We start from the raw sequence: 54,817 nt of genomic DNA on the forward strand, positions 1-54,817 counted from the left end.
GCGACCCCGACAGGCCGCCGGATTTCAATGACATGCAACGTGATTCATTGCCAGTATATTGTGCATAAAACCCTTCCTATCTTGTCGGCCGCGCGGCGTTCCCCTGCGTCGTCGGTGCTTGCACGCGGCAGGTCGATGCCCTAGGTCAGGTTAGGAAATGCGGGGGCGGGCGATGTTCACCGGGATCATCACGGATATCGGCAGGATCCTTGCGGTCGAGGCGCGGGGCGACATGCGCGCGCGGATCGGCTGCGGCTATGACATGGAGGGCGTGGCGATCGGCGCCTCGATCGCCTGCGACGGGGTCTGCCTGACGGTGGTGGCCAAGGGCGCGGACTGGTTCGACGTCGATGTCTCGGCGGAAACCCTCTCGAAGACCAATATCGGCGCCAATGGCTGGGCGGTCGGGCAGCGGCTGAACCTGGAACGCGCGCTGCGCGTCGGCGACGAGCTGGGCGGCCATATCGTCAGCGGCCATGTCGACGGCGTCGCCGAGATCGTCGAGATGCATGACGAGGGCGACAGCCTGCGCGTCACCTTCCAGGCGCCGCCGGATCTGGCGCGCTTCATCGCCCCCAAGGGCTCGGTTGCGCTGAACGGCACCTCGCTGACGGTGAACGAGGTCGAGGGCGACCGCTTCGGCATCAACCTGATCCCGCATACGCGCGAGGTCACGACCTGGGGCGATGCCCGGACCGGCGACGCGGTGAACCTGGAAATCGACACGCTGGCCCGCTATGTCGCGCGGCTGGCCGAGGCGGGTGCGGGGCGCTGATGGCGGGGATCGGCCATAATCGCGGGCCGGACCCGGCGGGAACGTCATGGCGCAGCCATTGCTGGCGGCAGGCGCGCCGGTCGCTGCTGCCGGTCCTGCCGGTCGAGGTGGTGCGGCTGCGCGTGCGCCGGGCGCAGGCGCTGGGGCTGGACTACCGGACCTATGCCGGGCTGCGCGCCACGACCGGGCGCGACCTGATCGCCTTCCTGTTCTCCTCGAACGCGCTTGGCGTCTTCCGCGACGGGGCGCCGCTTGCGCCGGGCCGCGAGGCGATGCTGGCGCGGCTGGCGGCCGACCGGCACCTGGGTGCGGGGCCGGGGCTGGACCCGCAGGCGCTGGGGCGGCGGATCGCGGCCGTCTCGGCCCGCCCGCTGCCGGTCTTCGGCACCGGCTGGGCGGCGATGCGCGACGAGATGAAGGCCTGGCTGCGGATGCAGAACCTGCCGGGCGATGCCGTCCTGATGGTCGGCGAGACGGATCACGAGGCCGAGATGATGGCCGCCGGCGGCCTGGCCGGCTTCATCTCGGGCCAGCAGTATTTCGGGGGGATGCGACATGCAGTATGAAGAACCGGGCCGGATCGAGCGCGACCTGTCGGACGCCATTTCCTCGGTCGAGGAGATCATCGAGGATGCGCGCAACGGGCGGATGTTCATCCTTGTCGACCACGAGGACCGCGAGAACGAGGGCGACCTGGTCATCCCCGCCCAGATGGCAACGCCGGATGCGATCAACTTCATGGCGACCCATGGGCGCGGGCTGATCTGCCTTGCCATGCCGGGCGAGCGGATCGACGCGCTGGGGCTGACGCTGCTGAGCCCGAAGAATTCCAGCCGCCACGAGACCGCCTTCACCATGTCGATCGAGGCGCGCGAGGGCGTGACCACCGGCATCAGCGCCCATGACCGCGCCCGCACCGTCAGCGTCGCCATCGACCCGACCAAGGGCGCGCAGGACATCGCCACCCCCGGCCACGTCTTCCCCCTGCGCGCGCGGGCGGGGGGCGTGCTGGTCCGCGCCGGCCATACCGAGGCGGCGGTGGACATCTCGCGCCTGGCCGGGCTGAATCCCTCGGGCGTCATCTGCGAGGTGATGAACGAGGACGGGACGATGGCGCGGCTGCCCGACCTGGTCGCCTTCGCCCAGAAGCACGGGCTGAAGATCGGCACGATCAGCGACCTGATCCGCTATCGCCGCCGCCACGACAACCTGATCGCCGAGCGCGCCCAGCAGGCGGTGACATCGGCCCATGGCGGCGACTGGATGATGCGCATCTTCGCCGACGAGACGCAGGGCGCCGAACATATCGTGCTGACCAAGGGCGACCTGGCGGCACCGGGGCCGGTGCTGGTCAGGATGCACGCGCTGGACCCGCTGCACGACGTGCTGGGCATCGGGCGCGAGGATTCGGGCAGCGTGCCCGCCGCGATGCGCGCCATCGCGGCCGAGGGGCGGGGCGTCGTGGTGCTGATCCGCGACCTGACCAACACGGTGGCCCGTTCCGACGCGATCGGCGCACATACGCTGCGTCAATATGGCGTCGGCGCGCAGATCCTGTCGGCCCTGGGCCTGTCCGAGCTGATCCTGCTGACCAATACCGCGCCCGTGAAGGTGGTGGGGCTTGACGGCTACGGACTTTCGATCCATTCCACCCGGCCTATCCCCAAGGACTGAGCCATGGCCTCGCATACCCAGCATCACGAATTGCCCCTGCCGCGCTTCGACCGTCCCGTGCGGCTGCTGATCGTGGTGGCGCCCTATTACCAGACCATCGCCGGCAACCTGGTCGCCGGTGCCCGCGCCGTGGCCGAGGCCGCCGGCGCCACCGTCGATCTGGTCGAGGTGCCCGGCGCGCTGGAGATCCCGACCGCCATCGCCATGGCCGGGCGGCTGGCCGATTACGACGGCTTCGTGGCGCTTGGCTGCGTGATCCGGGGCGAGACGACGCATTACGACACGGTCTGCAACGACAGCTCGCGCGGGCTGACCTTGCTGGGGCTGCAGGGGCTGGCGATCGGCAACGGCATCCTGACGGTCGAGAACGAGGCCCAGGCCGAGGTTCGCGCCGATCCCGCCGGGCAGAACAAGGGCGGCGGGGCGGCCGCCGCCGCGCTGCACCTGATCGCGCTGTCGCGCGGCTGGGCCGGGCGGCGCCGGGACGAGGGCCGCCCGCAGGAAACCGACGTGATCCGCCTTGCCGGCGAGCTGGACGGGCAGGGCCAGGCATGAGCGCCGCCGACGCATCCCCGCCCGCCGCCCCCCGGCCCGACCGGCGCGCCCTCAGCGCCGCCGCGCGGCTCTATGCGGTGCAGGCGCTGTTCCAGATGGAGGCGGCCGGCCAGGGCGCCGACCGCGTCATGCGGGAGTTCCTGACCTACCGCATCGGCGTCGAGGATGAGGGCGGCTCCCAGCCCGAGGCCGACGAGACGCTGTTTTCCCGAATCGTCGATGATGCGGTGATCTGGCAGTCGAAGATCGACAAGGCGACCGATCGCGGGCTGGTGGCGAAATGGCCGATCGACCGCATCGACCCGGTGCTGCGCGCCCTGTTCCGCGCCGCGGGCGCCGAGCTGGTGACGCCGCGCACGCCGCCGAAGGTCGTCATCACCGAATATGTGCGCCTGTCGCAGGCCTTCTTCCCCGAGGGGCGCGAGTCGAAATTCGTGAACGCGGTCCTGGACCATGTCGCGCGCGAATTGCGGCCCGACGCCTTTCCGCCTGCGGCCAACTGACCTCTTCCGCGACGGCGTGGTTGCGCTATGATGGGGCGTTCCGTCCCGCATCTCAGGTGCCGCGCCATGCCGCAGCTGGTCCGTCTCTATATCCGCAGCGTCGCCCTGGGCTTCGCGCTTGCCGTCCTGTTCACCGCCCTGCTGATCGGTCTGGACGTCGCCCATCTGCGGCATCTGGTGCTGTCCTCGCCCCTGGGCTGGCTGGCGGCGCTGATGCTGGTGATCTTCAACGGCATCCTCTTTTCCGGCGTGCAGTTCGCCTTCGTGGTCATGCGCATGGCCGAATCGCGCCCGCCGGCCGGCGGGCGCCGGCAGCCGGTCGCCTTCCTGCGCCCGGCCGAGGCCGCCGTCAGGGTTCCCGCCGCGCCGCGCGACTGATCGCAGCAACGTGTGGGGCGGACCCGAAGGCCGCAGTTGCGTGTCGATTTTGCAACAGAATTCCGCCTTGGGCAGCAAGCCGCTTCTGCCTGTTTTTTCGGCAATCACAGGATTGTTGCAAATGTGACGATCGGCGTTTCGAACGATCCGGTTTGGCCAGGCGCAATTTATCGACCAAATATCCGGGCTTCCACCCGCCGGCGACGGGTTCCCGGAATTCGCTTCACGATTGTATTTCGGCAGATCCTTGCCGCCTTCACGTTTGCTCCGTTTTCCTCACGAATTTGGCATTTCCTCGTGTTCGGCGCAGGTCTTTGAACCGGAGAAGGGCGGGTTTAATTGATCCACAGCAGCGATGCAGTGGCACTGACAAGGCCACCAATACGAAACTCGAGTTCATGAGGAAACACGAGATGAAACACGTTAAGCTTCTTGGCACTGCCGCCATCCTGGCCGCTCTGTCCGTGCCTGCCTACGCGCAAACCGAAATCGCCGCGGGTGCCGATGCGACGGGCGTGGGCGAGATCGACCGTGCGATCACCGATGTGCAGGACGACGTGCGCGACGACTTTGCCCGCAGCGCCGATCCCTATCGCCACGGCCCGGCCGAGCGCCGCGAGGGCCTGTCGGGCTCGATGTCGCTCAGCTATTCGGGCAGCACCGGCAACAGCGATCGCCAGGACCTGCTGATCGGCGGCCGGGTGTCCTATTCGCAGAACAACTGGCAGCAGACCATCGGCATGCTGATCGAGTTCACCGAAACCGATGCCGGCGAGAAGGATGACGAGAAGGTCTCGGTCATCTATGACGCGCAGTACTACATGAACGACCAGTTCTACATCTTCGGTCTGGGTCGCTTCGTGGTCGACGGCACGGCCGAGGCCGGCGACGGCAACCTGCGCCGCGATGGCCTGATCGCGGTTGGTCCGGGCTACCGGATCATCAACAACGACACGACCGCTTGGCGCGTCCAGGCCGGTGTCGGCTATCGCTATGGTATGTACCAGGGTGAAGATTCGGAATCGGAAGTCGGCTACATCGTGTCGTCGCGGCTGTATCACCGCTTCAACGAGAACATCTTCATCACCAACAACACCGACTATCTCGATTCGGGTGGGGATCTGCCGCACATCATCACCAACGAGCTGGGCGTGAACTTCGCGATGACCGAGGCGCTGGCCACCCGCGTCAGCTACACGACCGAATATGTCGAGGATCGCGAAATCCGCACCGACAACAAGCTGGGCGTTTCGATCGTCTACGGCTTCTGATCTTCCCTCGGATCGAAGTCTCTCTCGAAGGGCGGCCCGCAAGGCCGCCCTTTTTCATGCGGAAGGGGCGCATGAAAAGAGCCGCCGCTGCAGGGGGCAGGGCGGCTGGCGCTTGTTCTGGATGGGCGGCGGGAACCGCAGCGACCGCGGCAGCACGAGATTTCCCGAAAGCCTGGAGTACCAGGTGGGCGCCAGGTAACGTGACCAGGATCACGCCAGAGCCGGCCCCCTCGGAAAAGTTATAGGCCAGTGGAAAAATGGCCGCTCGCGAGAAGAGCAGAAACCCGCCAGGAACGACAGATAGGGGGGATGCCCGCCGCTTTCAAGCACCTGGCGCGGCTGGCCGGGCGCTTGCATGATGTTTCGCTTTTGTTCTATGATGCGCCTCATGCCAAGCACCGCCACTGACCCGATCCTGCCCCCCATGCCCGGCCAGCGGCTGGCGCGCGGCGTCGCGCGGCTGCTGGTCAGCCTGGACCATGCGGTGCTGACCGAATTCGTCCCGGCGCGCGGGCTTCGGGTCGATCTGATCAGCCTCGGCCCGAAGGGCGAGCTGTGGATCGTCGAATGCAAGAGCAGCCGCGCCGATTTCGCCTGCGACCGCAAGTGGCAGGGCTATCTGGACTGGTGCGACCGCTATTTCTGGGCCGTGGACGGGGATTTTCCGGCCGGGCTTCTGCCCGATGATACCGGCCTGATCCTGGCCGATCCCTACGGCGCCGAGATCCGGCGCATGGCGCCCGAGGCGCGGCTGGCCGGGGCGCGGCGCAACCGGCTGATGCGCGACTTCGCCCGCGCCGCCGCCTTGCGCCTGCAGCGGCTGCAGGATCCCGAAATGCTCAGCGCCGGGGTTTTCTAGGCTTTCCGCCCTTCGGCCCCATGGCCCGCGCGGCCTCGGCCGCGGCCAGCAGTTCCTCGGCGATCTCGGTCGCTTCGTCGGGGTCGAAATCCAGCGGCAGGTCGATGCCCTCGCCCTCGACATAGATCCGCACCATGCCGCGATCGGTCGGACCGACCTGCAGATTGGCGGCGACCTGGCTTTCGCTGTTGATGCTCACGGCCCTTCCCCTCTTGTTGAAGGGTTTTCTGTAACCCTTCGGGAAAATCCCGGCAAGACAGGCTTGCAACCTGACCGAAGCGGGTTTACACACCGCATCCGTGCCGCCTTAGCTCAGTTGGTTAGAGCGCTGGATTGTGGATCCAGAGGTCCCCCGTTCAAGCCGGGGAGGCGGTACCATCCCAATCAACGGGTTGGACGGTAAGCCCCGCGGCTTGAAGCTTGCGGCTGCCGTGACGCCGCCGGGCCGTCCCTGGGACAGCGCGCTCCTTCGGCGATGGCCGCGCTGCGCAGCTGGCGGCGTCATTTTCCTTTTCAAATCAGCTTTCTCGGCTATCCTCGGCATGGAATCAACCGGAGAGTGCCGATGTGCCGTGCCTGCTTCGAGACTGACGCCGAACCCGCCCGCCTTCATTTCTGCCATTGCGGCACGCCCGAGACCCAGGCGGCGATGCGGCGGATCGAGGCCGACATCTCGCGTCGCCAGCTTGTCGGCGGCATGTCCGCCGTGGTCGGGATGTTCGCGGCCTTCGGCCTGGCGCCGCGGCAGGTCCGGGCGCAGGCGCAGGCGCCGGCCCGGCCGCTGCTGCTGACCAATCTGCGGCTGTTCGACGGCATGGCGCTGTCGATCCGCGAAGGCGTCGAGATCCTGGTCGAGGGCGGCGCCATCGCCGCCCTGCCGGCCGCCGGGCAGGGACCCGAGGATGCCGAGCGGATCGATTGCGGCGGGCGCACGGTCATTCCCGGCCTCATCGATACCCATTGGCACGCCACCCTGGCCTCGGTCAGCCAGATCGCGGCGATGACCCAGGATATCGGCTTCGTGCATCTGATGGCGGGCCGCGAGGCGCAGGCGACGCTGATGCGCGGCTTCACCACGGTGCGCGACGTCGGCGGCCCGGCCTTCGGGCTGCAGGCGGCCATCGACCGGGGCGTGGTCGAGGGGCCGCGCATCTTCCCCTCGGGGGCGATGATCTCGCAGACCTCGGGCCACGGCGATTTCCGCTTCTCGAACGCGCTGCCGATGATGCCCTCGGACCCGGCCGATTACGCGATGCGGCAGGGCATGACGGCCATCGCCGACGGCGTGCCCGAGGCGCTGCGCCGCACGCGCGAGCAGCTGATGAAGGGCGCGAGCCAGATCAAGATCACCGCGGGCGGCGGCGTGGCCTCGCAATACGACCCGCTCGATTCCACCCAGTTCACCGAGGCCGAGATGCGCGCCGTCGTCGAGGCGGCCGAGGACTGGGGCACCTATGTCTGCGCCCATGTCTATACCTCGAAGGGCATCCAGCGCTGCATCCGCGCCGGGGTGCGGTCGATCGAGCATGGCCAGCTGGCCGACGAGGAAACCGTGCGCATGATGGCCGATCACGGCACATGGTGGTCGATCCAGCCCTTCCTGGCCGACGAGGACGCCAACCAATATGCCGATCCCAAGGCGCAGGCCGGCCAGCGCATGGTGGCCGAGGGCACGGTGCGCGCCTTCGAGCTGGCCCAGGCCCATGGCGTCGACTGGGCCTTCGGCACCGACATCCTCTATGGCGGCGGGGAAAGCCAGGGGCGGCAGCTGGCCAAGCTGGCCCGCTTCATGTCGCCGCTGGAGGCGCTCTATCGCGCGACCGGGGCGGCGGGCGAATTGCTGGCGCTGTCGGGGCCGCGCGCGCCCTATGACGGCCGGCTGGGGGTGATCGCCGAGGGCGCGCTGGCCGACCTGCTGGTCGTCGAGGGCGATCCCGAGGCCGACCTGTCATGGCTGGCCGATACCGGCAATCTGCGGCTGATCGTGAAGAACGGCCGGATCCACAAGGACAGCCTGCGGGGGGGCGAGTGATGGCCATGGCAAGGATCGCCGCGCTTGGCGCATTGGTCATTTCGGCGGTGGCCCTGCCCGCCGCGGCGCAGGAGGGCGGCTGGACCGGCCAGGTCACGCCCTATGTCTGGGGCGCGGGGATCGGCGGCGACGTCACGCCCTTCACCGGCGCGCCGACCCTGACGCTGGACAAGTCCTTTTCCGAGGTGATGGAGGATCTGGACGGCGCCTTCTTCCTGTCGGGCTATGCCCGCCGGGACCGGCTGGTGCTGATGGGCGATCTGAGCGTCTCGTCCAGCTCGCGCGAGGGGCTGGTGCCGCCGGGCGTGCCCGCGCGGGGCAAGATCCGGCAAAGCTCGCTGACCCTGGCGGCGGGCTATCGCGCGCTGGACACGCCCGACATGCATCTTGACGTGCTGGGCGGCGCGCGGCTGTGGCAGATCGACGGGCTGGTCGACGTGATGGGCGGCGCGGTCCATCGCAGCGGGGACAAGGACTTCATCGACCCGATCGTCGCGCTACGGGCGAATTTCACCCTGTCGCCGCGCTGGAGCGCCTTGTTCTATGCCGATTTCGGCGGCTTCGGCGTCGGCTCGGAGCGGACCAGCCAGATCGTCGCGACGGCGAATTACCAGCTGACCGACAGGCTCTATGTCTCGGGCGGCTACCGGCAGCTGAGCGTGGATTATCGCGAGGGCGGAACGCGCATCGACATGACCATGGGCGGCCCGCTGCTGGGCGTCACCCTGCGGTTCTGAGCGCGCCCGGACCCGCCCGCGATCGCGGAACGGCATCATCCGGGGCGGGGACCCTCGAATTCCACGACCTTCGCGGCGATCCTGTCGGCCAGGGCGCGATCATGCGTGACCATCAGCACCGCCATCCCGGTTTCCACGACGATGTCCTTGAGCAGGTCGATCACCTCTTTCTGGCTGACCGGGTCCAGCCGCGAGGTGGCCTCGTCGGCGAACAGGAAGACCGGCTCCAGCAGCAGCGCGCGCAGCAGGGCGAAACGCTGCAACTCCCCGCCGGAAATCTGGGCGGGATGGCGGTCGAGCAGCCTGTCATGCAGGCGCAGGCGGTCCAGAAGCGCCTGCACCGCCGCCCAGGACCTGCCATGCAGCCGGGCAAGATCGGCCAGGCCCTGTCGGATCCGCTGCCTTGGCGCAAAGGCGGCGGGCGGGTCCTGCCAGAGCTTCTGGAACCGCTGGCGCGCGATGCCGGGCTGGCGCTGGACCGCGCCGCTGTCGGGCGGAACCAGCCCCAGCAGGACATTGCCGAGCGTGGTCTTGCCGCAGCCGCTGGGACCGGTGATGCCCAGGACCTGGCCTGCCGGCAGTTCGATGTCGATGCCGTGAAACAGCCGCCGGTCGCCGAAGGACTTCGCCAGCCCGCGCCCGCGCAGCACCACCCCGTCGCGGGCCGGGGGGCGCCATTGCGGCCAGCCCGCCGGATCGGCGGCCAGCAGCGCCCGGCTGTAGGGATCGCCCGGCGCGGACAGGACCCGCTCGGCCGGGCCGTAATCGACCATGCGGCCATCCAGCATGATGCCGATCATGCCGCCAAGCGCGCGTGCGACCGAGACGTCATGGGTGATGGTCAGAAGCAGCCGGCCCGCATCGCGCTCGGCCTTCAGCCCGGCGATCACGCCCGTGCACAGCTGCGCATCCAGGCCCTTCGTCGGCTCGTCGGCGATCAGCAAGCTGCCCTTGGCGGCATGGGTGATGGCGATGGCCGCGCGCTGGCACATGCCGCCCGACATCTGGAAGGGATAGCTGGCGGCGGCGCGGGCTAGGCCGACCTCGGCCAGGTCCGCCCGTGCCCGCTGGCGGCTTTTCCGCCAGTCGCGGCCATGGACATAGTGATGGACCTCGGCCACCTGGGGCGCGATGCGCATGGTCGGGTCCAGCGCCAGCCAGGGTTCCTGCGGCAGCAGCGCGATCTGCCGCCCCCAGCGCCTGCGCCGCCGCTCGGCCGGCTCGGCCAGAAGATCGGCGCCGTCGAACAGGATCGACCCGGTCGCGGCCAGCCCCGAGGGCAGGCTGCCCATGATGGCATGGGCGACCAGCGACTTGCCCGAGCCGCTTTCGCCCAGCAGCGTCAGCGGCCGGCCGGGCGCCAGCGTGAAGGAAATCTCGGGGACGACGGCCGTGGGGCCCGAATGGATGGCCAGCCGCTGGACGGCCAGTTCCCCGACCTGGACGGTTGCGTTCATGCCGTGTCCCTCCGTGCCAGAAGCTGCAGCGCCAGAACCATCAGGAAGATCAGGATGGCGGGCAGCAGCACATGCAGCGGCGCCTCGGAATAATAGGGCAGCAGCTCGATCATCATGTTGCCAAGCTCTGGCGTGGGCGGCTGAAGCCCGACGCTGATCGCGCTGAGGGTGGAGACCGCGATGATCGCCGCCGCCATGGCGAAGGCCGCAAGCGTGGTGACGGTCGGCGCCAGCGACGGCGCGACATGCTTCCGCAGGATATAGAGCGGCGGGAAGCCCAGCAGCCGCGCGGCCTCGATATGCGGCTGGCTCAGCAGCACCGCCGCCGAGGCGCGGGTGACGCGGTAGAACTCGACCCACAGCGTCAGCGCCAGGCCCAGGAACAGCGGCCCGAAATTGCCCGGCGCGAAGGCCAGAAGCAGCAGCACCAGCAGCAGGCCGGGCAGGGCCAGGACGATCATCGACAAAAAGTCCAGCACGCGCCGGGTCCAGCCGCCCCGCCAGGCCGCCAGCAGCCCCAGCGCCACGCCCGGCACCGCCGCCGCCAGCGCGGACAGGAAGGCCATGCCGAAGGACAGCCGCGCGCCATGGGCCAGCCGGGCAAGCAGGCTGCGGCCATAGTGATCGGCGCCAAGCAGATATTCGCCGCCCGCCGGGGCGAGGCTGGCCGAGAAATCCTGCCGCGCGGGATCGGCCTCGATCAGGACCGGCCCCAGCAACGCGAAACCGGCCAGCAGCGCCAGCAGCAGCGCGCCGGCAAGGCGGGTGCGGGACGGGCGGCGGGGGATCGGTGTCGCGGCGATATGGGTCATCACGCGCTCCTCGGCCTGGGGTCGAGCCAGGCGGTGATCGCGTCGACCATGGCGGTGATCGCCACGAACATCAGCCCCATCACCAGGGCGGTTCCCTGCACCATCGGCACGTCGCGCTCCACGATGGCATGGACCAGGGCATGGCCGATGCCGGGGAAGGCGAAGATCGATTCGACCACCACCACCCCCTCGACCAGATAGATCGCCTGCACGCCCAGATAGGCGATGACCGGAGTGGCCGCATTGCGCAGCCCGTGGCGGCGGATCAGCGCGGCTTCGGGCAGGCCCTTGTGGCGGGCGAAGAGGTAATGCGGCGCATGGGTGACGGTCGCGACCGCGTTGCGGGTCACGCGGCTGGAAACGGCGGCCAGCCCGAGGCCGAGCGTCAGCGCCGGCAAGACCATCTGCCTGGCCGTTCCATAGCCCGCCGCCGGCAGAAGCCGCAGCCCGACCGCGAAGACCAGCATCAGCCCCAGCGCCAGCAGGAAGGGCGGCACCGCCCGCAGGCCGATCGACAGCGCCAGCCCGGCGCGGTCGGCCATTCCTCCGGGCCGCATTCCGGCCAGCACGCCGGCCAGGGGCCCGATCAACAGCGACACCGCCACCGCCCAGAACGCCAGCCAGGCCGAGGCGCCAAGCTGGACCTTCAGCTCCTCCAGGACCGGGGCGCCGGTGACCAGCGAATGGCCCAGGTCGAACCGCGCCAGATCGCCCAGCCAGTCGAGGAACTGGACCGCAAGCGGCCGGTCCAGCCCCAGTTCCAGCCGCACCCGTTCCGCCGCCTGGGCGATCTGCGCATCCGGCCCATAGCGGCCCGCCGCGATCCGCATCGCCGGGTCGCCCGGCAGCATCCGCATCAGCGCGAAGCAGGCCGCGCCGACCACCAGCGTGACGATCCCGGCCTGCGCCAGCCGCAGAAGAAGAAAGCGCCGCATCGCCGGATCACTCGGCCCAACGGATGGCGGCGAGGCCGTAATTCACCTCCAGCGGATCGACCTGGACATTGGTGATCCGCTTGCCCGAGACGATGGCCAGCTCGGACCAGGTGACGGGGATGCCGGGCAGTTCCTCCTGCAGGATCTCGACCGCCCGGCGCTGCAGCGGCGCGCGCGCCTCGGGGTCGGCCGTCGCGGCCAGGTCGGCGATGACGGCCTGCATCTGGTCGTTGTCCCAGCCGGTCGCGCCCCAGTCGCCGCCGCCGGGGCCGTAATCGGTCAGCAGCGCGCCGATCGGATCGGGGACGATGGAATAGAGCCGCGAGATCAGCGCCATTTCCAGCGTGCCGTCCTGATGGCGGGCGGGGATCTCGGAGCTGTTGCCGACCGCGACGTTCATCTCGATCCCGACCTCGCGCAGCTGCGCCTGCAGCGCGGTCGCGATGGGCGGCAGCTCGGGCCAGTTCGAATAGGTCAGCAGGGTGACGCTGAAGCGCCGGCCGTCCTGCTGAAGGATCCCGTCGCTGCCCGGCGTCCAGCCCGCCTGCGCCAGCAGTTCCGCCGCGCGCCCGGCATCGTGTTCCAGCGGCGGCAGATCGGCCTGGTGCCAGCCGGGCATGGCGGGCGGGAACAGCTGGGTCGCCGCAAGATCCGGGTTGCGCGGGATGACATTGGATATCCCCAGGCGGTCGATGGCATGGCTGATCGCCTGGCGTTCCGCGATATCGTCGAAGAAGGGCGAGGCGGCGTTCAGCTTGACGATGCGGCTGCGCGGGATGGTGGCGATCTGGATGTCCAGGTCGGGATTGCGCCGCAGCCGGTCGACCGAGACCGGCAGCACCGAGAACACCAGGTCAGCCTCGCCGCTTTCTGCCATGATGGCGCGGGTCTCGTCGCGGCCGGCGGCGGTATAGCTGACCTCGGCGATGCCCGGACTGCCGCCCCACCATTGCCCCGATTCCACCAGCTCCATCTTCAGCGGCGGGGTCAGCCGGTCGATGCGATAGGGCCCCGAGCCCAGGATCTGCGTCACCCGCCCCGCATCGTCATAGGACGACGGCGCAAGGATGATCGTGCTGAAATGCACCAGATAGGCGGGCAGGGCGGCGAAGGAGGAGTTCAGGCGGATGACCACCTCGGGCCCGTCATGGGTGATCTCCGCGATCGGCACCTGCTCCAGCACGCCCACGCCGTCGCGGGCGCGTTCAAGGCTGCGGGCGGCGATTTCCGCCGTGACCGGGGTGCCGTCGTGGAAGACCGCGTTGCCGCGCAGGGCGAAGCGCCAGGTCAGGCCGTCCGCATCCACCGACCAGCTTTCGGCCAGGCCGGGCGCCAGTTGGCCCGAGGGTTCGGTCGTCACCAGCGTTTCCGCCACCTGCATTCGGCTGAAGACATATCCCGTCTGGGCCGGGTCGATCCCGGCGATCTCCCAAGGGCCGACGACGTTCAGCGTCTGGGCAAGCGCGCCGGTGCCGGCGACGCAGCCGGCCAGCAGGGCGGCGGCAAGTCTGGATGCAGCGTTCATGAAGGATCTCCGTCGGCAGGCAGGATGCGGGGGCGAGTCACCATAATTGGTGATGTTATTACATCCCGTTCAAGCGGTGGCAAGCCGTTCCCGCCGCGGCCCGTGGGCCGGCGTCAGCCTTCCTCGAAGCGGAAGATGGCCAGGCTGCGTTCGCGTTCGTTGACCTTCAGGCGGCGGTTGATCGGGGCGTGGGCGCGCGCCGCGCAGTCGCTGCGTTCGCAGAGATAGCAGTTCAGCCCGATATCGACCGGCCGCGTGCGCTCCAGGTCGATGCCGTCGGCATAGACCAGGCGCGGCGCATAGGCGACGTCGCAGCCCAGCCCGATGGCCAGCCGCTGCGCCGGGGCGCCGTGGCTGCCGCCGGTCCGGGCGACGGTGCGGGCGATCGAGAAATAGCTGGTGCCCTCGGGCATCCGGATGACCTGGGTCTGGACCTGTTCATGCGTCTCGAAGGCGGCGTGGATGTTCCACAGCGGGCAGGTCCCCCCGAAGCGCGAGAAGGGGAAGCGCCCGGCGCTGAAGCGTTTCGAGATGTTGCCGGCGCGGTCCACGCGCACGAAGAAGAACGGGATGCCGCGCGCATTGGGGCGCTGCAGGGTGGACATGCGATGGGCGGTCTGCTCGAAGCTGGTGCCGAAGCGATGGCCCAGCAGCTCCACGTCATAGCGCGCCGATTCGCAGGCCGCCAGGAAGCGGCCATAGGGCATCAGCAGCGCGGCGGCGAAGTAGTTGGCCAGGCTGACGCGCATCAGCGACCGCGCCGAGGGGTCGGGCAGGGCGGCCTCCTCGACCAGCGCCGAGATCGCGGCTTCCTGCTCCAGCCGGGCCAGCATCACGCCGATCTGGAAGCGGCGGCTGGACTGGCCCAGCAGTTCCGACAGCAGCAGCTCCTTGTGATGCGGGTCATAGCGGCGCAGCTGGTCGCCCATGACCTGCGCGGGCAGGATCCGGGTGCGGATGCCATGGGCGCCAAGCCGGGCGCTCAGCGCGATATGCGGCTCGTTGCGATGCAGGCCCAGGCTTTCGGCCAGCGCCTCGGCGTCGCGGTCCAGCGGATCGACATGGTTGCCGCGGGCATAGAACCAGCCGCGCACGGCATCGACCGGCCGCGAGGTGCCGGCCAGCGCCTCGACCTTGTCGCGGTCGGTCAGCGGGTTGTCGTCGGCCTGCGGGCGCAGGATGGCCTCGTGGTGGCGCTCGTGCAGCTGCACGAAGGCGGCGGCGATGCGCGGCGAGGCCTGCAGGACGGCCTCGATCTCGGCGCGGGGCAGCGGGCCGGCGCCCAGCCCCGGATCCTTCAGCGCCGCCGCGAAATCCGCCGCAAGCTGGGCATCGGTCGAGGGCGCAAGCTCGGCGATGTTCAGGTCATAGACCTCGGCCAGCCGCATCAGAAGCCGGGCCGAGGCGGGGCGCTGGTCGGATTCGATCAGGGTGATGTAGCTGGCCGAGACGCCCAGCTCGGTCGCCATCTGCGCCTGTGTCAGCCCCAGCGACTGGCGCAGCACGCGCAGCCTCTGGCCGATGATCAGTTTCTCGCCGCGCGCCGCCATGGGTGCCTCTTGCTGGGTGCCGTGATGTGACAAAACTTACAAACCAACCAAAAGCCGCCTGACAGAAATGACAGCAAAACCCGTTATTCCAAAAGTCATAATGCACATGCAGCATGACATTACTAGGGTGACATCACCGCATGATTCACCCGGAGCCCGCCATGCCACTGGATCGCACCGCCACCGTTCCGCCGCCCCTCGTCCTGCGCGACGCGCCGGGGGCCGACCATGTCCTGACAGCCGAGGCGCTGGCCTTCCTGGCCGAGCTTCAGGCCCGTTTCGGCCTGCGCCTTCACGCGCTGATGGTCGCCCGCCAGCGCCGCCAGGAACGCATCGACCGGGGCGAGCTGCCCGACTACCTGCCCGAGACGCGCGACATCCGCCAGGGCATCTGGCAGGCCGCGCCCATCCCCGAGGCCCTGGCCGACCGCCGGGTCGAGATCACCGGCCCGGTGGACCGCAAGATGATGATCAACGCGCTGAATTCGGGCGCCAAGGTCTTCATGGCGGATTTCGAGGACGCGACCGCGCCCAGCTTCGCCAATATCGTCGCGGGCCACGCCAACATGCTGGACTATCGCGACGGGGTGCTGGAATTCGACGATCCGAAGACCGGCCGGTCCTATCGCGTCGGCGCCGATCCCGCGCTGCTGATCGTGCGGCCCCGCGGGCTGCACATGGCGGAATCCAATGTGCTGATCGCCGGCCAGCCGGTCTCGGCGGCGCTGTTTGATTTCGGGCTGACGATCTTTCACTGCGGGCGGGCGCTGGCGGCCTCGGGCCGGGGGCCGTTCTACTACCTGCCCAAGCTGGAAAGCCATCGCGAGGCGCGGTTCTGGAACGAGGTCTTCCTGTTCGCGCAGGAGCGCGTCGGGTTGGCGCCGGGCACGGTCAAGGCCACGGTGCTGATCGAGACCCTGCCCGCCGCCTTCGAGATGGACGAGATCGTCTGGGGGCTGCGTGACCATATCGCCGGGCTGAACTGCGGCCGCTGGGACTATATCTTCAGCTATATCAAGACCCTGCGCGCCCATCCCGCCTATGTGCTGCCCGACCGGGCACAGCTTGCGATGGACCGCGCCTTCCTGGCCAGCTATGCGGCGCGGCTGGTCAAGGTCTGCCACCGGCGCGGCATCCATGCGATGGGCGGCATGGCGGCGGCGATCCCGGTCAAGGGCGATCCGGCCGCGAACGAGGCCGCCTTCGCCCGCATCCGCGCCGACAAGCAACGCGAGGTCGAGCTGGGCCATGACGGCACCTGGGTCGCCCATCCCGACCTGGTCCCCGTCGCCCGTGCGGTCTTCGACACGGCCATGCCGGGGCCGAACCAGATCCGCAAGCCGCGCCAGGAATACCGCATCCAGCCCGCCATGCTGCTGAAGCCGCATCAGGGACAGGTGACCGAGGCGGGGGTGCGCGGCAATATCGCGGTCGCGGTGGAATACCTGGCGCAATGGCTGTCGGGCCGGGGTGCGGTGCCGATCAGCAACCTGATGGAGGACGCCGCCACCGCCGAGATCTGCCGCGCGCAGCTGTGGCAGTGGATCCGCCACGCCACCCCGGTGGCGATGGCGGATGGCGCCGAGGCCCCGCTGACCGAGGAACGCTTCGGCCGGATGATGCAGGACGAGATCGCCCGCATCCTCGACCAGCTGGGCCCCGGCGGCTTCCATCGCGGCCATTACGCCTCGGCCGCGCGGATCGTGCAGGATGCGGTCACCGCCCGGACCCTGCCCGATTTCATCACCGCCCCGGCCAGCCAGCTGCTGGACGCGCTGGACTGAGATGGACCCGATCACCCTGCTTTCGCCCTTCGGCGGCCCGATCCCCGACGGCTGCCCCCCGGACCAGGCCCCCGACCGGGGCCGGCCTGCCAGAACCGGAAACCTTCATGTTGAAAGGAAGAACCATGACGAACCGCGCGACTTTTTCGGAGATCCGTGCCGAGCTGCTGTCCCGCTACCCCTCCGGCCGGACCCCCGGTGGCGTTTCGATCGATGACATCGTGCAGCTGCGGCTGCAGAACACCTATGACACGCATCTGGACATCGCCCGCGGCATGGCGAGCGTGATGCGCGCCGACATGGCGGCCTATGACGCGGATCCGTCGAAATTTACGCAAAGCCTGGGCTGCTGGTCGGGATTTCATGCCCAGCAGATGATCAAGGCGGTCAAGCGCCTGCGCGGCACGGCGAAGGGCACCTATGTCTATCTGTCGGGCTGGATGGTCGCCGGCCTGCGCAACCGCTGGGGCCACCTGCCCGACCAGTCGATGCATGAAAAGACCGCCGTGGCCGACCTGATCCAGGAAATCTACGTCTCGCTGCGCCAGGCCGACGAGGTCGCCATCAACGACCTGTTCAAGGAACTGAAGGCCGCCGGGTCCGAGGACGAGCGCAAGGCCGTCATCGACAGGATCGACAATTTCGAAAGCCATGTCGTGCCGATCATCGCCGATATCGATGCGGGCTTCGGCAACGAACATGCCACCTATCTGCTGGCCAAGGAGCTGATCAAGGCCGGCGCCTGCTGCCTGCAGATCGAGAACCAGGTGTCCGACGCCAAGCAATGCGGCCACCAGGACGGCAAGGTCACCGTCCCGCGCGAGGATTTCATCGAGAAGCTGCGCGCCTGCCGCCTGGCCTTCGAGGAACTGGGCGTGGACGACGGGGTGATCGTGGCGCGCACCGACAGCCTCGGCGCCGGCCTGACCCAGAAGGTCCCGGTCAGCCAGCAGCCCGGCGACCTGGCCAGCCAATATGTCAAATGGCTGAAGACCGAGCCGATCTCGGCGGCCAACCCGATCCGCGAGGGCGAGCTGGCGATCTATCAGGGCGGCGAATTCGTGCGTCCGCTGCGCCTGGCGAACGGGCTGTTCCCCTTCAAGGAAGGCACCGGCCGCGACCGGGTGATCGAGGATTGCATCGCCTCGCTGACCCAGGGCGGCGCGGACCTGCTGTGGATCGAGACCGACACGCCCAATGTCGACGAGATCGCCGGCATGGTGGCCGAGATCCGCAAGGCCGTGCCCGATGCCAAGCTGACCTACAACAACTCGCCCAGCTTCAACTGGACGCTGAACCTCAGGAAGCAGGTGCGGGCCCAGTGGCTGGCCGAGGGCCGGATCGCGGAGGCCGACTATCCCGATGGCGTTGATCTGATGAAGGCCGATTACGACGAGACCGATCTGGGCCGCGAGGCGGATGTCCGCCTGCAGCGCTTCCAGACCGACATCTCGGCCCGCGCGGGGGTGTTCCACAACCTGATCACCCTGCCGACCTTCCACCTGACCGCCAAGTCGGTGGACGAGCTGTCGCACGGCTATTTCGGCGACCAGAAGATGCTGGCCTATGTGAAAACCGTGCAGCGCGAGGAGATCCGCCGCGGCATCGGCGCGGTCCGGCACCAGCACGAGGTCGGCTCGGACCTGGGCGACAGCTTCAAGGAGATGGTCGCCGGCGAACGCGCGCTGAAGGCCGGCGGGCAGGCGAACACCATGAACCAGTTCGCCGCCGAGTGACAGGCGATCCGGCAGGGCGGTCCTGCTGGCGTTGGAGCCGCCTCGCCGGTGCGCCGTCCCGAAAGGGGCGGCGCTTTGGCATCCCGGCCGGCGGGTCAAGCGACGGCGCAACCTTCGCCCCGCAGCGGTCAGGTGGCGCAGCGCGGCTTCGGTCTTGGGCCGCAATCGGGATTGACCCGCAACGACAGGCTGATCGGCAATGGCGGCAAGGACAGCTTCCCGATCGGCTTCGACGAGGATGCCGGCCGGCCCTGTTCGGGCGGCGCCGCCTCGGACGCGCTGACGGGCGGTGCGCGCCATCTTGCAGGGGACCCTTCGCCCGCCCGCGCGGCCTGGCATAGTTTTACTAATGCGAACCCTCTGAACATTCTCCTTTGCGACGCGGCGGCCGGCTGTCCTACCACCACGGCAGACACAAGTCCGCGCAGAGGAGGCCGCCACATGACATCCCGGCTGGTGCTGGAAGGCATCTACACGCCGCTGATCACCCCGTTCCACGCGGATGGCTCGATCGATTTCGACGCGCTTGCCGATCTGGTCGAACACCTGGTCGCGGCGGGTGTGCATGGCCTGATCTCGGGCGGCTCGACCGGCGAGAACTATGCCGAAACGGTCGAGGAGCGGCTGGAGCTGGCCCGCTTCATCACCGGCTGCGCGAACGGCCGGCTGCCGGTGATCGTCGGCACCGGCGCGATGCGCACCCCGGATTCCATCGCCCTGGCGAAGGGCGCGCGCGAGATGGGGGCCGATGCGATCCTTCTGGGCACGCCGCCCTATTCCGTCCCGACCGAGCAGGAGAACGCGCTGAACGCGCTGGCCATCGACCGTGCCGCCGACCTGCCGATCATCCTCTACAACTATCCCGGCCGGATGGGCGTCCAGATGGGCCGCGAATTTTTGGACCGCGTCGGCCGCTCGAAGAACGTGATCGGGATCAAGGAAAGCTCGGGCGACATCAACCGGGTGCACCTGCTGGCGCGGGACTATCCGCATATCCAGCTGTCCTGCGGCATGGACGACCAGGCGCTGGAATTCTTCGCCTGGGGCGCGCGCAGCTGGATCTGCGCCGGCTCGAACTTCCTGCCCGAGGAACATGTCGCGCTTTACGAGGCCTGCGCCGTGCGCGGCGATTTCACGCGCGGCCGCCAGATCATGTCGGCGATGATGCCGCTGATGCGGGTGCTGGAACAGGGCGGCAAGTTCATCCAATGCGTCAAGCACGGGGTCGAGACCACCGGCCTGCGCGCCGGCCCGATGCGCCCGCCGCTGCGGGGCCTGAACAAGGACGACAAGCGCGAGCTTGAACAGGTGATCCGCGTGCTGAAAACCGCCGTCAGGGCGATCACGGAAGGGAACTGAGATGAGCGATCTTCTGACCATTCAGGAATACAAGGCCATCGCCGCCGGTCTGGACCTGCCGCAGAATGCCTTCATCGACGGCAGCTTCCGCCCGGCGATCTCGGGCAGGACCTTCCAGAGCGTGAACCCCGCCACCGGCGCGCCGCTGGCCGAGATCGCCGCCTGCGGGGCCGAGGACGTGGACCTGGCCGTGGCCAAGGCCCGCGAAGCCTTCGAGGACGGCCGCTGGTCGCGGCTGCACCCGGCCGAGCGCAAGGAGGCGCTGATCCGGCTGTGCAAGCTGATGACCCGCAATGCGCGCGAGCTGGCGGTGATGGAGAGCCTGGACAGCGGCAAGACCATCTATGACTGCGAGACCGTGGACGTGCCCGAGGCGATCCATGTCATCAAGTGGCACGCCGAACTGATCGACAAGATCTATGACCAGGTGGCGCCCCCATCCGACAACCACATCGCCATGGTGCTGCGCGAGCCGGTGGGCGTCGTGGGGCTGGTGCTGCCCTGGAACTTTCCGCTGCTGATGCTGGCCTGGAAGATCGGCCCGGCCCTGGCGGCGGGCTGTTCGGTGGTGGTGAAACCCGCCGCCGAGACCACGCTGACCGCGCTGCGGCTGGCCGAACTGGCCGCCGAGGCCGGGTTGCCGCGCGGCGTGCTGAACGTGGTGACCGGATCGGGCGCCGAGGTGGGCGAGCCCCTGGGCCGCCACGCGGATGTGGACATGGTCAGCTTCACCGGCTCGACCGTGACCGGGCGGCGCTTCCTGCATTATTCGGCCGACAGCAACCTCAAGGAAGTCGTGCTGGAACTGGGCGGCAAGAACCCCTGCATCGTGCTGGACGATGCCGAGGATCTGGACGCGGTGGCCGCCCATGTCGTCAACGGCGCCTTCTGGAACATGGGCGAGAACTGCTCGGCCGCCTCGCGGCTGATCGTGCAGGCGGGCGTCAAGGAGCGGCTCATGGACCGCGTCCGCGCCCATGCCCGCGAATGGGTGGTCGGCGATCCGCTGGACCCCTCGGTCCGGGTCGGCGCGCTGGTCAGCAAGGCACATTTCGACAAGGTCTCGGCCTATCTGAAGCTGGCGCAGGGCGGCAAGGTGGTGCTGGGCGGCGCCAGCCATCACGGCACCCATGTCGAGCCGACCATCGTCGAGACCAGCCGCGATTCCCAGCTTGCCCGCGAAGAGATCTTCGGCCCGATCCTGAGCGTGACCCCGGTCGCCAGCTTCGAGGAGGCCATCGCGGTGGCCAATGACACCGAATACGGGCTGGCCGCCTCGATCTTCACCGCCAATGGCAAGCGGGCGCTGCGCGGCGCGCGGATGCTGCGGGCCGGGACGGTGACGGTCAACAGCTTCGGCGAGGGCGACATCACCACCCCCTTCGGCGGCTACAAGCAGTCGGGCTTCGGCGGGCGCGACAACAGCATTCATGCCCATGACCAGTATACCCAGCTGAAGACGATCTGGCTGGACCTGACCGACCAGTCCGACGCCTCTGTGGACTGAGGGACCCATGACCAGGCACAAGGCCAGGCGCATTCCGGTCTTCAACGGCCCGGCGGGGTGGCGCGCGATCCTGCCCCCCGCCGCCCCGCGCGCGCGGCTGGAGGGGGCCACGGGCTGCGACGTGGCGATCATCGGCGGCGGTTTCGCGGGGCTCTCTGCCGCGCGCCGCCTGCGGCAGATCGATCCGGCGCTGGATGTGGTGATCGTTGACGCCGCGCGGATCGCGGAAGGCGGCACCGGGCGCAATTCGGGCTTCATGATCGACCTGCCGCACGAGCTGACCTCGTCGGACTATGCCGGGGCGGGGGACAGCCATGACCGGCAGCTGACCCGGCTGAACCGCCACGCCATCGAATTCGCGGCCGAGGCGGTGCGCGACTATGCGATCCCCGAGGGCTGGTTCCAGCGCGCGGGCAAGATCAACGCCGCCGCCTCGGATGCGGGGATGGCGGCCAATCGCAGCTATGCCGCGCATCTGCGCGACCTGGGCGAGGCGCACCAGATGCTGGACGCCCGCGCCATGCGCGAGGTGACCGGCAGCGACTATTATCGCGGCGGGCTTTTCACGCCCGGCACGGTCATGCTGCAACCGGCGGGCTATGTGCAGGGCTTCGCCGCGGGGCTGGAGCGCGAGGGCATCCGCATCTTCGAGAATTCGCCCGTCCTGCAGATCGAAACGGCGGCGCAGGGCTGGTGCGTGGCGACGGCCGAGGGGTCCGTTCAGGCGCAGAAGGTCATCATGGCCCATAACGGCCATCTGGAAAGCTTCGGCTTCAAGGCCGGGCGGCTGATGCATGTCATGCTGAACGCCTGCATGACCGAGGAACTGGACGCGGACACCCTGAAGGCGCTTGGCGGGCAGGAATGCTGGGGCGTCACCCCCGCCGATCCGATGGGCACCACGGTGCGCAGGATCGGCCCTGCGCAGGGCGGCAACCGCATCGTGATCCGCCAGGGCGGCTATTACCGGCCCGACATGCAGACCAGCGCCGCCGACCTGGCCCGCGTCACCCGGCAGATGCGCCAAAAATTCGACGCCCGCTTCCCGATGCTGGCGGGGGTGCGCTTCCAGTATTGCTGGTCGGGGCATCTGTGCCTTGCCCGCAATGCCGTTTCCGTCATGCGCCAGCTTGAGCCGGGGCTCTACGCCGCCTGCGTGGACAACGGCCTGGGCACGACGCGCAGCACCCTGACCGGGATCGGCGCGGCGGAACTGGCCTGCGGGCGCAGCAGCGACATCACCGGCTTCTTCACCGCCGAGGCCGAGCCGGGCCGCCTGCCCCCGCATCCCTTCGACACGATCGGCGCCAATCTCTATCTTCGCTGGAAGGAATGGCAATCCCGGCTAGAATGACCCCTGGACCACCCGGGAGCGTCACCGACATGCCGCCGATCAAGCGCCGTTACCTGCCCTCGCTGGGGGCATTCGCCACCTTCGAGGTCGCGGCCAAGCATCTGAGCTTCACGCTGGCGGCGAAGGAGCTGAACGTGACGCAGGGCGCGGTCAGCCAGCAGATCCGGCTGCTGGAGCGCGCCCTGGAAACCGCGCTGTTCGTGCGCAAGCACAATGCGCTGGAACTGACGCCCGAAGGCGCAAGCCTGTTTGGCGCGGTGACGGCGGGGCTGGACACGATCAGCGCGGCGGTGTCGGTGCTGGCCGGGGACGAGGGGCCGCAGACCGTCACCGTCTCGGCCACCGACGCGATGGCGCTGTTCTGGCTGCGGCCGATGATCGACAGCTTCCGTGCCCGCCACCCCGATATCGGCTTCGTCGTGCTGGCCTCGGATGCCGACGACACGCTGCGCAACTATGCCGATGTCGATATCGCCTTCATGTGCGGCAATGAGCGCTGCGAGGTCGGCGAGGAACTGCATTTCCTGTTCCAGGAGATCGCGCAGCCGGTCTGCACCCCGGCCTTCCTGGCCCGTCACGGCCCGTTTGAGGATGCCGATGCGCTGAATGGCGTCAACCTGCTGCACCTGCATGACCGGCATTGGAGCGCGGATGCGATCGGCTGGCAGCCCCTGGGCTGGGCAGAGTGGTTTCGCGCGCAGGGCGCGGAATGGGCCAAGGCGCCGTCCAGCCTGTCGACCAACAAGGTCAGCCTGCTGATGGAGGCGGTGCTGGCCGACGAAGGCGTCATGCTGGGCTGGCACCATATGGTGCGCGAACCGATCCGCCAGGGCAGGCTGGTCTTCGCCCATCCCGCGCCGCTTACGGCCGGGCGGGGCAACTTTCTGAACTGCAAGAAGAAATCGCTTGAGCGGCCGGGCGTGGCCAGCTTCGTCGCGCATGTCCTGGACAGGGTCAGGCTGCAGGCGCGGGACTGAGCGCCCGCAACCGGGCCGATGCCGCGCGCGATCTGCCGCAGATCTGCTAATGCCCAACCGCAGAAAATTCTCGTTTGCCTGAAAACCGGCCCTCGGGGATAAGTTCCCCGATCCGAAGCGTAGGGGGCGCTTTGGACGAAGCGGGCCGACATCCCCGGAAAATCGCCGCCCGACCCCGAGGAAGATGGATCGGGGCATGACGCTCGCCGCGGACCCGGCGCAGCGACGGGCGGCCGATATCCGATGTCCGGGCCGGCCAAGACGAGTCCAATCAGTGGAGAATGAAATGCGCAGACTTTTCAAAGCCGTTCTTGCCGGTGTGTTGGCCCTGGGGCTTGCCTCGCCGGTGCTGGCGCAGGACAAGGTGATCAAGATGGGCACGATGGCCTGGGAGGACGTGACACCGATCACCGGCATCACCAAAAAGGTGCTGGAGGAGAAGGGCTTCACCGTCGAGGTGACCGAGTTTTCCGAATGGGGCATCGCCTATGCGGCGCTGACGCGGGGCGATGTGCAGGTCCTGACCTCGCAGATCGATTACGTCGCGCAGGACTACTGGAACAGGAACAAGAACCGGCTGGAGAAGCTGTCGCCGGTCTCGCACGGGCTCTACCAGGGTATCGCGGTGCCCAGCTATGTCACCATCGACTCGGTCGAGGAGCTGAACGACAATGCCCAGCAGTTCGGCGGCAGGATCGTGGGGATCGAGCCCGGCGCGGGCCTGATGCGCGAGGCGGCCGATGCCGTCGATGCCTATGGGCTGAACCTGCAGCTGATCGAGGGCTCGACCGCCGGCATGACCGCGGCGCTGAAATCCGCCGTGGACCGCCAGGAATGGATCGCCGTCACCCTGTGGGAGCCGTCCTGGATGGTGCAGCAGTTCGACACCAAGTTCCTGGCCGATCCGCAGGGCGTGTTCGCCCCGCCGCAGGGCTATTACTGGATTGCCCAGAAGGGCTTTGCCGAAGCCAATCCCGAGGCGCGCGAGGTGATCGCTGGCGTCTATGTGCCGCTGGCCGACATCACCGCGATCAACGCGGCCGTGAACGACGGCAAGACCATGGACCAGGCCATCGCCGACTGGACCGAGGCCAATGCCGACCTGATCGGGCGCTGGGGCAACATCAAGTCCTACTGAGCCTGCGCAGACGGGCGGCCCGGTATCGCGGCCGCCCGCTTGCCTATCGGAAAGACGTCACAGGGAGGCGTGGGAATGACGCATAGTGAGGCGACGGAGGTTCTGATCGACTGCCAGTCGGTCTGGAAGGTGTTTGGCGACCGCTCGCCCGAGGCGATCCGGGCGATCACCGGCCGGGGCCTGGGCAAGCAGGAGGTGCTGAAGGAATTCGGCTGCGTGGTGGGCGTCTCGGATGCCAGCATCCAGGTGCGGCGCGGCGAAATCTTCTGCATCATGGGGCTGTCGGGCTCGGGCAAGTCGACGCTGATCCGGCTGCTCAATCGGCTGATCGAGCCGAGCTTGGGCAAGGTCACGGTCAAGGGCCGCGACATCGCCGCCATGGACGCCGCCACCCTGCGCGAGACCCGCGCCCGCCATATCGGCATGGTCTTCCAGTCGGTCGCCCTGCTGCCGCAGCGCACGGTGCTGGAAAACGCCGCCTTTGGGCTGGAGGTCCAGGGCGTCGGCAAGGACGAGCGCAACCGCGCCGCCGAGGTCGCGCTGGACAAGGTGGGCCTCGCGGACTGGAAGGCGCGCTATCCGTCGGAACTGTCGGGCGGGATGCAGCAGCGGGTGGGGCTGGCCCGCGCGCTGACCTCGGACCCCGAGATCATCCTGATGGACGAGCCGTTCAGCGCGCTGGACCCGCTGATCCGCCGGCAATTGCAGGACGAGTTCCGCCAGCTGACCAAGGACCTGGGCAAGTCGGCGGTCTTCATCACCCATGACCTGGACGAGGCGATCCGCATCGGCGACCGCATCGCCATCATGAAGGACGGCGTCATCATCCAGACCGGCACCGCCGAAGAGATCGTGATGAACCCGGCCGACCAGTATGTCGCGGATTTCGTCGCCGGCATCTCGCGGCTGCACCTGGTCAAGGCGCATTCGGTGATGGTCCCGCTTGCCGAATGGCAGGGCGATGCGGCCAGCTTGCCGCGCTGCTCCTCTGATGCCGATATCGACGCGCTGATCGGCCAGATCACCGAGACCGGCAGCGACGCCGTCGCGGTCGAGGAGGACGGCCGGCTGGTCGGCGTGGTCACCATCCGCAACCTGCTGCTGGGCGTGCGCGGCGACGCCGACGCCCGCGCGGCCTGAGGGGATGGCGATGGAAAACTTCGTGACCGCCTTCGACATGGCCGTCGACGACGCCCTGTTCTGGCTGACCGACCATGCCGCCTTCATCTTCGACGGCATCCGCGCCCTGCTGGAGGGGCTTTACGACGGCATTCTCTGGCTGCTGATGCTGGCGCCCTTCCACGTCGTCTCGGTCCTGGCGGGGCTGATCGCCTGGCGCGTGATGAAAAGCCCCGGCGCGGGGATCGCGACCGTGCTGGCGATGGTCTTCTGCTGGTGGATGGGGCTCTGGGCGGAAACCATGAGCACGCTGGCACTGGTCGTCGCCGCCTCGGTCATCGCGCTGGCGATCAGCCTGCCGCTCGGCGTGCTGGCCGGGCTGATGCCGCGGCTGGACCGGGCCTTGGCGCCGGTGCTGGACCTGATCCAGACCATGCCGCCCTATATCTACCTGCTGCCCGCGATCGCGCTTCTGGGCTATGGCCCGGCGACGGCGCTGATCGCCACGGTGATCGTCGCCATGCCGCCGGCGGTCCGGCTGACCGCTCTGGGCATCCGCCGGACGCCCACCGAATTCATCGAGCTGGGCCATGCCACCGGGGTGACGCCCGCGCAGATGTTCCTGAAGATCCGCCTGCCCTTCGCGGTGCCCTCGATCATGGCCGGGGTGAACCAGAGCCTGATGATGGCTTTCGGCATGGTGGTGATCGCGGGCATCGTCGGCTCGGGCGGGCTGGGCGAGACCATCTTCAGCGCCATCCGCACGCTGGATATCGCCAAATCCATCGACGCCGCCATCGCCATCGTCGTGCTGACCATGGTGCTGGACCGCGTGACCCAAAGCCTTGCGAGGGCAAAGTGATGAACCAGATTTCTCCGGGCGCCTTCCTCGCGCCGGCCGTCGACTGGCTGAACGCGAATTTCCACCCCTTCTTCGCGCTGGTGACCCGCGTGATCGAGGCCGTGCTGGGCGGGATCGAGGCCATGCTGCTGGTGCTGCCGCCCGTCGGGCTGATCGTGCTGGTCGCCGGTGCCGCCTTCTTCGCCGCCGGCCTGCGCATTGCCGTGCTGTCGGCCTGCTGCCTGGGCTTCTGCTGGCTGACGGGGCTGTGGACGGCCTCGATGCAGACCCTGGCCGTGGTGGTCGTCTCGGTCGCGATCGCCGTCGCCATCGCCTTCCCGCTGGGGATCTGGGCCGCGCGCCGCGCCTCGGTCGAGGCGGCGCTGCGTCCGATCCTCGATGTGATGCAGACCGTGCCGCCCTGGGTCTACCTGATCCCGGCGGTGATGATCTTCAGCCTGGGCCGGGTGCCGGCGATCATCGCCACGATCGTCTACGGCATCCCGCCGATGCTGCGGCTGACCACGCTGGCCTTCAAGGGCGTGCCGACCGACCTGAAGGAGCTGGGCCAGGCCATCGGCGCCAAGCCCCGCACCATCCTGTGGAAGATCGAGTTTCCCGCCGCCAAGCCCACCCTGCTGGTCGGGCTGAACCAGTGCATCCTGCTGTCGCTGGCGATGGTAGTTCTGGCGGGGCTGGTCGGCGCGGGGGGCCTCGGCGCCGAGGTCACGCGCGGGCTGACCCGCATGGAGATGGGCCTGGGCCTGCGCGCCGGCCTTGCCATCGTCGCAATCGCGCTGCTGCTGGACCGGCTGTCGCAGGGCGCGCTGGATCGGCAGCGCAGGGCCTGAGCCATGCGCTGCCGGTGTTCCTGCATCGGAGGCCTCAGCCTTTCACGGCCATGGCTGCCGGTGCGTGGCCGCGGTTGCGGGACATGGCGAACAGCACCGCGGCGGCCCAGATCGCGGCGGCGATCCACCACATGTTGAAGCCGCCCGCCAGCAGCGCGAAACCGATCAGCCCGCCCTGCACGACGTAATAGGCCATCGGGATCAGGGTCTGGCGGATGATCGCGCCCTCGCGGTCGGTCAGGCCGACGGTGGCCGATGCGGCGACGACGTTATGCACGCAGATCATGTTGCCCGCCGCGCCGCCGATGGCCTGCAGCGCCACCACGGTGCCCGCGCCCGCCGCGCCCAGGCCGATCTGCTCGGCGGTCGAGAACTGGAACAGCGAGAACATCATGTTGCTGACCGTGTTCGACCCGGCGACGAAGGCCCCCATCGCCCCGATCAGCGGCGCGAACATCGGCCAGGCATTGCCGACCGCCGCGGAAACGCCCTCGGCCAGGACGATGGGCATGCTGGCCAGCCTGTCCGAGGCCGAGTTCAGGAAGACCTGCACCATCGGCACCGCCAGCAGCAGCGCCGGCGCCGCGGCCATCATCGTCGTGCCCGAGGATTTCAGCGCCTTCGCATAATCGCTGCCCTTCATCCCGTGATAGAAGAAGGTGAACATCGAGGCGAGGATCAGCACCGTGCCCGGCAGATACAGCACCTGCGTGCGCGAGTTGATGCCCGAGCCGAACAGGTCGTCGAAGGCGACGGTCATGCCGGGCGAGGTCAGCCATGCCTTCAGCGGCTCGACCGTGCGGGTCAGGATCAGCAGAAGCACGACGAAGACATAGGGCGCCCAGGCCTTCAGCAGCGGCATCAGCGGCTTGCTGGCATGGTGGTCCTCCAGGTCGTCCAGCTTGCCGACCCAGGCCTCGTCCCAGTCCTTGCGGGGCGGGAAGTCGAAGCTGTCCCTGGGGATGAACAGCCCGCGCTTCGCGGCCGGCACCACGATCAGCAGCCCGATGATCCCGCCCAGAAGCGAGGGGAATTCGGGGCCAAGCAGGTTGGCGCTGATCCAGTAGGGGACGGTGAAGGCAAGGCCCGCGAACAGCGCGAATTTCCAGATGCGGAAACCCTCGATGAAGGACCGGTTCGCGCCGAAGAAGCGCGTCAGCATGCCCACCAGGATCAGCGGGATCAGGAAGCCCACCAGCCCGTGGATCGTGGCGACCTTGACCGCGATCTCGAACAGATAGTCGGTGAAGGCCATCGGCGCGATGGTGGTCTCGACGATCTGCTGGCCCGACAGGCCGGTATTCACGCCGACCAGGATCGGCGTGCCGACCGCGCCGAAGGACACCGGCGTCGACTGGATGATCAGCGTGACCATGACGGCGGCCATGGCGGGAAAGCCGATGGCGACCAGCAGCGGCGCGGCGATGGCGGCGGGCGTTCCGAAGCCCGAGGCGCCCTCGATCAGCGAGCCGAACAGCCAGGCGATGATGATCGCCTGCACCCGCCGGTCGGGCGAGATCGAGGTGAAGCCGCTGCGGATCGCGCGGATGCCGCCGCTTTCCTCCAGCGTGTACAGCATCAGGATCGCGCCGAAGACGATATAGAGCAGGCTGATCGCGGTCACGGCGCCGTTGACCGTCGCGCCCATGACGGTGGTCAGTTCGGTGCCCCAGACCAGCAGCGCGGTCGCCACCGTCACCACATAGGCGATGAGCATCGAGAACTTGGCCGAGCGCGCCAGCACCACCAGCAGCAGAAATACCGTGGCGATGGGCAGCAGGGCCAGGATGAATGTCACTAATCCAGCCATCTTTCCTCCTCAGATGGGGCGGCAGGGCCGCCGTTTCGGTTCCGTTCGTTTCCCGCGCGGCCTGGTCCCGTGCCGCGATCAGGCCGCGCGGCAGGGCCGGAAGCCCTGGGCCGTCAATGCCAATGCGCGCATTTCGAGGTCTGGCCGATGCCGGGGTTCAGGCTGTTCGTCGGGTCGATCGCGCGATAGAACCCGGCCAGTTCCGGCTTGGCGCGATAGAGATGGCCGACATTGTGCTCGGCCGGATATTCGGCGCCGCGCTGGTCCAGCAGGCGCCACATCTCGTGCTCCACGGCCAGGCAGTCATGGCCCTTCTTCACGACGTAATCCTGATGGAAGACGTGGCAGAAGAAATGGCCGTAATAGAGCTTCTTCTCGATCTTCGCGTCCAGATCGGCGGGCAGGCGCTCGACCCAGTCGCGGTCGTCGCGGCGCAGCGCGATGTCCAGCGCCACGATGTCCTGAACCTCGCGGGCGTGGATCGCGCGATAGCGCACGGCGGCGCCGGCCACGGCGAAGCGGTGCAGGAAGGCGGCCTTGCCCTCGTCGGGGGTGCATTCGAACATGTCGCCGCTGGCCGAGGGGAACAGGCCGGACAGGTAGTCCCGCGCCTCGGCGATGCCCGCGCCGCCCATGCGCAGCAACAGGTGATGTTCATAGCGGTCGCGGAAATCGTCCATGCGCGCCGGCAAGTGGCGCTGCGCCAGCGCGGACAGGCCCTGGGCGATCCGGTCCGACAGGGTGGTGCCCAGCCCCAGCCTTTCGGTCAGCGCGTCCATGCGCGCCTTGGCGGCGAACAGCGCGGGCATCCGGTCGGTACCGGCGCGCCGGATGAACAGGAAGGTGTCCTTGCCGTATTTCGCCGCCACGTCATAGGCTTCGCGGTGGATATATTCCCCGGCGATCGGCAGGCTCTGGAAATTCGTCAGGATGTGGCGGCGGATCCCGGTCAGCTCGGCCGGGTCGTTGCTGCCGATCTAGAAGACCGCTGTGTCCGTCTCGGCCTCGAAGGTGTCCAGCCGCACGGCGAAGACCGCCAGCTTGCCCGCGCAGCCGGCGCTTTCGTGCAGCCGCCGCGGATCGGCGTTGAACCGCGCCGGGGTCGGGGCATCCACGTCGCGCACATGGGCGGCATATTCGCGGTCCGAGGCCCAGGCGTCGCTTGGCTCGGGCGCGGGCAGATCGCCGCGCTCGACACGGGCAAGGATCTCCTCGGGGTCGTTGCCCAGGGGCAGGCCCAGGTGATTGACCAGCGCGACCGAGCCGTCGGCGCGGACCTGGGCATAGAGGCTCAGCTCCGTATAGGCGGGCCCGCGCCGCACCAGCGCCCCGCCGGAATTGTTGCAGATCCCGCCCAGGACCGAGGCGCCGATGCAGCTTGAGCCGATCACCGAATGCGGTTCGCGGCCCAGGGGGCGCAGGCGCTTTTCCAGCGCGTCCAGCGTGGCGCCGGGCAGGCAGAGGACCTGCTTTCCGCCCTCGATCAGGTGGATGCCGCGCAGGCGCATGACGCTGATCAGCACGATCTCGCGGTCGTAATCCGCGTCCCAGGGGGTCGAGCCGCCGGTCAGCCCGGTATTCGCGGCCTGCAGGATCACCGCGCGGCCGGCAGCGATCGCGGCGTTCAGGACCCGCCACATCTGAACCAGCGATCCGGGCCTGACCACCGCCGCCACCGGACCCGCGCCATAGCGGAAGCCACGGGTATAGCGGCGCGTGGCGCGCGGCGCGGTCAGCACATGGCCCGCGCCCACGATGCCGCCAAGCTGCGCCAGCAGCGCGGCGCGCGGCATCTGGTCGGATCGGTCCCGTCCTGCGGCTGCGATCATTGGCCGTCTCCTCCCTGCCGCCCCATGGGCGTCGGCCGTCATCGGCGGACGGCCAGCATTCGATTGATGGATTACCTCTCCTGCATGCATGGTAAAATTATTTTACCAAGATTGTCAAACCGGAAGTTGATTGCGCCGGCCCCGCTGCTTCGGCTACCATCGATTTCCGGGAGATTCCCGAGGGTTCGGAGGACCGGCGGTGGACAGGAAAGTGAACAAGGGCGCCAGCGCGGCAGAGGCCACGGCCCGGCATATCGAGGAACTGATTCTCGAGGGTTCGCTTCGCTCTGGCGACCCGCTGCTGCCCGAGCGCGAGATGGCGCTGCGGCTGGATGTCTCGCGCCCGACATTGCGCCAGGGGATCAAGATGCTGGAAGACAAGGGGCTGATCGTCACGGATGCCGGCGGCACGCGCCGGATCGCGCCGCTGGCCACCAGCATCACCGACCCGCTGGTCGAGCTGATGTCCTCGGGCGGCAGGGTGGTGGACGACTATCTGGAGCTGCGCAGCACGCTGGAAGGCATGGCCGCCAGCCTGGCGGCGACCCGCGCCAACGACGTGGACCGCGCGACGCTGACCCGCTGCATGGAGCGGATCGACCGCGCGCATGAGAAGGCCGATGCCCGCGACGAGGCCGAGGCCGATGTCGACCTGCATGTCGCCGTCTACGAGGCCAGCCACAATATCGTGCTGCTGCAGATCATGCGGGCGCTGTCGGGGATGCTGCGCAAGGGCGTGTTCCACAATCGCGAGAAGCTCTATGCCCGCTCCGAGGTGCGCGACGTGCTGCTGCTTCAGCACCGCGCCATCTTCGAGGCGGTGATGGCCCGCGATCCCGCCGCCGCCGCCCGCGCCGCCGAGGATCACATGGGCTATACGCGGCGTGTCCTGAACGAGATCGCCGCCGCCGAGGCGCGGCTGGAAATCTCGCTGCGCCGGCTTGAAGGCGGCAGCATCGCGCAACGCGACTGAGGCGCCCACCGCAGGACGGCGGTGGCCCGGACCCTGCCGCGCGGTCGCTTTTTTCCCGATCCCGAAGCCTGTTCCTGCACCCGCCTGACCCGGCGGATTTCTTCCGCTTGATCTGAATCAAGTTGGCGGCGCGCGATTCGTGAAACGCTTGGTGCAGTTTGCAAGGCCGCCCATCCGGCCCTGCGGTTTTCGGACGAGTTCGACCGCGGCGATGTTGCGCCGCCCCGCAGCCAGCAGCGGCATGAGGTCGCGTCGGCTGCCATCCCAGCCGCCGGAGGCAATCATGAACCAGACACCCGAGACGACCGAGAAGCGGGGACTCCGTTTCCCCACCGCCTTCACCATCCTGTTCGGCCTGATCATCCTGGTCGCCGCGCTGACATGGATCGTGCCCGCCGGACAGTATCAGCGCGAGATGAACGAGGCGCTGGACCGCGAGGTCCCCGTCGCCGGCACCTATGCCGAGACCGAGCCCAACCCGCAGGGCATCACCGATGTGCTGATGGCGCCCATCGCCGGGCTCTACGATCCCGACAGCTACGAGGCGAATGCCATCGACGTGGCCGTCTTCGTGCTGGTCATCGGCGGCTTCATCGGCGTGGTCGCCGCCAGCGGCGCCATCAATGCCGGCATCGGCCACGCCATGACCAGGCTGGCGGGGCGCGAGAAATGGATGATCCCGGTGCTGATGGGCCTCTTTGCGCTTGGCGGCACGACCTATGGCATGGCCGAGGAGACGCTGGCCTTCTACATGCTGCTGATCCCGATCATGATCGCCGCGCGCTATGACGCGGTGACGGCGGTGGCGATCATCCTCTTGGGCGCGGGCGTGGGGGTCCTGGGCTCGACCGTCAACGCCTTCGCCACGGTGATCGCCTCGGACGCGGCAGGGATCCCCTTCACGCGCGGGCTGGTGCTGCGGCTGGTGATCCTGGTCCTGTGCTGGCTGGCCTGCGTGATCTACGTCATGCGCTATGCCGAGAAGGTCCGCCGCGATCCCTCGAAATCGCTGGTCTACGACATGAAGGCCCGCAACGAGGCGCATTTCCTCAGCGGCCACCAGGGCGAGAAGACCGAGTTCACCACCATCCACAAGATCGTCCTGTCGATCTTCGGGCTGACCTTCCTGGTCATGGTCTGGGGCGTGCTGGTCGCCGGCTGGTGGATGGGCGAGATGAGCGCGCTGTTCCTCGGCGCGGCGATCCTGGTCGGGCTGGTCGTGCGGCCGGGCGAGAAGGCCTTCGTCGATTCCTTCGTCGACGGCGCGCGCGACCTTCTGGGCGTGGCGCTGATCATCGGGCTGGCGCGCGGCATCGTGGTCGTCATGAATGCCGGGCGCATCACCGACACCATCCTGCACTGGGCCGAGATGTCGGTCGCGGGCCTGGGCGAGGTGGCCTTCATCAACGTGATGTACTGGCTGCAGGTGCTGATGTCCTTCTTCGTGCCGTCCTCGTCGGGGCTCGCCGTGCTGTCCATGCCGATCATGGCGCCGGTCGCGGATTTCGCCGGCGTGGGGCGCGACCTGGTGGTGACGGCCTATCAGTCGGCGAACGGTCTGGTGAACCTGATCAACCCGACCTTCGCCGTGGTCATGGGCGCGCTGGCCATCGGGCGCGTCCCCTACGAGCGCTGGCTGCGCTTCATGTGGCCGCTGCTGCTGATCCTGACCGTCATCATCATGGCCTGCCTCAGCATCGCCGCCCTGATCGCCTGAAACCGGAGAGCGAACATGTCCATCACCTATGGCGTCCATTCGGAAATCGGCAAGCTGCGCCGTGTCCTGGTCCACCGGCCCGGTTCGGCCTTGGCGCGGCTGACGCCCTCGAACTGCCGCGACCTGCTGTTCGACGACGTGATCTGGGTCAAGCAGGCCCGCACCGATCACATGGAATTCGTCGATGCCATGCGCTATCGCGGCGCCGAGGTCGTGTTCCTGCGCGAGCTTCTGGCCGAGACGATGCGCATCCCCGAGGCCCGCGACTGGCTGCTGAGGCGGCGCGTCAACGAAAACACCGTCGGCGTGGGCCTGGCCGACAAGCTGCGCGCCCATCTGATGGAAATCGACGCCGACCCGCTGTCGCTGATCCTGCTGGGCGGGATGAGCCGCGCCGAGCTGCCGCTTGAAGGGGGCGGGCTGTTTCCCGCCACCCTGCGGCCCGAGGATTTCGTGCTGCCGCCGCTGCCCAATCACCTGTTCACCCGCGACACGACCTGCTGGATCCATGGCGGCGTGACGCTGAACCCGATGCGCTGGAACGCGCGCAAGCTGGAGACGGTGAACATCGCCGCGATCTATCGCTTCCATCCCGATTTCCGCGACGCGGGCTTCCCGGTCTGGTGGGGCGACCCGGATCGCGACCACGGCCTTGCCACGCTGGAGGGCGGCGACGTCATGCCGATCGGCAACGGCACCGTGCTGGTCGGCATGGGCGAACGCACCACCCCGCAGGCGGTGGACCAGCTGGCCCGCGCGCTGTTCGCGCAGGGCGGGGCCGAGCGGGTGATCGCCTGCAAGCTGCCGGTCGAGCGCGCCTCGATGCATCTGGACACGGTGTTCAGCTTCTGCGACCGCGACCTGGTCACGGTCTTCGCCGATGTGGCGGCCCGGATCGTGCCCTATTCGATCCGCCCCGGCGACCGGGACTGGACGCTGGACATCCGCGAGGAAAACCGCCCGCTGGTCGAGGTCGCCGCCGAGGCGCTCGGCCTGCCGAAGCTGCGCGTGGTCGAGACCGGCGGTGACGCCTATGTGGCCGAGCGCGAGCAATGGGACGACGGCAACAACGTCATCGCGCTCGAGCCCGGCGTGGTCATCGCCTATGACCGCAACACCTATACCAACACCCAGCTGCGCAAGGCGGGGGTCGAGGTCATCACCATCCCCGGCGCGGAACTGGGCCGGGGGCGCGGCGGCGGCCATTGCATGACCTGCCCGCTGATCCGCGATCCGGCCTAGGGGGAGGCAAGCAGATGCCCGTCAATCTTCTGGGACGCAGCGTCCTCAAGCTCATGGATTTCAGCCCCGACGAGATCCGCTTCCTGCTGCGGCTGTCGGCCGCGCTGAAGCAGGCCAAATATGGCGGCTATGAACAGCAGCGGCTGCGCGGTCGCAACATCGCGCTGATCTTCGAGAAGGACTCGACCCGCACCCGCACCGGCTTCGAGGTGGCGGCCTATGACCAGGGCGCGCATGTCACCTATCTGGGCCCGACCGGCACCCAGATCGGCAAGAAGGAATCGATGAAGGACACCGCCCGCGTGCTGGGCCGCATCTATGACGCCATCGAATATCGCGGCTTCGGCCAGCAGCAGGCCGAGCTTCTGGCCGAATGGTCGGGCGTGCCGGTCTATAACGGGCTGACGGACGAATTCCACCCGACCCAGATCCTGGCCGATTTCCTGACCATGCGCGAATTCACCCGCAAGCACCTGTCGCAGCTCGCCTTCTGCTTCTTGGGCGATGCCGGCAACAACATGGGCAATTCGCTGTTGGAGGGCGCGGCGCTGATCGGCATGGACGTGCGGCTTGGCGCGCCGCGCGACTGCTGGCCCGACGCGGCGCTGGTCGCCCGCTGCCGCGAGATCGCCGAGACCACCGGCGCCAGGATCACCCTGACCGAGGACCCGGCCGAGGCCGCGCGCGGCTGCGATTTCGTCTATACCGATGTCTGGGTCTCGATGGGCGACCCCGAGGAGGTCTGGGCCGGGCGGATCGAGAAGCTGACCCCCTATCGCGTCACCCGCCAGGTCATGGAGGCGACCGGCAACCCGCATGCCAAGTTCATGCATTGCCTGCCCGCCTTCCACAACCGCGAGACCGAGATCGGCGAGAAGATCTTCCGCGACTACGGCATCGACTGCATGGAAGTGACCGAGGAGGTCTTCGAATCCGCCGCCTCGATCGTCTTCGACCAGGCCGAGAACCGGATGCACACGATCAAGGCGATGCTGGTCGCCACCCTCGCGGGCTAGGGCGATGCGTGTCGTGGTGGCCCTTGGCGGCAACGCGCTGCTGCGGCGCGGAGAGCCGATGACGGCCGAGGCGCAGCGCGCCAATGTGCGCAAGGCGGCGCGGGCGCTGGCCGATCTGGCGCGCGACCACCAGATCGTGGTCGCGCATGGCAACGGCCCGCAGGTGGGGCTGCTGGCGCTGCAGGCGGCGGCCCATGGCGGCGGGACGGTCTGGCCCTTGGACATCCTGGGCGCCGAAAGCGTCGGCATGATCGGCTATCTGGTCGAGCAGGAACTGGCCAATGCCCTGCCGCGCGAGGCGGCGCTGGCCACGCTGCTGACCCAGATCGAGGTCGACCCGGACGATCCCGCCTTCGCCCGGCCCGAAAAGCCCATCGGGCCGCTCTATGACGCCGCGGAGGCCGGGAAGATGCGCGCCGCCCATGGCTGGCCGATGGCCGAGGAGGCGGCCGGCAAGTGGCGCCGCGTCGTGCCCTCGCCCCGGCCCCGGCACATCACCCAGATCCGCGCGGTGCGCCTGCTGGTCGATCGCGGCGTCACGGTGATCTGCGCGGGCGGGGGCGGCATCCCGGTGATCCGGCTGGCCGATGGCAGCCTGCAGGGGGTCGAGGCCGTGATCGACAAGGACCACGCCGCCGGCCTGCTGGCCGCGCAGCTGGAGGCCGACGCCTTCCTGATGCTGACCGATGTGGATGCGGTCTATGACGGCTGGGGCACCCCCGCGCAGCGCGCCATCCGCAGCGCGCGGCCCGACCGGCTGGATCCGGGCCGCTTCGCCGCCGGCTCGATGGCGCCCAAGGTCGAGGCCGCCCGCGCCTTCGCGACATCGCCGGGCAGGGTGGCCGGGATCGGCCGGCTGGAGGATGCCCGCGCGATCCTGGAAGGGCGCGCAGGCACGTTGGTTGCGCTCGAGTCCGATTGAACGTCGTTCCGCCATCTGGCCGCGATGCCGGTCCGGGTGCGTCCTGGCTCGACTTCCGGCGGGCCATGCGGTATGATTGCGCTAACAACACGGGATGATCGGGGCAGGCATGGAGATTCACGCGGATCTGGCGCTGGTCGGGCATGACGGCAAGAAGGACGAGCTGATCGCCTGGGTCGGCGAGCGGATCGAGCTGCTGCGCCCCCTGTCGCTGGTCGCGACGGGCACCACCGGGGCGCGGATCCATGCGGCGACCGGGCTCAAGGTGACGCGGCTGCTCAGCGGCCCGCTTGGCGGCGACGCCCAGCTGGGCGCGATGATTTCCGAGGGGCGGCTGCGGAACCTGATCTTCTTCATCGACCCGCTTTCCGCGCTGCCCCATGACGTCGACGTGAAATCGCTGCTGCGGCTGGCGATCCTCTATGACGTGCGCCTTGCCGTGAACCGCAGAAGCGCCGATGCCGTGCTGGCGGCGATCGCCGCGGATGGCTGCTGACGCGCTTTCGTCTTTGGCCGCCAGGCGGAACATTCCGCCCGGCGATCCGCGGCCGGGGCGGTGCCGCCGCGATCAGGGCGCGGTATAGCCGCCGTCCACCAGGTGATAGCTGCCGGTGATGAAGCTGGCCTGGTCCGACAGCAGGAACAGCACCAGCGCCGAGACCTCCTCGGAGCGGCCCAGCCGTCCCGCGGGGTGCTTGCCGACCAGCCAGTCGATCGTTTCGGATGACATATGCGACAGCAGCGGCGTGTCGATGAAGGCCGGGCCCACCGAATTGATGCGGATGCCCTTGTCGCCATATTCCATCGCCGCCGTCTTGGTCAGCCCGATCACGGCATGTTTGGCCGCGACATAGGCGCCCGAGCCGGCAAAGCCGACCGAGGACAGGATCGAGCCCATGTTGACGATGGCGCCGCCGCCCGATTCCTGCATCGCCGGGATGCCGTAGCGCATCCCGTAGAAGACCGCGTGCAGGTTCACGTCGATGACCTTGTGCCAGCCGGCCAGCGAATATTCCCCGGTCGGGTTGCTCTCGCCGCCGATGCCGGCATTGTTGACCAGCAGATGCAGCCCGCCGTTCTGCCGGGCCAGATCGACCAGCCCCTCGACCACCTGCGGGTCCGACACGTCGCCGCCCGCCGCGATGGCCGTGCCCCCGGCGGCGTTGATGCGTTCCGCGATCTCTTCCGCCGCGGCCTGGTTCAGGTCGGCGACCACCACCCGCGCGCCGGCCTGACCAAGGTCCAGCGCGATGGCCGCGCCGATGCCCGATCCCGCGCCCGTCACCAAAGCGGTCTTGCCGTCGAAGCGAATCTCCATGTCCGGATCCTCCTGTCTCTGCTGCGTGATGGATGGGCCAGCCCGTCCGGGATCAGCCTAGCACCGCGCGCGGCGGAGAAAACCCGCCTTGCGCGGCCGGGTCGCGTCAGATGGTCGCATATTTCGGTCCTGCCCGCCGGGCGATGGCGTGCCGGCGCCTTCGGATTCTTCGCTTCCGACGCCTGCTGGCCTAAGAGGAGGGACTTTGGAAAGTCGTGCCGCCAGCCAGTAATTTCCCCGCCCATTGCCGGGGCAAGCCAGGACGGACGCCTCGCGGCGACGGCCAGCGCGACGGCGCTCTGCCTGCGACTGGCGACATGGCCGGCCCTGGCGCCGGCGCGGCAGGCCGCGGCCCAGGAAGCGGTGGTCGCGCTCGACATTCCCGCCCGGGACCCGAACTGGGCGCTGCTTTCCTTCGCGAACCGGGCCGGCATCCAGGTCTTCCATGACACCGCCAGCATCGGCGGGATGCGCAGCTAGGCGGTCAGCGGGAACCTGACGCCGGCGGCGGCGCCCGAGGGCAGTCTCATGCTGGACACGATCACGATTCAGGCGACGCGCGGCGTGACCGAAGGCAGCGGCTCCCATGCGACCGGCGCGGCCAGCATCGTTGCCACGACCGACGGTTCGGGCAATCCTCAGTTCCATTCGCGCGGCTTCATTATCGACAATTGCCAGGTCGACAATCAGCGCCACGCGGCAACGCGTCGATTACGGCTACATGCAGCTTGGCCTGGGCGGGCCGGTCGATCCGGCGATGGGAAGCTTCGGCAAGCCGGACGCCTTTTCCGAGGATGCCGGCAACCATTCCGACGCCGTGGACCCGAACGTCGCCGGGCGGTTCACCGCCGGGGGCCAGGAGGACAAGATGGTCGCCGGAACCGACTGGCGGCGCTGCGACGGCAAGCAGATCCGCAACCTCCCTGAGACGGCCTGCCCCGAGGGAGGTCTGACGATCGACGACTTCCACGGCCTGGAACAAAGGCGAGAAGGTCGAGGACTCGCGCCATGAGGGGGAAGGCACCTTCTATCCGCCCCTGCGCAAGGTCGTCAGTCAGGGCCTGGATCTCGAATACCTGCAACCGCAACAGGGACGAGACCGAAGACGACATCTACCACGCGTTGACCCCCAGGCATGCGCTCAAGCTGTGGACGGAATACGATCCGCCCGGCGCATACGCGAAATGGACCATCGGCGGCGGGATGACGGTGAAAGGCGATCACGGCAATACCGGCACCTGTTGGCAGCGGGGACCGGATGGCGGCCGCAGCCCGGTTTCGAGATCCGGCAGGGCGGCCATGCGATCTGGGACGCGCATGTGAACGATCGCATCGACGACCGCTGGAACCTGTCGCTGAATGTGAACAACCTCTTCGACAGGACCTGTTACGCCACCATCGGCGTGCCGAACGGCGGCAACTGGCATGGCGAGCCGCGCAATGTCGCGCTGACCCTGCGCGGCCAGTTCTGAACCGCGGATCGTCTCCGCCCCTAGGGTTTTCGGCCGGGAGTGCGGGCAGAATGTATCCGGCAGAGCCCGGCGCCGCCCGGTGATGGCATCGGGGCGCTCGGGCTTCTGGAAGCGTGGCTTCCTCGATCTTCATGCTTCCCTTGCAGGTCGGCGGGCGCCCCGGCGGACATGCCGGTGTTTCCAACCGCCGCCGGGCGGTATAAGCGGGACGGCAGACCGCCGGCGGATGAAACCGTGGGGGGCCTTTCGCAGTTGCCTTACCGACACCCAATCGAGACGAGCCCATGAGAAAAGCGCTTATCCTGGCCCTGTGCGGCCTGACCCTGTCCCTGGCGGCCTGCGGCCCGAACACGGCGACCCGCGCGACCACCGGGGCCGCGACGGGCGCCGTCCTTGCCGGGCCGGTCGGCGCGGTCGCCGGGGCGGCGGTGGGCGGCAGCGGCATGGTGCGGGTGAATCCCTGACCTGACCCGGCCGGGCAGCCTCAGCCGTCGGAACGGGCCAGATCGGCAGGTCTCCGGGCGCCGAGGAAGCCCATCGAGGTCTGAATCTCGGCCAGCAGGATCTCCAGCAGCGCCGCGGCGCCGCCCTCGTCGCCGGCGGCGAGGCCCCAGAGTGGCGCGCGGCCCAGCTGCACGGCCAGCGCGCCGAGGGCGATGTATTTCAGCACGTCCGAGCCGCGCCGGACGCCGCTGTCGGCGATCAGTTCCGGCAGGGCGCCGCGCTGGCCGGCGATTCGCGGCAGGGCCTCGGCGGTGGTCGGCAGGCAGTCGAAGTTCCGCCCGCCATGGGTCGAGACGACGATGCCGTCCACGCCCTCGGCCCTGGCGCGCAGCGCATCCTCGGCGGCCAGCACGCCCTTCAGGACGATCCGCCCCCTCCAGCCGTCGCGCAGCGCGCGCAGGTCCTGCCAGGTCAGGGCGGGGTCGAGGCGCAGGTCCTCGGCCGTGGTGGACGACATCAGGCCGCTGCGGAACTCGGGCGGGTAATGGCCATAGCTGGGCATCCCGTGCCGCAGACCCGGCCGCAGGATCACCTGCCACAGCCAGCGCGGATGGCACAGTATGTCCGCGATATTGCGCGGCGTGGGGCGGAAGGGCACGCCGAAGCCGTTGCGCTGGTTGTATTCGCGCTTGGGTGGCATCTGCGTGTCCACGGTCAGCACCAGCGTCTCGCAATCGCACTCCGCGACCCGGCGCAGCAGCTGGGCCGTCCGCGCGCGGTCCTTCCAGACATAGAGCTGGAACCACAGCTCGGCATCGGGGGCACCGCGGCGGATGTCCTCGATCGGCTCGACCGATTGCGTCGAGACGGTGAAGGGGATGCCGAAGCGGCTGGCGGCGCGCGCGAGCTTCGTCTCGCCCCTATCCGCCACCATGCCGGCCAGCGCGGTCGGCGCGATGACCAGCGGCGTCGGGCGCCGCCGGCCCAGGAAGGCGGTTTCCAGAGAGACCGGGCATTCCCCGTTCAGGATGCGCGGCTGAAGCCGGATCCCGTCCAGCGCGGCACGGATGCGGGCCAGCGAGAGCTCTTCCTCGGTGCCGCGGTCGATATAGTCGAACAGGCCCCTCGGCAGGCGCCGCCGCGCGGCCGCCCGGAAATCGTCCGTGTTCAGCAGCGCCATCCGCCCCTGCCCTCAGGCGGCCAGCAGCTTTTCGACCTCGGCCCGCAATCTGGCCGAACGCTCGGGCTGGCAGGGCTCCAGCGGCATCAGCACCTTCTGCGCGCCGATCCCGAACAGGTCCAGCACCGATTTCATCGGGCCGGGATTGGTCTCGCCGAAGGCCGCGTTCATCATCGGCAGCGCCTGCCGGTGCAGGGCCAGCGCGCCGGCCAGGTCGCCCGCCGCCAGCAGCTCGTGCATCCGGACCCAGAAGGCCGGCAGCATCGAGGCGGTGACGATGATCCCGCCCTTCGCCCCGGCGGCCATCTGCAGCGGGAACAGCGAATCCTCGCCGCCGAGGATGGTGAAATCGTCGCCGATCCCCGCCGCCACCTGCAGGAAGTGATACATGTCGGTGTTGCAGGCCTTCATGCCGATGATGTTGGGATGGCGCGACAGCTCGTGCGTGATCTCGGGCGCGATGGCGACGCGGGTGCGGTAGGGGATCTCATAGAGCAGGACCGGCACCGGCGAGGCATCGGCATAGCGCAGGAAATAGTCGCGCAGGCCCGCCTGCGTCGGATTGGTGTAATAGGGTGTCAGTATCAGCAGGCAGTTGGCCCCTGCCGCGGCATAGTCCCGGCCCGCCCTGATCGCGTCGTGAAAGCCCGTGTCCAGCACGCCCGCCATGACGATCTGGCCCGGCTTGCAGCTTTCGGCGCAGACCGTTACCGCCTCCATGCGCGTCGCATGGGGCAGGGATCCGTATTCGCCGGTGCCGCCGATCGGCAGCACGCCCGTGCAGCCGCCCGCCATGACGTGACCGACAAGCCGGGCCATGTCGTCGCGCGCAAGGCTGTCGTCGCCGTTCACCAGCGTCGGCAGGGCGGGGACGATCCCGCGAAGGTCTTTCGAAGTCAGCATTGGATCTTTCCGTTTCTGGTTATTTCTGGCGCCGGTTCAGCAGCCCGGCAAGGACGATCAGCACCGTCACGAACAGGAACAGGCAGGTCGATACCGCCGCCAGCAGCGGCGAGATCGACAGCGACACCTCGTCCCACAGCTGCTTGGGCAGGGTCGCGGACACGCCGCCCGAGGTGAACAGCGCGATGGTCAGCTCGTCGAAGCTGATGGTGAAGGCGAACAGGAAGGCCGAGATCATGCCCGCCCCGATGATCGGCAGCGTCACCAGCCGCAGCGTGACCCAGGGCGTCGCGCCGAGGCTCTGCGCGGCAAGGTCCAGCCGGCTGTCATAGTTGCGCAGGACAGACATGACCGTCAGCACCACATAGGGCACCGCGATCACCGTATGGCCGATGATCAGGCCCAGATTGGTGCCGACCAGCCCGATCCTGGCATAGAGGTAGAACAGCCCCACCGACAGGATCATGTTCGGCATCACCACCGGCATCAGCGTGAAGGCCAGAAGCGCCGTCTTGCCACGCATCCTGCCGCGCACCATCAGGAAGGCGACCGGGGTGCCGATCAGAAGCGCCAGCGTGGCCGTGCAGAGCCCGACGACCAGCGAGCGGGTCAGCGCGCTCATCCAGATCGGAGAGTTGAAGATCTGCTCGTACCAGCGCAGCGTGAAGCCCTGCGGCGGCCAGTTCAGCCCGCTATCGGCGAAGGACAGCGGGATCATCAGCAGCACCGGCAGCGTCATCACCGCCAGCAGCGCGACGACGAAAGCCGTCAGCGGGCGGGGCGCGCCCTCGCGCGCCTGGCGGCGGCGGGGAAACAGCCCGATGATCGCGTCCGAGCCATGCCCCAGCCCGGTCAGGATCGCATCGCCGACCTGCGAGAAGATGCCCTTGCCGCGGCGCCTGGCCGTGGCCCTGGCCTCGCCCGTCACGGTCGACAGCCCGACGGCGCGGTCGTAGATCACGAAGACCAGCAGCACGACCACCAGCAGCAGCACGGCCACCGCGGCGGCAAAGCCCCAGTTCATGGTCTGGATGATCTGCTCGATGATGATCTGGGTGATCATCGTCTCGCGCCGGCCGCCCAGCAGGGCGGGGAAGATGAAGAAGCCGATGGCGGTGACGAAGACCATCAGCGCGCCCGAGGTCACGCCGGGGAAGGACAGCGGGAAATAGACCTTCCAGAAGGCCATGCCGGGCTTGGCGCCAAGGGTCGAGGCCGCGCGGGTCAGGTTGCGGTCGATGTTCTCCATTACCGACAGCATGGTCAGCACGGCCAGCGGCAACAGCGCATGGACCATGCCGATGACCACGGCCGGGAAGTTGTACATCAGCGCGACCGGCGCGTCGGTGATCCCGAGCGTCTGCAGAAGCTGGTTCACCACCCCGTTGCGGCCCAGCAGGATGATCCAGGCGAAGGCCCGCACCAGGAAGGAGGTCCAGAAGGACAGCAGGATCCAGAACAGGATCCGGCCCTTGGTCGCCCTCGGCAGGATCGAGATCAGATAGGCGACCGGATAGCCGGCGATGACGGCGAAGATCGTCGTGACGACCGAGATCTTCAGCGTCAGCATCATCACCGTCAGATAGACCGGCGTGCCCAGCAGGCGCTGGTAGTTCTCCAGCGAGAAGCCGTCGCCCCTCTGGAAGGACAGCAGGAACAGCTGCGCGGAAGGGTAGACCAGGAAGGTCACCAGCAGCAGCACCATCGGCGCCGCCATCAGCAATTGCTTGCTGCGCCGGCTCATCGGCCTGCGGGTTGCGGCCGGGGGACGGGCCGTGGCGGGAATGGCGGCCATCACGCGGCCTCTTCGGCGGGGATGGCGACGGCGTCGCGCGGATCGAAGCTCAGCCGGTAGTCGCGGCCGGGTTCGGGGGCATGCGCGCTCATCGCGGTGGCGCGGGTGGCGATCAGGGGGTCGGACGCCAGTGCGGGCGCCTCGAGGAAGAACTTGGTGCTGGCGCCGGTCACGCTGGATGCGCGCAGCGTCGCGGTCGGCCCCTCGCCGGGGGTCTCCTCCAGCCGCAGGTTCTGGGGCCGCAGCATGACCCGGACCGCCGCCCCGGCGGCCAGCGGCGCGGGCAGGGTGACGCGGATCTCGCTGTCGTCGCCCAGCCGCACCACGCCCTCGCCGCCCGCGCCCGAGACCAGCCGGCCCGCCAGCAGGTTCGCCTCGCCCAGGAAATCGGCGACGAACAGCGATTGCGGGCGGAAATACAGGTCGGCCGGGCTGCCCAGCTGCGCGATCCTGCCGCCGTTCATCAGGCAGATGCGGTCCGACATGGTCATCGCCTCTTCCTGGTCATGGGTGACATAGACGATGGTGCCGCCGATCTCCTTGTGGATGCGCAGGATCTCGAACTGCATCTGGTCGCGCAGCTTCTTGTCCAGCGCGCCGAGCGGTTCGTCCATCAGGATGACCGAGGGGCGGTAGATGGTGCAGCGCGCCAGGGCGACGCGCTGCTGCTGCCCGCCCGACAGCTCCTTGGGATAGCGGTCCGCGATATGGGGCAGGCGCACCATGTCCAGCGCCTCCTGCACCAGCCGCCGGGCATCCGCGGCCGGGGTCCGGCGCATCTTCAGCGGGAAGGCGATGTTCTCGGCGACGGTCATATGCGGAAACAGCGCATAGTTCTGGAACATCATGCCGATGTCGCGCTGATAGGGCGCGGCATGGGTCACGTCGCGGCCGTTCATCAGGATGCGCCCGCTGTCGGCCTCGGCCAGCCCGGCGATCAGGCTCAGCAGCGTGGTCTTGCCCGAGCCGGACGGCCCCAGCAGCGTCAGGAACTCGGCCTTCTCGACCTTCAGGTCGGTCGGGGCAAGGGCCACGAAATCGCCATAGACCTTGCCCAGACCCTGCGTTTCCAAAGTGCTCATGTCGCGTTCCGCCCCCCTCGGCCTAGCCGATGAACCAGGTGTTGAACCGCTCGATCACCGGATCGGCCTGCTCCAGCCAATAGGCCGCGTCGATCTGCAGCCCGGTCGCGATGTTCTCGGGATAGGTCGGGCAGCTCCGCGCCACGTCCTCGGGGATCTGCTCGAAGGCGGCGGGCTGGACGATGCCGGCGGGGAAGAATTCGACCAGCTGCGCCATGCGGGCCGGGTCCGAGGCGAACTTGATCAGCTCGCGGCAGGCATCGGCATTGGGCGTGCCCGCCAGGATCGACCAGCCGTCGCAGCCCCAGATGTTCTGGTTCCAGACGATCTCGACCGGGGCGCCGGCCGCCTGCGCGGATTGCGCGCGCGACACCCAGGTCGAGATCAGGTCGACCTCGCCCGAGATCAGCAGCTGTTCGGCCTGCGCGCCGCTGGTCCACCAGATGTCCGTCGCCGGCTGCACCCGGTCCAGCACCGAGAAGGCGCGGTCGATGTCCAGCGGATAGACATCGCCCGGCGCGACGCCATCGGCCATCAGCGCCTGTTCCAGCGTGTCATAGGGATGGCGGCGCAGCGCGCGGCGGCCGGGGAACTGCTCGGGGTTCATCAGGTCGGCCCAGGAGGCCGGCGCCTCGCGCCCCCCGAAGGCGTCGCGGCGATAGGCCAGCACGGTGGTGTAGACATTGGTGCCGACCTGGTAGTCGTTGCGATATTGCTGCGGGATCGACTGGATCACGTCCTCGGCCTCCAGCCCGACGGGCTCCAGGTATTTGGTGTCGCCCGAGGTCAGCTGCAGCACGGCGGGGACCGAGATCTTGCCCATGTCCCAGGTATAGGTCCGGGTTTCCACCATCGAGCGGATCTGCGCCGTCGGCTCGGCCTGGGCCTGGGCGGGGACGATCTGAATGCCGGTGGCCTCGGTGAAGGGGCGGTAGAAGACCTCGGTATAGGCCTGGGTATAGATGCCGCCATCGTCGCGCACCACGATGCGCGAGGTCTGGGCGCGCGCGCCCGAGGGGCGCCAGATCGCCGGTGCGGCCAGTCCGGCCGCCGCGCCCAGCAGAAGGGTCCGGCGCTTGATGCCGGGCATGATGGGTCTGGTCATTTTCTCTCTCCTGTCGGTTGGTCTTTTTCGGGGGGTCGTCAGGCGGGGCCGATGACCCGGTCCGGGTTCATCAGCCCGCCGGGGTCGAGGCAGCGTTTCAGCGCCCGCATCAGCTCCAGCTCGGGCCCGGCCTTGTAGCGCTCGATCAGCCCGGTCATGGTCCGGCCGACGCCATGCTCGGCGCTGAAGGTGCCGCCAAGCGCGATGGCCAGGTCGTTGACGGCGTTGCGCACCCGCGCCTCGATGCCGGGGCGGTCGGGCAGGGCGGCCCAGAGGTCATGCGGGAACAGGGCGATGAAATGGATGTTGCCGTCGCCGACATGGCCCACCACGGTCACCTGGATGCCGGGATGGATCGCCATGACCGCCTCCGTGGCCCGTGCGATGAAGTCCGGCACGCAGCCGACCGGAACCGCCGTGTCCGAGGTGATGCTGACCCCCACCCGCGCATTCGCTTCCGTCACGCCGTGGCGGATCGCCCACATGGCTTCGGCCTGCGTCAGGTTCTGGGCAATGCTGCCGTCGAGGATCAGACCGGTCTCGAAGGCCCGTTCGAGGCCCTCCACCATCAGCGCGTCCAGATCGACCGAGGCGCTGTCGGCCAGCTCGACCATCAGGTGCCAGCCCTCGCGCCCTTCCACCGGCGCGGCGTGGGGGCCGTGGTCCAGCACATTGGCCAGCTGCTGGGCGTTCATCAGCTCGAAGGCGGTCAGGCTGTGCCCGGCGCGGTCGCGGAAAAGCTTCAGCAGCTCCAGCGCCTGCTCTGGCCCGGCGATCCGCAGCCAGCACATGGCGGTTGCCGGGGCGGCGGGATAGAGCTTCATCACCGCAGCCGTGACGATCCCCAGCGTGCCCTCGGCGCCGATGAAAAGCTGCTTCAGGTCATAGCCGGACGTGTCCTTGTGCAGCGCCCGCATCATGTCCAGCACCCGGCCATCGGGCAGCACGACCTCCAGCCCCAGCGTGTTCGCGCGCGTCGTGCCATAGCGCAGCACCGCCGTGCCGCCGGCATTGGTGGCGATGGTGCCGCCCAGCTGGCAGCTGCCTTCCGAGCCGAGGCTGACGGGATAGTGCAGGTCCTGCCCGGCCGCCGCGGCCTGAAGCTGGGCGATGGTGCAGCCCGCATGGGCGGCGATGGTCAGGCCGAAGGGGTCGATGGCACGGATCCTGTTCAGCCGCTCGGTCGAGACGATCACCGGCAGGCGGTCGTCGGGCGTGGCCCCGCCGCAGAGGCTGGTATTGCCGCCCTGCGGCAGGATCGGCCAGCCCTCGGCATGCAGCATCGACACCAGTGCCGCGACCTGCGCCGTGTCGCGCGGCTTGCAGACGCATAGCGCCGGGGCGTCGAACTTGCGCCTTGCGTCGATGCAATAGCCTTGGGTCTCGGCCGGGTCCGCCAGCACCGCGCCGGGGCCCAGCAGCTCGCGGATCCGGTCCAGCAGGCGCTGCGGGTCAGAGCCTTCGCGCGGTGCGGCAGCGGTCATTTCCTTTCCTCCGGGCGTTTGCGGGCGACATCTTCGCAATGTTCGGGACGCAGAATCATTCCTTCCGTTCTTCCTAGCCGAATTTTTCGAGTCATGATAGAAAAATTATCGTATAGGAAAATATTGGTACTTTAGTGAAGACATGGTATGGGTTGCAGGAAGGGCAGTGGCGGCGAAGGCGCGGGCCGGCTTTGCGGCGATCTTTCCGTGGCCCTCTTCGGGAGGCGGAGTTTGCAGGGCAGGGGAAATTTGCGCGACAGGACCGCCGCGCCATGGATAAGATGAGATGAATGCAGGGCTGGGAGAGACATGCCGATCGTGAACCAGGTTGGTGACATCGCAATGAGACAGCGCCGGACGGCGCGCCCCAGGAAAGAGCGGGTGCTGGATCTGGGCCCGCGGCTGAAGGCGTTCCGCAAGGAACAGCAGCTGACCCTGCAGGAGGTCGCCCGGCTGACCGGCGTGTCGACCTCGGCACTGTCCAAGATCGAACGCAACGATCTGTCGCCGACGCTGACCACGCTTCAGCGCATCGCCAGCGGGTTGCAGGTCGAGCTGTCGGCGCTGCTGGGCGAAGACCGGGGCGTCGCACCGGTCACCGGCCGCCGCAGCATCGCCCGCGCCGGGCAGGGTGACAACCTGAACAACGCCACCTGCAACAACAAGCTGCTGTGCACCGACCTGAAGAACAAGTGCTTCACCCCGATCCGCACCGTGGTCAAGGCCCGCTCGCCCGAGGATTACGAATCCTGGGGCGTCTCGGATGGCGAGATCTTCCTGACCGTCCTCAAGGGTGAGCTGGTCGTCCACAGCCGGCTCTACGAGCCGCTGCTGCTCCATCCCGGCGACAGCATGTATTACGACGCCTCGACCGAGCATTGCTGGACCTCCCAAGGCGATGTCGATGCCGAGCTGATCTGGGTTCTCGGCACGAAATCCTCCTGATCGCGGCGCGGCCGGGGTCTTTCCCGCCGCCGGTGCAAGCGCGTCGGCGGAAAAACTTAGCCGATCTGCAAAGTTTCTCTTGCCAAGGGCCGAAAACCAGGCATGGTTAGCTGCATGGCTAAGCATGAACCCGACCTTTCGCTGCTGTTCCATGCCCTGGCGGATCCGACCCGGCGGGCGATCCTGACGCGGCTGGCCGAGGGCCCGGCGCCGGTGACGCAGCTGGCCGCGCCCACCGGGCTGCGCCTGCCGACGGTGATGCGGCATCTTTCGGTGCTGGAACAGGCGGGGCTGATCGCCACGGCCAAGGATGGGCGGGTGCGGTCCTGCGCCATCGTGCCCCAGGCGCTGGCCCCGGTGCGGAGCTGGCTGGATGAGCAACGGATGCTGTGGGAAAGCCGGCTGGACCGGCTGGACGACTGCGTCATGAAGCTGATGGAGGAACGCAAATGACATCCGATCTGGATCCCGATACCGATTCGCGCCCGGCCCGCGGCCAGGACGAAGCCCCGCAGGAGGGTGGCGGGATCGGCCGCTTTGCCACGCTGCGTTTCCAGCGGCAGGTCGCCGCGCCCGTCGCGACCCTGTGGCAGGCCTGGACCGCGCCCGCCGCGCGGGCGATCTGGGCCGCGCCTGCGCCCTCGGTCACGGTCGAGTTCCTCAAGGCCGATCCCGGCGCACCCGAGGTCTCGCTGTGCAAGGTGGCGGGCCAGCCCGACATCCGCTGCGAATGCGGCTGGCTGGACCTGCAGGCGGCGCAGCGCAGCGTGAATTACGAGCTGGTCTCGTCCGGGGGCGTGGCGCGATCGGCGGCGCTGGTGACGGCGGATTTCGCGCCCAGGGGCGAGGGCAGCCAGTTGACGGTGACGGTGCAGCTGTCGTCCCTGGCCGAGGACATGGAGGCGGGCTATCGGCAGGGTTTCGATGCCGGGCTGGACAATCTGACCGGCGTGGCCGCGCGGACCATGGTGCTGGAGCGGGTCATCCGCGCTCCCCGGCGGGCGGTCTGGGAGGCCTGGACGAATCCGAAGACCCTGCCGCAATGGTGGGGGCCGGACGGGTTTTCCTGCCGCACCAGGCGGATCGAGCTGCGGACCGGCGGCGAATGGGTCTTCGACATGATCGGCCCGGACGGCACGGTCTTCCCCAACCATCACCGCTACCACGAGCTCCGCGAGGACCGGATCGCCTATACGCTGCTGTGGGGCGAGGACGGGCCGAAACACGCCGATGCCTGGGTGTCCTTCGAGGAAGCGGAGGGCACGACCAGAGTGACGCTGGGGATGGTCTTCACCACGGCGGCCGAGTTCCAGGAGGCCAAGGGCTTCGGCGCGGTGGAGCTGGGGCAGCAGACCCTGGGCAAGCTGGCCCGCTTCCTGGGCGCCGGGTGACGAGGCTGTCGGGCATGGCGATGATCACCGACGCAGAGGATTTCTTCACCAAGGGCTGCGGCCGCTGCGCCCGTTTTGCGACGCCGGATTGTTCCACGCGGCCATGGATCGCCGGGCTGAACGACCTGCGCCGCATCTGCCTGGACATGGGGCTGGAAGAGACGGTGAAATGGGCCCATCCCACCTATATGCACGCCGGCCGCAACATCGCGATCTTCGGGGCGCTGCGGGGCGATTTCCGGCTTGGCTTCATGAATCCGGGCCTGCTGCGGGACACCGAGGGCGTGCTGGAGCCGCAGGGGCCGAACAGCCAGACGCCCAGCATGATCCGCTTTACCGATGTCGCGCAGGTCCGCGCGCTGGAGCCGGTGATCCGGGCCTATCTGCGGCAGTTGATGGACCATGCCGAGGCCGGCACGAAGCCGCCGAAACCGGAGCGGCAGATCGACATGCCTGCCGAGCTGGCCGAGGCGCTGGATGCCGACCCGGAACTGGCCGAGGCCTTTCACGCCCTGACCCCTGGGCGGCAGCGAAGCTACATGTTCAACCTGGGCCAGGCCAGGCAATCCGCGACGCGGGTGGCGCGGATCGAGAAGTTCCGCGACCGGATCATCGCCGGCAAGGGTGCGCTGGAGCGATAGGGGGCCGGCCGCTGAGCGGCCCGGCTAGCCCGCCTGCCAGTCGCGGATCGCCTCGAGCGGCCAGAGCAGCATCAGCACGTTCAGCGCCAGCCCGTCGCGGATGATCCACAGCGTCAGCAGCTCGAACCCCAGCACCAGCGCGACCGAGGCCCAGACCGGCAGCACCCGCGCCAGCCAGAAGCCGGCGATCATCGCCAGGATGTCGGCCACCGAATTCACCACGCTGTCACCGTAATAGTCCAGCGAGATGGTGACGGCGCGATAGCGTTCGATGATCCGGTCGGAGTTCTCGACGATCTCCCAGGCGGCCTCGATCAGCGTGGCGATGACCAGCCGCCAGCCGAAGGGCACGCGGCGCGCGACCAGCCACAGCAGCGCGTAGAAGAGGATCCCGTGCAGCAGATGCGAGGGCGTGTACCAGTCCGCGATGTGCTGCGAGTTCTCCGAACTCATCGTCTGGCCGTGCCAGAGCTTGACATGGCCGCAGGTGCAGATCGGCTCGCGCCCCGCCGCCAGCAGCCAGAGCGCCGCGCCCAGGACGATCAGGGCCACGAGGATATGGGGGGTGAGATGCCGTCTCATCGGGTTTGGCCGCTCCGTCCTGCGCGGGCCGCCGTCGCCCGCCTGACGCGGCATAGAGGCCGGGCGTGCGTTCGGCCAGCCCCTTCTTCGCATCCTGCCGCGCCCGCCGGGTGCCCCGGCCTAGGTCGAATGGTCCTTCGTCCGGTCGGGCTGTGTCTTTTCCGCCGCCTGCTTCAACGCCCCCAGCATGTTCACCGCATAGGCGGCATAGGGGCCGATCCAGCGTTCGTGCAGCGCGTGGATGGGCAGCGCGTCCAGGTGGTTCCATCTTTCGCGCCCGCGCCGCTCGACCACGACCAGCCCGGCCGCCTCCAGCACCCGCAGATGCTGCATGACCGTGCAGCGGTCCAGTTGCGGCAGCGCCTCGCACAGCGCGCCGGTGGTCTTCGGGCCCGCCTTCAGCAGGTCCAGCAATTGCCGGCGCGCCCGGTGCCCCAGCGCCTTGAACAGCGCGTCGTCCTGATCCTCGATTGACATGTTATAGAAATATAACATAATGGGGCGCAGCACAAGGAGGAATGCAGCATGGAACTGAAATTCACCGTCGGCGGGCGGATCGCGAAGCCGGTCGAAGAGGTCTTCGAAACCGTCGTGAATCCCGACAGGCTGTCGAAGTTCTTCACCACCGGCGGCGCCAGGGGGCGGCTGGAGACCGGGGCCGAGGTGACCTGGGATTTCCACGATTTCCCCGGCGCCTTTCCGGTCCTGGTCCAGGAGGTCGTCCCGAACGAGCGCATCACCCTGCAATGGGAAACCGACAGCGAGCCGCGCATCTGGACCACCGTGACCATGACCTTCCAGGCGCTGGAGGACGGCCGCACGCTGGTGCGGATCAGCGAATATGGCTGGCCCGAGACCGAGGCGGGGCTGAAGGGCTGCCTGGCCAATAGCGAGGGCTGGACCGGCATGATCTGCGCCATGAAGGCATGGCTGGAACATGGCATCAACCTGCGCGAGGGCTTCTACAAATAGGTCCGAACGGCTGAGGCTTGGCGGCGGCCGGGTCCGCCGTCTCAGCCCAGCATGTGCAGCAGCCGCGACACCTGCGTGGGGCGCCATGCCGTGCCGCTGGCGGTGGTCAGCCCGGCGCGGTTCAGCGCCGAGGCGATGTCGCGAAGCGTCGCGCCGCCCTGGCGCATCGGCAGCACGATCCGCGCGACCTGGTCCGAGGCCGTGCCGCATGGGGCCAGCGGCTTGCGGTTGCGCTCGGCCCCGCGATTTTCCAGCCGGGCCAGGGCCTGGCGGGCGTGGAAGGACTGCTCTTGCGCCAACATGCGGGCATGGATCGACAATTCGGTCTTGGTCGCATGGGGCAGCGCCGCGACGCGCAGCCCGACCACCGGGTCCGCGAAGAAGGGCGCATAGCCGAACTGCGCGAAGGGCAACCGGTCCAGCCGCGCCACCAGCAGGACGGCGGACTGTTTGCGGCAGTCCGACAGGGCCGCCTGCAACCCGAGAAGCGGCTGGCCCTCGGGCACCAGCTGGTCGCGGAAGCGGGCGGTCACGGCGGGCGGCGCGGTCGCGTAATGGTCCAGGAAGAAATCGATGTCGCGCCGTTGGGCGGCCAGGCTTGCCTCTGGCCGGCCCTGGTCCTCGTATCCGACGCGCATATAGATCACATACCGGGTCATGGCGCAGGCTGCTTGTGCTGGTGGCGGCGGCGCCATCCGCGGCGCCGCGGGTGATGTCAGAACGCGACGCGGGTCGTCAGGAAGAAGCTGCGGCCCGGCTCGGGATAGCCCTCGACCAGTTGGTAATCGCGGTCGAAGAGGTTGCGGATGCCGAAGACCACGCTGGTCCGGTCGGTCGCCTGCCAGTCGAAATCCAGGTTGGCCAGGCCGAAGCCGCCCATCCTTGTATAGGCGATCTGCGTGGGGTCCTCGGGCTGGATCGCGCTTTCCGACAGCCGCGCGCCCGAGACCTCGACCGAGGGCGAGACGGTCAGCCGGTCCAGCGCCTGCCAGTCCAGCCGCAGGAAGGCAGTGTGGCGTGGCGTGTCGGTGGGACGGTAATCGGCGCGCACCGGATCGGTGATGCCGCGCTGCAGCCAGGTATAGTTCGCCACCAGCCCCAGCCGGTCGCCCAGCTGCCAGTCGGCCTCGATCTCGAAGCCCTTGTAGGTGCCGTCGCCGACATTCTGGCTCTGGGTCAGGTCCGGGCCGACCGGCACCGACTGGATCATGTCGTCGACCTTGCTGTAGAACAGCGCGGTCTGGACCCGCGCCGGGCCGATCTCGCCGCCATAGCCGATCTCGACATTCAGCGCGCGTTCGGATTTCAGATCGGGATTGGGAACCGCCGTGCCGAAGCGGGTGCTGTAGCGGTTCCAGAGCGTCGGAAAGCGGGTGCGCGAGGACAGGCTGGCGTGGAACTCGCCGCCCGCCTCGGGCTGCCAGATCGCCGCCAGCTGCCAGTTCACCGCATCCGACGACCCGGTCGGCAGGCCCGCGTCATCCACGGTGCGGTCGGCCTTCAGCACCGAGGCCTTATCATAGCTGATCCCGGCGATCACGCTGAACTCCGCGCGCGCCTGCCATGTATTCTCCAGCGCCAGCGACCAGGTTTCTTCCTCGCTGCGTTCCGGTGTGTCCGGCAGGCCGCCAAGGTCGGGCTGGTTGTGCTGGATGCTGTCATGGCGGTCGCGGCGGTAATGCAGCGCCCCGCGCAGCGTGTTGGCCGCGCCCAGTTCGGCCCCGCCCTCGAGGCTGAGACCCCAGGCGCGGTCCTTGTAGCGGCTGTCGAAGGCGCGGCGTTCGGTCTGGCTGCCATGGCTGGAATCGTCCCAGGCCGACAGCAGGTTGTCGAAGCGGTTGTAATAGGCGCGGGTCTTCAGATAGCCGCCGCCCAGTTCGGTGTGGGAATAGAAGGCCAGGCTGTCCAGGTCCCATTCCGGCCAGGTCCAGTCGCGCTGCCAGCTTTGTCCCGGCCCCGGCTCGTCGGTGATGCCCCGGATCGGCTGGTCGACATTGTAGGGCGCCTTCTTCGCCCCGGTCTGCCGCGTATAGCTGAACACATATTCATCCGTCGCATTCGGCGTCCAGCCCGCCTTCAGGTTCAGCCGGCTGTCATCGGTGTCGGAATGGTCGCGCAACCCCGCGCCCTGCTGCGGCCGGGGCGTATAGTCGCGCGACAGGTAGAAGCCGTCATTGTCCCGCTTCAGGTAACTGCCCTGCAGCCAGAAATCCTGCTGCCGGCTGCCAAGCGACAGAAAGCCGGTGCGGGCGGTGATGTCGCCGC

General features: G+C 68.5%; 54 protein-coding genes, 1 tRNA gene, 1 other RNA gene and 1 pseudogene (1 of these 57 cut by a window edge). 36 read left to right on the forward strand and 21 right to left on the reverse strand.

Going from position 1 to position 54,817, the window contains the following annotated elements; translation table 11 throughout:
* The first annotated feature begins 172 nt into the window (after positions 1-172).
* From C9E82_RS07555 to C9E82_RS07585, 8 genes are all read left to right on the forward strand, one after another.
* Positions 173-775 carry a riboflavin synthase gene (locus C9E82_RS07555; protein ID WP_119900944.1) on the forward strand — a complete coding sequence of 201 codons (603 nt, stop codon included), beginning with the start codon at positions 173-175 and terminating at the stop codon, positions 773-775.
* Entirely contained in the window at positions 775-1,341 is a 567-nt protein-coding gene (locus C9E82_RS07560; protein ID WP_119900945.1) for a hypothetical protein, read from the forward strand. The genes C9E82_RS07555 and C9E82_RS07560 overlap by 1 nt, the downstream gene beginning before the upstream one ends.
* Positions 1,331-2,449, forward strand: a complete 1,119-nt coding sequence (gene ribB / locus C9E82_RS07565) for a 3,4-dihydroxy-2-butanone-4-phosphate synthase (RefSeq protein WP_119900946.1) — start codon at positions 1,331-1,333, stop codon at positions 2,447-2,449. The genes C9E82_RS07560 and ribB overlap by 11 nt, the downstream gene beginning before the upstream one ends.
* A 3-nt stretch (positions 2,450-2,452) precedes the next feature.
* Positions 2,453-3,004 carry a 6,7-dimethyl-8-ribityllumazine synthase gene (locus tag C9E82_RS07570; RefSeq protein WP_119900947.1) on the forward strand — a complete coding sequence of 184 codons (552 nt, stop codon included), beginning with the start codon at positions 2,453-2,455 and terminating at the stop codon, positions 3,002-3,004.
* Entirely contained in the window at positions 3,001-3,507 is a 507-nt protein-coding gene (gene nusB, locus C9E82_RS07575) for a transcription antitermination factor NusB (protein WP_122449237.1), read from the forward strand. Before C9E82_RS07570 ends, nusB begins: the two co-directional genes overlap by 4 nt.
* A gap of 66 nt (positions 3,508-3,573) precedes the next feature.
* Positions 3,574-3,885: a hypothetical protein gene (locus C9E82_RS07580; protein ID WP_119896663.1), complete on the forward strand. Its 312-nt coding sequence runs from the start codon at positions 3,574-3,576 to the stop codon at positions 3,883-3,885.
* A gap of 36 nt (positions 3,886-3,921) precedes the next feature.
* Positions 3,922-4,203: a hypothetical protein gene (locus C9E82_RS24075; protein ID WP_147393034.1), complete on the forward strand. Its 282-nt coding sequence runs from the start codon at positions 3,922-3,924 to the stop codon at positions 4,201-4,203.
* A gap of 95 nt (positions 4,204-4,298) precedes the next feature.
* On the forward strand, positions 4,299-5,156 hold the full coding sequence (locus tag C9E82_RS07585) for a DUF481 domain-containing protein (protein ID WP_119896664.1): 858 nt from the start codon (positions 4,299-4,301) through the stop codon (positions 5,154-5,156).
* A gap of 128 nt (positions 5,157-5,284) precedes the next feature.
* Here the strand turns inward: C9E82_RS07585 and ssrS are convergent.
* A non-coding RNA gene (ssrS, locus tag C9E82_RS07590) (6S RNA) lies at positions 5,285-5,442 on the reverse strand.
* Between the two features lie 93 nt (positions 5,443-5,535).
* Between ssrS and C9E82_RS07595 the strand changes: the two genes are divergently transcribed.
* Positions 5,536-6,015, forward strand: coding sequence for an MmcB family DNA repair protein (locus C9E82_RS07595; protein ID WP_420849791.1), 480 nt, complete (start codon positions 5,536-5,538; stop codon positions 6,013-6,015).
* Here C9E82_RS07595 and C9E82_RS07600 read toward each other — a convergent pair.
* Positions 5,996-6,214 (reverse strand): DUF6324 family protein, encoded by a 219-nt coding sequence (locus tag C9E82_RS07600; RefSeq protein ID WP_119896666.1) that lies wholly within the window; start codon positions 6,212-6,214, stop codon positions 5,996-5,998. The two genes, C9E82_RS07595 and C9E82_RS07600, sit on opposite strands and share 20 nt — an antisense overlap.
* 102 nt (positions 6,215-6,316) lie before the next feature.
* Between C9E82_RS07600 and C9E82_RS07605 the strand changes: the two genes are divergently transcribed.
* The 3 genes from C9E82_RS07605 to C9E82_RS07615 all read left to right on the forward strand — a co-directional run bounded on the left by C9E82_RS07605 (position 6,317) and on the right by C9E82_RS07615 (position 8,784).
* Positions 6,317-6,393, forward strand: a tRNA-His gene (locus C9E82_RS07605).
* A gap of 187 nt (positions 6,394-6,580) precedes the next feature.
* Positions 6,581-8,047 (forward strand): metal-dependent hydrolase family protein, encoded by a 1,467-nt coding sequence (locus C9E82_RS07610; RefSeq protein WP_119896667.1) that lies wholly within the window; start codon positions 6,581-6,583, stop codon positions 8,045-8,047.
* Positions 8,047-8,784: a hypothetical protein gene (locus C9E82_RS07615; protein ID WP_240643411.1), complete on the forward strand. Its 738-nt coding sequence runs from the start codon at positions 8,047-8,049 to the stop codon at positions 8,782-8,784. Before C9E82_RS07610 ends, C9E82_RS07615 begins: the two co-directional genes overlap by 1 nt.
* Positions 8,785-8,819: 35 nt before the next feature.
* Here C9E82_RS07615 and C9E82_RS07620 read toward each other — a convergent pair whose 3' ends face one another.
* The 5 genes from C9E82_RS07620 to C9E82_RS07640 form a co-directional block, all read right to left on the reverse strand.
* A complete protein-coding gene (locus C9E82_RS07620; RefSeq protein WP_119896668.1) occupies positions 8,820-10,241 on the reverse strand; it encodes an ABC transporter ATP-binding protein in 1,422 nt (473 codons plus the stop codon).
* A complete protein-coding gene (locus C9E82_RS07625; RefSeq protein WP_119896669.1) occupies positions 10,238-11,053 on the reverse strand; it encodes an ABC transporter permease in 816 nt (271 codons plus the stop codon). The genes C9E82_RS07620 and C9E82_RS07625 overlap by 4 nt, the downstream gene beginning before the upstream one ends.
* Positions 11,053-11,988, reverse strand: a complete 936-nt coding sequence (locus C9E82_RS07630; RefSeq protein ID WP_119896670.1) for an ABC transporter permease — start codon at positions 11,986-11,988, stop codon at positions 11,053-11,055. The genes C9E82_RS07625 and C9E82_RS07630 overlap by 1 nt, the downstream gene beginning before the upstream one ends.
* A gap of 7 nt (positions 11,989-11,995) precedes the next feature.
* Entirely contained in the window at positions 11,996-13,513 is a 1,518-nt protein-coding gene (locus C9E82_RS07635; RefSeq protein ID WP_119896671.1) for an ABC transporter substrate-binding protein, read from the reverse strand.
* Positions 13,514-13,626: 113 nt separating this feature from the next.
* Positions 13,627-15,063 (reverse strand): helix-turn-helix domain-containing protein, encoded by a 1,437-nt coding sequence (locus tag C9E82_RS07640; RefSeq protein ID WP_119896672.1) that lies wholly within the window; start codon positions 15,061-15,063, stop codon positions 13,627-13,629.
* 161 nt (positions 15,064-15,224) lie between these two features.
* Between C9E82_RS07640 and aceB the strand changes: the two genes are divergently transcribed.
* From aceB to C9E82_RS07690, 10 genes are all read left to right on the forward strand, one after another.
* On the forward strand, positions 15,225-16,847 hold the full coding sequence (gene aceB, locus C9E82_RS07645) for a malate synthase A (RefSeq protein WP_119896673.1): 1,623 nt from the start codon (positions 15,225-15,227) through the stop codon (positions 16,845-16,847).
* Positions 16,848-16,972: 125 nt separating this feature from the next.
* Positions 16,973-18,583, forward strand: a complete 1,611-nt coding sequence (locus C9E82_RS07650) for an isocitrate lyase (RefSeq protein ID WP_119896674.1) — start codon at positions 16,973-16,975, stop codon at positions 18,581-18,583.
* Positions 18,584-19,024: 441 nt separating this feature from the next.
* A complete protein-coding gene (locus C9E82_RS07655) occupies positions 19,025-19,942 on the forward strand; it encodes a dihydrodipicolinate synthase family protein (protein ID WP_119896675.1) in 918 nt (305 codons plus the stop codon).
* 1 nt (position 19,943) lies between these two features.
* Entirely contained in the window at positions 19,944-21,449 is a 1,506-nt protein-coding gene (locus C9E82_RS07660; RefSeq protein ID WP_119896676.1) for an aldehyde dehydrogenase, read from the forward strand.
* Between the two features lie 7 nt (positions 21,450-21,456).
* Positions 21,457-22,803 (forward strand): NAD(P)/FAD-dependent oxidoreductase, encoded by a 1,347-nt coding sequence (locus C9E82_RS07665; RefSeq protein ID WP_119896677.1) that lies wholly within the window; start codon positions 21,457-21,459, stop codon positions 22,801-22,803.
* 29 nt (positions 22,804-22,832) lie between these two features.
* Complete coding sequence (locus tag C9E82_RS07670) at positions 22,833-23,780, forward strand: LysR substrate-binding domain-containing protein (protein ID WP_119896678.1); 948 nt, start codon at positions 22,833-22,835, stop codon at positions 23,778-23,780.
* Between the two features lie 286 nt (positions 23,781-24,066).
* Positions 24,067-24,918, forward strand: coding sequence for a glycine betaine ABC transporter substrate-binding protein (locus C9E82_RS07675; RefSeq protein ID WP_119896679.1), 852 nt, complete (start codon positions 24,067-24,069; stop codon positions 24,916-24,918).
* Between the two features lie 75 nt (positions 24,919-24,993).
* Complete coding sequence (locus C9E82_RS07680; protein ID WP_119896680.1) at positions 24,994-26,058, forward strand: quaternary amine ABC transporter ATP-binding protein; 1,065 nt, start codon at positions 24,994-24,996, stop codon at positions 26,056-26,058.
* 10 nt (positions 26,059-26,068) lie between these two features.
* Complete coding sequence (locus C9E82_RS07685) at positions 26,069-26,899, forward strand: ABC transporter permease (RefSeq protein ID WP_119896721.1); 831 nt, start codon at positions 26,069-26,071, stop codon at positions 26,897-26,899.
* Entirely contained in the window at positions 26,899-27,729 is an 831-nt protein-coding gene (locus C9E82_RS07690; protein WP_119896681.1) for an ABC transporter permease, read from the forward strand. The genes C9E82_RS07685 and C9E82_RS07690 overlap by 1 nt, the downstream gene beginning before the upstream one ends.
* A 34-nt stretch (positions 27,730-27,763) precedes the next feature.
* Here the strand turns inward: C9E82_RS07690 and C9E82_RS07695 are convergent, their stop codons facing one another.
* Entirely contained in the window at positions 27,764-29,539 is a 1,776-nt protein-coding gene (locus C9E82_RS07695; protein ID WP_119896682.1) for an L-lactate permease, read from the reverse strand.
* A 113-nt stretch (positions 29,540-29,652) separates the two neighbouring features.
* Positions 29,653-31,458: pseudogene (dld, locus tag C9E82_RS07700) on the reverse strand (D-lactate dehydrogenase).
* Between the two features lie 109 nt (positions 31,459-31,567).
* On the opposite strand from dld, the gene C9E82_RS07705 reads away from it, so the two are divergent.
* On the forward strand, positions 31,568-32,341 hold the full coding sequence (locus C9E82_RS07705; protein ID WP_119896683.1) for an FCD domain-containing protein: 774 nt from the start codon (positions 31,568-31,570) through the stop codon (positions 32,339-32,341).
* Between the two features lie 117 nt (positions 32,342-32,458).
* Here C9E82_RS07705 and C9E82_RS25255 read toward each other — a convergent pair whose 3' ends face one another.
* Positions 32,459-32,584, reverse strand: a complete 126-nt coding sequence (locus C9E82_RS25255) for a hypothetical protein (protein WP_280524935.1) — start codon at positions 32,582-32,584, stop codon at positions 32,459-32,461.
* A 40-nt stretch (positions 32,585-32,624) separates the two neighbouring features.
* Between C9E82_RS25255 and C9E82_RS07710 the strand changes: the two genes are divergently transcribed.
* The 5 genes from C9E82_RS07710 to C9E82_RS07730 all read left to right on the forward strand — a co-directional run bounded on the left by C9E82_RS07710 (position 32,625) and on the right by C9E82_RS07730 (position 37,734).
* Positions 32,625-34,058: a YfcC family protein gene (locus C9E82_RS07710; protein WP_119896684.1), complete on the forward strand. Its 1,434-nt coding sequence runs from the start codon at positions 32,625-32,627 to the stop codon at positions 34,056-34,058.
* Between the two features lie 15 nt (positions 34,059-34,073).
* On the forward strand, positions 34,074-35,300 hold the full coding sequence (gene arcA, locus C9E82_RS07715; RefSeq protein WP_119896685.1) for an arginine deiminase: 1,227 nt from the start codon (positions 34,074-34,076) through the stop codon (positions 35,298-35,300).
* A gap of 14 nt (positions 35,301-35,314) precedes the next feature.
* Positions 35,315-36,316: an ornithine carbamoyltransferase gene (argF, locus tag C9E82_RS07720; protein WP_119896686.1), complete on the forward strand. Its 1,002-nt coding sequence runs from the start codon at positions 35,315-35,317 to the stop codon at positions 36,314-36,316.
* Between the two features lie 4 nt (positions 36,317-36,320).
* Positions 36,321-37,238: a carbamate kinase gene (arcC, locus tag C9E82_RS07725; protein WP_119896687.1), complete on the forward strand. Its 918-nt coding sequence runs from the start codon at positions 36,321-36,323 to the stop codon at positions 37,236-37,238.
* A 109-nt stretch (positions 37,239-37,347) separates the two neighbouring features.
* The gene (locus C9E82_RS07730; RefSeq protein WP_119896688.1) at positions 37,348-37,734 is read left to right on the forward strand and encodes a methylglyoxal synthase; all 387 of its coding nucleotides are present in this window, start codon (positions 37,348-37,350) and stop codon (positions 37,732-37,734) included.
* Between the two features lie 72 nt (positions 37,735-37,806).
* On the opposite strand, the gene C9E82_RS07735 is transcribed toward C9E82_RS07730, so the two are convergent.
* The gene (locus tag C9E82_RS07735) at positions 37,807-38,556 is read right to left on the reverse strand and encodes an SDR family NAD(P)-dependent oxidoreductase (protein ID WP_119896689.1); all 750 of its coding nucleotides are present in this window, start codon (positions 38,554-38,556) and stop codon (positions 37,807-37,809) included.
* Positions 38,557-39,277: 721 nt separating this feature from the next.
* Here C9E82_RS07735 and C9E82_RS24965 point away from each other — a divergent pair.
* From C9E82_RS24965 to C9E82_RS07745, 3 genes are all read left to right on the forward strand, one after another.
* Positions 39,278-39,568: a hypothetical protein gene (locus C9E82_RS24965; protein WP_240643412.1), complete on the forward strand. Its 291-nt coding sequence runs from the start codon at positions 39,278-39,280 to the stop codon at positions 39,566-39,568.
* 229 nt (positions 39,569-39,797) lie between these two features.
* On the forward strand, positions 39,798-40,028 hold the full coding sequence (locus C9E82_RS24970) for a TonB-dependent receptor (RefSeq protein ID WP_240643413.1): 231 nt from the start codon (positions 39,798-39,800) through the stop codon (positions 40,026-40,028).
* Between the two features lie 284 nt (positions 40,029-40,312).
* Entirely contained in the window at positions 40,313-40,492 is a 180-nt protein-coding gene (locus C9E82_RS07745; protein ID WP_119896690.1) for a hypothetical protein, read from the forward strand.
* Between the two features lie 20 nt (positions 40,493-40,512).
* Here C9E82_RS07745 and C9E82_RS07750 read toward each other — a convergent pair whose 3' ends face one another.
* Genes C9E82_RS07750 through C9E82_RS07775 form a run of 6 tightly spaced genes read right to left on the reverse strand, consistent with a single transcriptional unit; the run spans position 40,513 to position 48,021 of the window.
* Positions 40,513-41,652: an alpha-hydroxy acid oxidase gene (locus tag C9E82_RS07750; RefSeq protein WP_119896691.1), complete on the reverse strand. Its 1,140-nt coding sequence runs from the start codon at positions 41,650-41,652 to the stop codon at positions 40,513-40,515.
* Positions 41,653-41,664: 12 nt separating this feature from the next.
* Entirely contained in the window at positions 41,665-42,555 is an 891-nt protein-coding gene (locus C9E82_RS07755; protein ID WP_119896692.1) for a dihydrodipicolinate synthase family protein, read from the reverse strand.
* 19 nt (positions 42,556-42,574) lie between these two features.
* Entirely contained in the window at positions 42,575-44,350 is a 1,776-nt protein-coding gene (locus C9E82_RS07760) for an ABC transporter permease subunit (protein ID WP_205962121.1), read from the reverse strand.
* Entirely contained in the window at positions 44,350-45,432 is a 1,083-nt protein-coding gene (locus C9E82_RS07765) for an ABC transporter ATP-binding protein (RefSeq protein ID WP_119896694.1), read from the reverse strand. The genes C9E82_RS07760 and C9E82_RS07765 overlap by 1 nt, the downstream gene beginning before the upstream one ends.
* Before the next feature lie 22 nt (positions 45,433-45,454).
* A complete protein-coding gene (locus C9E82_RS07770) occupies positions 45,455-46,537 on the reverse strand; it encodes an ABC transporter substrate-binding protein (protein WP_119896695.1) in 1,083 nt (360 codons plus the stop codon).
* A gap of 38 nt (positions 46,538-46,575) precedes the next feature.
* The gene (locus C9E82_RS07775; RefSeq protein WP_119896696.1) at positions 46,576-48,021 is read right to left on the reverse strand and encodes an FAD-binding oxidoreductase; all 1,446 of its coding nucleotides are present in this window, start codon (positions 48,019-48,021) and stop codon (positions 46,576-46,578) included.
* Between the two features lie 342 nt (positions 48,022-48,363).
* Between C9E82_RS07775 and C9E82_RS07780 the strand changes: the two genes are divergently transcribed.
* From C9E82_RS07780 to C9E82_RS07795, 4 genes are all read left to right on the forward strand, one after another.
* On the forward strand, positions 48,364-48,966 hold the full coding sequence (locus C9E82_RS07780; protein WP_244936003.1) for a helix-turn-helix domain-containing protein: 603 nt from the start codon (positions 48,364-48,366) through the stop codon (positions 48,964-48,966).
* A 114-nt stretch (positions 48,967-49,080) separates the two neighbouring features.
* Positions 49,081-49,419 carry an ArsR/SmtB family transcription factor gene (locus tag C9E82_RS07785; protein WP_119896698.1) on the forward strand — a complete coding sequence of 113 codons (339 nt, stop codon included), beginning with the start codon at positions 49,081-49,083 and terminating at the stop codon, positions 49,417-49,419.
* Positions 49,416-50,357, forward strand: a complete 942-nt coding sequence (locus C9E82_RS07790; RefSeq protein WP_119896699.1) for an SRPBCC family protein — start codon at positions 49,416-49,418, stop codon at positions 50,355-50,357. The genes C9E82_RS07785 and C9E82_RS07790 overlap by 4 nt, the downstream gene beginning before the upstream one ends.
* Positions 50,358-50,371: 14 nt before the next feature.
* Positions 50,372-50,998 carry a YdeI/OmpD-associated family protein gene (locus C9E82_RS07795; protein WP_119896700.1) on the forward strand — a complete coding sequence of 209 codons (627 nt, stop codon included), beginning with the start codon at positions 50,372-50,374 and terminating at the stop codon, positions 50,996-50,998.
* A gap of 24 nt (positions 50,999-51,022) precedes the next feature.
* On the opposite strand, the gene C9E82_RS07800 is transcribed toward C9E82_RS07795, so the two are convergent.
* Both C9E82_RS07800 and C9E82_RS07805 read right to left on the reverse strand, forming a co-directional pair.
* Positions 51,023-51,580: a DUF2585 domain-containing protein gene (locus C9E82_RS07800; protein WP_119896701.1), complete on the reverse strand. Its 558-nt coding sequence runs from the start codon at positions 51,578-51,580 to the stop codon at positions 51,023-51,025.
* Between the two features lie 120 nt (positions 51,581-51,700).
* Positions 51,701-52,057, reverse strand: coding sequence for an ArsR/SmtB family transcription factor (locus C9E82_RS07805; RefSeq protein WP_119896722.1), 357 nt, complete (start codon positions 52,055-52,057; stop codon positions 51,701-51,703).
* Between the two features lie 48 nt (positions 52,058-52,105).
* Between C9E82_RS07805 and C9E82_RS07810 the strand changes: the two genes are divergently transcribed.
* The gene (locus C9E82_RS07810; RefSeq protein WP_119896702.1) at positions 52,106-52,552 is read left to right on the forward strand and encodes an SRPBCC family protein; all 447 of its coding nucleotides are present in this window, start codon (positions 52,106-52,108) and stop codon (positions 52,550-52,552) included.
* A 41-nt stretch (positions 52,553-52,593) separates the two neighbouring features.
* On the opposite strand, the gene C9E82_RS07815 is transcribed toward C9E82_RS07810, so the two are convergent.
* Both C9E82_RS07815 and C9E82_RS07820 read right to left on the reverse strand, forming a co-directional pair.
* Positions 52,594-53,211 (reverse strand): serine integrase family protein, encoded by a 618-nt coding sequence (locus tag C9E82_RS07815; RefSeq protein WP_119896703.1) that lies wholly within the window; start codon positions 53,209-53,211, stop codon positions 52,594-52,596.
* A 56-nt stretch (positions 53,212-53,267) separates the two neighbouring features.
* Positions 53,268-54,817, reverse strand: partial view of a TonB-dependent receptor plug domain-containing protein gene (locus tag C9E82_RS07820; protein WP_244936004.1) — the 3' portion only. 478 nt of this gene lie beyond the right edge of the window; only the last 1,550 of its 2,028 coding nucleotides appear in the window; its start codon lies beyond the right edge, outside the window — the gene reads right to left on this strand; the stop codon is at positions 53,268-53,270.

Source organism: Paracoccus sigandri, assembly GCF_003709565.1.
GTDB lineage: Bacteria > Pseudomonadota > Alphaproteobacteria > Rhodobacterales > Rhodobacteraceae > Paracoccus > Paracoccus siganidrum.

Bases quoted from the DNA above. Each gene is read 5' to 3' on its own strand.
- C9E82_RS07685 (WP_119896721.1), top strand. From the start codon at position 26,069: ATGGAAAACTTCGTGACCGCCTTCGACATGGCCGTCGACGACGCCCTG.
- nusB (WP_122449237.1), top strand. From the start codon at position 3,001: ATGAGCGCCGCCGACGCATCCCCGCCCGCCGCCCCCCGGCCCGACCGG.
- C9E82_RS07775 (WP_119896696.1), bottom strand. From the start codon at position 48,021: ATGACCGCTGCCGCACCGCGCGAAGGCTCTGACCCGCAGCGCCTGCTG.
- C9E82_RS07745 (WP_119896690.1), top strand. From the start codon at position 40,313: ATGAGAAAAGCGCTTATCCTGGCCCTGTGCGGCCTGACCCTGTCCCTG.
- aceB (WP_119896673.1), top strand. From the start codon at position 15,225: ATGCCACTGGATCGCACCGCCACCGTTCCGCCGCCCCTCGTCCTGCGC.
- C9E82_RS07755 (WP_119896692.1), bottom strand. From the start codon at position 42,555: ATGCTGACTTCGAAAGACCTTCGCGGGATCGTCCCCGCCCTGCCGACG.
- C9E82_RS07810 (WP_119896702.1), top strand. From the start codon at position 52,106: ATGGAACTGAAATTCACCGTCGGCGGGCGGATCGCGAAGCCGGTCGAA.
- C9E82_RS07555 (WP_119900944.1), top strand. From the start codon at position 173: ATGTTCACCGGGATCATCACGGATATCGGCAGGATCCTTGCGGTCGAG.
- C9E82_RS07785 (WP_119896698.1), top strand. From the start codon at position 49,081: ATGGCTAAGCATGAACCCGACCTTTCGCTGCTGTTCCATGCCCTGGCG.
- C9E82_RS07610 (WP_119896667.1), top strand. From the start codon at position 6,581: ATGTGCCGTGCCTGCTTCGAGACTGACGCCGAACCCGCCCGCCTTCAT.
- C9E82_RS07675 (WP_119896679.1), top strand. From the start codon at position 24,067: ATGCGCAGACTTTTCAAAGCCGTTCTTGCCGGTGTGTTGGCCCTGGGG.
- C9E82_RS07690 (WP_119896681.1), top strand. From the start codon at position 26,899: ATGAACCAGATTTCTCCGGGCGCCTTCCTCGCGCCGGCCGTCGACTGG.
- C9E82_RS07765 (WP_119896694.1), bottom strand. From the start codon at position 45,432: ATGAGCACTTTGGAAACGCAGGGTCTGGGCAAGGTCTATGGCGATTTC.
- C9E82_RS07815 (WP_119896703.1), bottom strand. From the start codon at position 53,211: ATGACCCGGTATGTGATCTATATGCGCGTCGGATACGAGGACCAGGGC.
- C9E82_RS07760 (WP_205962121.1), bottom strand. From the start codon at position 44,350: ATGGCCGCCATTCCCGCCACGGCCCGTCCCCCGGCCGCAACCCGCAGG.
- C9E82_RS07650 (WP_119896674.1), top strand. From the start codon at position 16,973: ATGACGAACCGCGCGACTTTTTCGGAGATCCGTGCCGAGCTGCTGTCC.
- C9E82_RS07560 (WP_119900945.1), top strand. From the start codon at position 775: ATGGCGGGGATCGGCCATAATCGCGGGCCGGACCCGGCGGGAACGTCA.
- C9E82_RS07635 (WP_119896671.1), bottom strand. From the start codon at position 13,513: ATGAACGCTGCATCCAGACTTGCCGCCGCCCTGCTGGCCGGCTGCGTC.
- C9E82_RS07680 (WP_119896680.1), top strand. From the start codon at position 24,994: ATGACGCATAGTGAGGCGACGGAGGTTCTGATCGACTGCCAGTCGGTC.
- C9E82_RS07640 (WP_119896672.1), bottom strand. From the start codon at position 15,063: ATGGCGGCGCGCGGCGAGAAACTGATCATCGGCCAGAGGCTGCGCGTG.
- C9E82_RS07570 (WP_119900947.1), top strand. From the start codon at position 2,453: ATGGCCTCGCATACCCAGCATCACGAATTGCCCCTGCCGCGCTTCGAC.
- C9E82_RS07585 (WP_119896664.1), top strand. From the start codon at position 4,299: ATGAAACACGTTAAGCTTCTTGGCACTGCCGCCATCCTGGCCGCTCTG.
- C9E82_RS07620 (WP_119896668.1), bottom strand. From the start codon at position 10,241: ATGAACGCAACCGTCCAGGTCGGGGAACTGGCCGTCCAGCGGCTGGCC.
- arcA (WP_119896685.1), top strand. From the start codon at position 34,074: ATGTCCATCACCTATGGCGTCCATTCGGAAATCGGCAAGCTGCGCCGT.
- C9E82_RS07770 (WP_119896695.1), bottom strand. From the start codon at position 46,537: ATGACCAGACCCATCATGCCCGGCATCAAGCGCCGGACCCTTCTGCTG.
- C9E82_RS07625 (WP_119896669.1), bottom strand. From the start codon at position 11,053: ATGACCCATATCGCCGCGACACCGATCCCCCGCCGCCCGTCCCGCACC.
- C9E82_RS07750 (WP_119896691.1), bottom strand. From the start codon at position 41,652: ATGGCGCTGCTGAACACGGACGATTTCCGGGCGGCCGCGCGGCGGCGC.
- C9E82_RS07630 (WP_119896670.1), bottom strand. From the start codon at position 11,988: ATGCGGCGCTTTCTTCTTCTGCGGCTGGCGCAGGCCGGGATCGTCACG.
- C9E82_RS07655 (WP_119896675.1), top strand. From the start codon at position 19,025: ATGACATCCCGGCTGGTGCTGGAAGGCATCTACACGCCGCTGATCACC.
- C9E82_RS25255 (WP_280524935.1), bottom strand. From the start codon at position 32,584: ATGCCGCTGCTGGCTGCGGGGCGGCGCAACATCGCCGCGGTCGAACTC.
- C9E82_RS07730 (WP_119896688.1), top strand. From the start codon at position 37,348: ATGGAGATTCACGCGGATCTGGCGCTGGTCGGGCATGACGGCAAGAAG.
- C9E82_RS07795 (WP_119896700.1), top strand. From the start codon at position 50,372: ATGGCGATGATCACCGACGCAGAGGATTTCTTCACCAAGGGCTGCGGC.
- C9E82_RS07670 (WP_119896678.1), top strand. From the start codon at position 22,833: ATGCCGCCGATCAAGCGCCGTTACCTGCCCTCGCTGGGGGCATTCGCC.
- ribB (WP_119900946.1), top strand. From the start codon at position 1,331: ATGCAGTATGAAGAACCGGGCCGGATCGAGCGCGACCTGTCGGACGCC.
- C9E82_RS07800 (WP_119896701.1), bottom strand. From the start codon at position 51,580: ATGAGACGGCATCTCACCCCCCATATCCTCGTGGCCCTGATCGTCCTG.
- C9E82_RS07595 (WP_420849791.1), top strand. From the start codon at position 5,536: ATGCGCCTCATGCCAAGCACCGCCACTGACCCGATCCTGCCCCCCATG.
- C9E82_RS07790 (WP_119896699.1), top strand. From the start codon at position 49,416: ATGACATCCGATCTGGATCCCGATACCGATTCGCGCCCGGCCCGCGGC.
- C9E82_RS07665 (WP_119896677.1), top strand. From the start codon at position 21,457: ATGACCAGGCACAAGGCCAGGCGCATTCCGGTCTTCAACGGCCCGGCG.
- C9E82_RS24965 (WP_240643412.1), top strand. From the start codon at position 39,278: ATGCAGCTTGGCCTGGGCGGGCCGGTCGATCCGGCGATGGGAAGCTTC.
- C9E82_RS07735 (WP_119896689.1), bottom strand. From the start codon at position 38,556: ATGGAGATTCGCTTCGACGGCAAGACCGCTTTGGTGACGGGCGCGGGA.
- C9E82_RS07710 (WP_119896684.1), top strand. From the start codon at position 32,625: ATGAACCAGACACCCGAGACGACCGAGAAGCGGGGACTCCGTTTCCCC.
- C9E82_RS07580 (WP_119896663.1), top strand. From the start codon at position 3,574: ATGCCGCAGCTGGTCCGTCTCTATATCCGCAGCGTCGCCCTGGGCTTC.
- C9E82_RS07695 (WP_119896682.1), bottom strand. From the start codon at position 29,539: ATGGCTGGATTAGTGACATTCATCCTGGCCCTGCTGCCCATCGCCACG.
- C9E82_RS07780 (WP_244936003.1), top strand. From the start codon at position 48,364: ATGAGACAGCGCCGGACGGCGCGCCCCAGGAAAGAGCGGGTGCTGGAT.
- C9E82_RS07615 (WP_240643411.1), top strand. From the start codon at position 8,047: ATGGCCATGGCAAGGATCGCCGCGCTTGGCGCATTGGTCATTTCGGCG.
- argF (WP_119896686.1), top strand. From the start codon at position 35,315: ATGCCCGTCAATCTTCTGGGACGCAGCGTCCTCAAGCTCATGGATTTC.
- arcC (WP_119896687.1), top strand. From the start codon at position 36,321: ATGCGTGTCGTGGTGGCCCTTGGCGGCAACGCGCTGCTGCGGCGCGGA.
- C9E82_RS07805 (WP_119896722.1), bottom strand. From the start codon at position 52,057: ATGTCAATCGAGGATCAGGACGACGCGCTGTTCAAGGCGCTGGGGCAC.
- C9E82_RS07660 (WP_119896676.1), top strand. From the start codon at position 19,944: ATGAGCGATCTTCTGACCATTCAGGAATACAAGGCCATCGCCGCCGGT.